55 protein-coding genes and 1 pseudogene are annotated in these 57,671 nt (G+C 42.4%); 39 read left to right on the forward strand and 17 right to left on the reverse strand.

The window, feature by feature from the left end:
- Positions 1-37 precede the first annotated feature (37 nt).
- Genes AB4Z50_RS21235 through AB4Z50_RS21250 form a run of 4 tightly spaced genes read right to left on the reverse strand, consistent with a single transcriptional unit; the run spans position 38 to position 2,128 of the window.
- Complete coding sequence (locus AB4Z50_RS21235) at positions 38-637, reverse strand: MFS transporter (protein ID WP_441881812.1); 600 nt, start codon at positions 635-637, stop codon at positions 38-40.
- Positions 634-819, reverse strand: a complete 186-nt coding sequence (locus AB4Z50_RS21240; protein WP_441881815.1) for a hypothetical protein — start codon at positions 817-819, stop codon at positions 634-636. The genes AB4Z50_RS21235 and AB4Z50_RS21240 overlap by 4 nt, the downstream gene beginning before the upstream one ends.
- A gap of 2 nt (positions 820-821) precedes the next feature.
- Positions 822-1,244, reverse strand: a complete 423-nt coding sequence (locus AB4Z50_RS21245; protein WP_441881818.1) for an MFS transporter — start codon at positions 1,242-1,244, stop codon at positions 822-824.
- Between the two features lie 32 nt (positions 1,245-1,276).
- Positions 1,277-2,128: an aldo/keto reductase gene (locus tag AB4Z50_RS21250; RefSeq protein ID WP_441881820.1), complete on the reverse strand. Its 852-nt coding sequence runs from the start codon at positions 2,126-2,128 to the stop codon at positions 1,277-1,279.
- Between the two features lie 232 nt (positions 2,129-2,360).
- Between AB4Z50_RS21250 and AB4Z50_RS21255 the strand changes: the two genes are divergently transcribed.
- The 15 genes and pseudogenes from AB4Z50_RS21255 to AB4Z50_RS21325 all read left to right on the forward strand — a co-directional run bounded on the left by AB4Z50_RS21255 (position 2,361) and on the right by AB4Z50_RS21325 (position 14,139).
- Positions 2,361-3,254 (forward strand): AraC family transcriptional regulator N-terminal domain-containing protein, encoded by an 894-nt coding sequence (locus AB4Z50_RS21255; protein WP_441881824.1) that lies wholly within the window; start codon positions 2,361-2,363, stop codon positions 3,252-3,254.
- Positions 3,255-3,494: 240 nt separating this feature from the next.
- Positions 3,495-4,100, forward strand: a complete 606-nt coding sequence (locus AB4Z50_RS21260) for a CatB-related O-acetyltransferase (RefSeq protein WP_441882191.1) — start codon at positions 3,495-3,497, stop codon at positions 4,098-4,100.
- Between the two features lie 177 nt (positions 4,101-4,277).
- On the forward strand, positions 4,278-5,408 hold the full coding sequence (locus AB4Z50_RS21265) for a hypothetical protein (protein ID WP_441881827.1): 1,131 nt from the start codon (positions 4,278-4,280) through the stop codon (positions 5,406-5,408).
- Between the two features lie 27 nt (positions 5,409-5,435).
- Positions 5,436-6,026: pseudogene (locus tag AB4Z50_RS21270) on the forward strand (DUF3885 domain-containing protein).
- A 21-nt stretch (positions 6,027-6,047) separates the two neighbouring features.
- On the forward strand, positions 6,048-6,524 hold the full coding sequence (locus tag AB4Z50_RS21275; RefSeq protein ID WP_441881829.1) for a WapI family immunity protein: 477 nt from the start codon (positions 6,048-6,050) through the stop codon (positions 6,522-6,524).
- Positions 6,525-6,620: 96 nt separating this feature from the next.
- Positions 6,621-7,196 (forward strand): LysE family translocator, encoded by a 576-nt coding sequence (locus AB4Z50_RS21280; RefSeq protein WP_441881832.1) that lies wholly within the window; start codon positions 6,621-6,623, stop codon positions 7,194-7,196.
- A gap of 24 nt (positions 7,197-7,220) precedes the next feature.
- On the forward strand, positions 7,221-7,997 hold the full coding sequence (locus tag AB4Z50_RS21285) for an AraC family transcriptional regulator (protein WP_441881835.1): 777 nt from the start codon (positions 7,221-7,223) through the stop codon (positions 7,995-7,997).
- A 105-nt stretch (positions 7,998-8,102) separates the two neighbouring features.
- Positions 8,103-8,573, forward strand: a complete 471-nt coding sequence (locus AB4Z50_RS21290) for a hypothetical protein (RefSeq protein ID WP_441881838.1) — start codon at positions 8,103-8,105, stop codon at positions 8,571-8,573.
- 198 nt (positions 8,574-8,771) lie between these two features.
- Positions 8,772-9,296: a hypothetical protein gene (locus AB4Z50_RS21295; RefSeq protein WP_441881841.1), complete on the forward strand. Its 525-nt coding sequence runs from the start codon at positions 8,772-8,774 to the stop codon at positions 9,294-9,296.
- 530 nt (positions 9,297-9,826) lie between these two features.
- Complete coding sequence (locus tag AB4Z50_RS21300; RefSeq protein WP_441881844.1) at positions 9,827-9,988, forward strand: hypothetical protein; 162 nt, start codon at positions 9,827-9,829, stop codon at positions 9,986-9,988.
- Positions 9,989-10,327: 339 nt separating this feature from the next.
- A complete protein-coding gene (locus AB4Z50_RS21305) occupies positions 10,328-10,681 on the forward strand; it encodes a hypothetical protein (protein ID WP_441881847.1) in 354 nt (117 codons plus the stop codon).
- A 684-nt stretch (positions 10,682-11,365) separates the two neighbouring features.
- Positions 11,366-11,959, forward strand: a complete 594-nt coding sequence (locus AB4Z50_RS21310; RefSeq protein WP_441882194.1) for a YdeI/OmpD-associated family protein — start codon at positions 11,366-11,368, stop codon at positions 11,957-11,959.
- 123 nt (positions 11,960-12,082) lie between these two features.
- Positions 12,083-12,421, forward strand: a complete 339-nt coding sequence (locus AB4Z50_RS21315; protein WP_441881850.1) for a hypothetical protein — start codon at positions 12,083-12,085, stop codon at positions 12,419-12,421.
- Positions 12,422-12,734: 313 nt separating this feature from the next.
- Positions 12,735-13,073, forward strand: coding sequence for an ArsR/SmtB family transcription factor (locus AB4Z50_RS21320; protein WP_339208387.1), 339 nt, complete (start codon positions 12,735-12,737; stop codon positions 13,071-13,073).
- A 64-nt stretch (positions 13,074-13,137) separates the two neighbouring features.
- Positions 13,138-14,139, forward strand: a complete 1,002-nt coding sequence (locus AB4Z50_RS21325) for an NADP-dependent oxidoreductase (RefSeq protein WP_441881854.1) — start codon at positions 13,138-13,140, stop codon at positions 14,137-14,139.
- Positions 14,140-14,243: 104 nt separating this feature from the next.
- On the opposite strand, the gene AB4Z50_RS21330 is transcribed toward AB4Z50_RS21325, so the two are convergent.
- The 6 genes from AB4Z50_RS21330 to AB4Z50_RS21355 form a co-directional block, all read right to left on the reverse strand.
- Complete coding sequence (locus AB4Z50_RS21330; protein ID WP_441881857.1) at positions 14,244-15,764, reverse strand: ABC transporter substrate-binding protein; 1,521 nt, start codon at positions 15,762-15,764, stop codon at positions 14,244-14,246.
- Between the two features lie 29 nt (positions 15,765-15,793).
- Positions 15,794-16,555, reverse strand: a complete 762-nt coding sequence (locus AB4Z50_RS21335; protein ID WP_076270578.1) for a response regulator transcription factor — start codon at positions 16,553-16,555, stop codon at positions 15,794-15,796.
- The gene (locus tag AB4Z50_RS21340) at positions 16,530-18,293 is read right to left on the reverse strand and encodes a sensor histidine kinase (RefSeq protein WP_441881861.1); all 1,764 of its coding nucleotides are present in this window, start codon (positions 18,291-18,293) and stop codon (positions 16,530-16,532) included. The genes AB4Z50_RS21335 and AB4Z50_RS21340 overlap by 26 nt, the downstream gene beginning before the upstream one ends.
- A 145-nt stretch (positions 18,294-18,438) precedes the next feature.
- Positions 18,439-19,932 (reverse strand): ABC transporter substrate-binding protein, encoded by a 1,494-nt coding sequence (locus AB4Z50_RS21345; protein ID WP_441881864.1) that lies wholly within the window; start codon positions 19,930-19,932, stop codon positions 18,439-18,441.
- Between the two features lie 87 nt (positions 19,933-20,019).
- Complete coding sequence (locus tag AB4Z50_RS21350; protein WP_076270576.1) at positions 20,020-20,949, reverse strand: carbohydrate ABC transporter permease; 930 nt, start codon at positions 20,947-20,949, stop codon at positions 20,020-20,022.
- A 12-nt stretch (positions 20,950-20,961) separates the two neighbouring features.
- On the reverse strand, positions 20,962-21,918 hold the full coding sequence (locus AB4Z50_RS21355) for an ABC transporter permease (RefSeq protein ID WP_076270575.1): 957 nt from the start codon (positions 21,916-21,918) through the stop codon (positions 20,962-20,964).
- 237 nt (positions 21,919-22,155) lie between these two features.
- On the opposite strand from AB4Z50_RS21355, the gene AB4Z50_RS21360 reads away from it, so the two are divergent.
- Entirely contained in the window at positions 22,156-23,355 is a 1,200-nt protein-coding gene (locus tag AB4Z50_RS21360) for a hypothetical protein (protein WP_441881868.1), read from the forward strand.
- A 31-nt stretch (positions 23,356-23,386) separates the two neighbouring features.
- Here AB4Z50_RS21360 and AB4Z50_RS21365 read toward each other — a convergent pair whose 3' ends face one another.
- Entirely contained in the window at positions 23,387-24,262 is an 876-nt protein-coding gene (locus AB4Z50_RS21365; RefSeq protein WP_441881871.1) for an AraC family transcriptional regulator, read from the reverse strand.
- Between the two features lie 143 nt (positions 24,263-24,405).
- Here AB4Z50_RS21365 and AB4Z50_RS21370 point away from each other — a divergent pair, with 143 nt between their 5' ends.
- The 4 genes from AB4Z50_RS21370 (at position 24,406) to AB4Z50_RS21385 (ending at position 31,456) form a co-directional block, all read left to right on the forward strand.
- Positions 24,406-27,000: a GH116 family glycosyl-hydrolase gene (locus tag AB4Z50_RS21370; RefSeq protein ID WP_441881874.1), complete on the forward strand. Its 2,595-nt coding sequence runs from the start codon at positions 24,406-24,408 to the stop codon at positions 26,998-27,000.
- A 421-nt stretch (positions 27,001-27,421) separates the two neighbouring features.
- The gene (locus tag AB4Z50_RS21375) at positions 27,422-29,551 is read left to right on the forward strand and encodes a GMC family oxidoreductase (RefSeq protein WP_441881877.1); all 2,130 of its coding nucleotides are present in this window, start codon (positions 27,422-27,424) and stop codon (positions 29,549-29,551) included.
- A 130-nt stretch (positions 29,552-29,681) separates the two neighbouring features.
- Positions 29,682-30,143: a GNAT family N-acetyltransferase gene (locus AB4Z50_RS21380; protein WP_441881880.1), complete on the forward strand. Its 462-nt coding sequence runs from the start codon at positions 29,682-29,684 to the stop codon at positions 30,141-30,143.
- 167 nt (positions 30,144-30,310) lie between these two features.
- Positions 30,311-31,456 carry a low temperature requirement protein A gene (locus tag AB4Z50_RS21385; RefSeq protein WP_441881883.1) on the forward strand — a complete coding sequence of 382 codons (1,146 nt, stop codon included), beginning with the start codon at positions 30,311-30,313 and terminating at the stop codon, positions 31,454-31,456.
- A 52-nt stretch (positions 31,457-31,508) separates the two neighbouring features.
- Here AB4Z50_RS21385 and AB4Z50_RS21390 read toward each other — a convergent pair whose 3' ends face one another.
- Both AB4Z50_RS21390 and pdxR read right to left on the reverse strand, forming a co-directional pair.
- Entirely contained in the window at positions 31,509-32,888 is a 1,380-nt protein-coding gene (locus tag AB4Z50_RS21390) for a VWA domain-containing protein (protein WP_441881886.1), read from the reverse strand.
- A gap of 208 nt (positions 32,889-33,096) precedes the next feature.
- Positions 33,097-34,602: a MocR-like pyridoxine biosynthesis transcription factor PdxR gene (pdxR, locus tag AB4Z50_RS21395; protein WP_441881889.1), complete on the reverse strand. Its 1,506-nt coding sequence runs from the start codon at positions 34,600-34,602 to the stop codon at positions 33,097-33,099.
- A 175-nt stretch (positions 34,603-34,777) separates the two neighbouring features.
- Between pdxR and AB4Z50_RS21400 the strand changes: the two genes are divergently transcribed.
- The 7 genes from AB4Z50_RS21400 to def all read left to right on the forward strand — a co-directional run bounded on the left by AB4Z50_RS21400 (position 34,778) and on the right by def (position 38,637).
- Positions 34,778-35,362, forward strand: a complete 585-nt coding sequence (locus AB4Z50_RS21400) for a GNAT family N-acetyltransferase (protein WP_441881892.1) — start codon at positions 34,778-34,780, stop codon at positions 35,360-35,362.
- 104 nt (positions 35,363-35,466) lie between these two features.
- Positions 35,467-35,811: a hypothetical protein gene (locus AB4Z50_RS21405; protein WP_441881895.1), complete on the forward strand. Its 345-nt coding sequence runs from the start codon at positions 35,467-35,469 to the stop codon at positions 35,809-35,811.
- A complete protein-coding gene (locus AB4Z50_RS21410; protein WP_441882197.1) occupies positions 35,798-36,283 on the forward strand; it encodes a nitroreductase family protein in 486 nt (161 codons plus the stop codon). Before AB4Z50_RS21405 ends, AB4Z50_RS21410 begins: the two co-directional genes overlap by 14 nt.
- Before the next feature lie 173 nt (positions 36,284-36,456).
- Positions 36,457-37,113, forward strand: coding sequence for a GNAT family N-acetyltransferase (locus AB4Z50_RS21415; RefSeq protein ID WP_441881898.1), 657 nt, complete (start codon positions 36,457-36,459; stop codon positions 37,111-37,113).
- Positions 37,114-37,253: 140 nt separating this feature from the next.
- Positions 37,254-37,655 carry a hypothetical protein gene (locus AB4Z50_RS21420; RefSeq protein WP_441881901.1) on the forward strand — a complete coding sequence of 134 codons (402 nt, stop codon included), beginning with the start codon at positions 37,254-37,256 and terminating at the stop codon, positions 37,653-37,655.
- A gap of 217 nt (positions 37,656-37,872) precedes the next feature.
- Positions 37,873-38,115 carry a helix-turn-helix domain-containing protein gene (locus AB4Z50_RS21425; protein ID WP_076270562.1) on the forward strand — a complete coding sequence of 81 codons (243 nt, stop codon included), beginning with the start codon at positions 37,873-37,875 and terminating at the stop codon, positions 38,113-38,115.
- A 3-nt stretch (positions 38,116-38,118) separates the two neighbouring features.
- Positions 38,119-38,637 carry a peptide deformylase gene (gene def / locus AB4Z50_RS21430; RefSeq protein WP_441881904.1) on the forward strand — a complete coding sequence of 173 codons (519 nt, stop codon included), beginning with the start codon at positions 38,119-38,121 and terminating at the stop codon, positions 38,635-38,637.
- A gap of 127 nt (positions 38,638-38,764) precedes the next feature.
- Here the strand turns inward: def and AB4Z50_RS21435 are convergent, their stop codons facing one another.
- Positions 38,765-39,244, reverse strand: coding sequence for a GAF domain-containing protein (locus AB4Z50_RS21435; protein ID WP_339208422.1), 480 nt, complete (start codon positions 39,242-39,244; stop codon positions 38,765-38,767).
- Between the two features lie 177 nt (positions 39,245-39,421).
- On the opposite strand from AB4Z50_RS21435, the gene AB4Z50_RS21440 reads away from it, so the two are divergent.
- On the forward strand, positions 39,422-39,574 hold the full coding sequence (locus tag AB4Z50_RS21440) for a hypothetical protein (protein ID WP_339208423.1): 153 nt from the start codon (positions 39,422-39,424) through the stop codon (positions 39,572-39,574).
- Positions 39,575-39,682: 108 nt separating this feature from the next.
- Here the strand turns inward: AB4Z50_RS21440 and AB4Z50_RS21445 are convergent, their stop codons facing one another.
- Positions 39,683-40,252, reverse strand: a complete 570-nt coding sequence (locus AB4Z50_RS21445; protein ID WP_441881909.1) for an SGNH/GDSL hydrolase family protein — start codon at positions 40,250-40,252, stop codon at positions 39,683-39,685.
- A gap of 341 nt (positions 40,253-40,593) precedes the next feature.
- Here AB4Z50_RS21445 and AB4Z50_RS21450 point away from each other — a divergent pair, with 341 nt between their 5' ends.
- The 6 genes from AB4Z50_RS21450 to AB4Z50_RS21475 all read left to right on the forward strand — a co-directional run bounded on the left by AB4Z50_RS21450 (position 40,594) and on the right by AB4Z50_RS21475 (position 49,733).
- Entirely contained in the window at positions 40,594-42,321 is a 1,728-nt protein-coding gene (locus AB4Z50_RS21450) for a sensor histidine kinase (RefSeq protein ID WP_441881912.1), read from the forward strand.
- Positions 42,314-43,936, forward strand: coding sequence for a response regulator transcription factor (locus tag AB4Z50_RS21455; RefSeq protein WP_441881915.1), 1,623 nt, complete (start codon positions 42,314-42,316; stop codon positions 43,934-43,936). The genes AB4Z50_RS21450 and AB4Z50_RS21455 overlap by 8 nt, the downstream gene beginning before the upstream one ends.
- Positions 43,937-44,082: 146 nt before the next feature.
- Positions 44,083-45,807, forward strand: coding sequence for an extracellular solute-binding protein (locus tag AB4Z50_RS21460; protein ID WP_441881918.1), 1,725 nt, complete (start codon positions 44,083-44,085; stop codon positions 45,805-45,807).
- 67 nt (positions 45,808-45,874) lie between these two features.
- Entirely contained in the window at positions 45,875-46,801 is a 927-nt protein-coding gene (locus AB4Z50_RS21465) for an ABC transporter permease (RefSeq protein ID WP_441881921.1), read from the forward strand.
- A gap of 17 nt (positions 46,802-46,818) precedes the next feature.
- Entirely contained in the window at positions 46,819-47,715 is an 897-nt protein-coding gene (locus tag AB4Z50_RS21470) for a carbohydrate ABC transporter permease (RefSeq protein WP_441881924.1), read from the forward strand.
- Between the two features lie 44 nt (positions 47,716-47,759).
- Complete coding sequence (locus AB4Z50_RS21475; RefSeq protein WP_441882200.1) at positions 47,760-49,733, forward strand: glycosyl hydrolase family 28 protein; 1,974 nt, start codon at positions 47,760-47,762, stop codon at positions 49,731-49,733.
- Positions 49,734-49,795: 62 nt separating this feature from the next.
- Here AB4Z50_RS21475 and AB4Z50_RS21480 read toward each other — a convergent pair whose 3' ends face one another.
- Positions 49,796-50,686, reverse strand: a complete 891-nt coding sequence (locus AB4Z50_RS21480; protein WP_441881927.1) for an AraC family transcriptional regulator — start codon at positions 50,684-50,686, stop codon at positions 49,796-49,798.
- A gap of 222 nt (positions 50,687-50,908) precedes the next feature.
- On the opposite strand from AB4Z50_RS21480, the gene AB4Z50_RS21485 reads away from it, so the two are divergent.
- From AB4Z50_RS21485 to AB4Z50_RS21505, 5 genes are all read left to right on the forward strand, one after another.
- Complete coding sequence (locus AB4Z50_RS21485) at positions 50,909-52,516, forward strand: ADP-ribosylglycohydrolase family protein (RefSeq protein WP_441881930.1); 1,608 nt, start codon at positions 50,909-50,911, stop codon at positions 52,514-52,516.
- 43 nt (positions 52,517-52,559) lie between these two features.
- Positions 52,560-53,375: an alpha/beta hydrolase gene (locus tag AB4Z50_RS21490; RefSeq protein WP_441881933.1), complete on the forward strand. Its 816-nt coding sequence runs from the start codon at positions 52,560-52,562 to the stop codon at positions 53,373-53,375.
- Positions 53,376-53,608: 233 nt separating this feature from the next.
- On the forward strand, positions 53,609-54,328 hold the full coding sequence (locus AB4Z50_RS21495) for an SDR family NAD(P)-dependent oxidoreductase (protein ID WP_441881936.1): 720 nt from the start codon (positions 53,609-53,611) through the stop codon (positions 54,326-54,328).
- A gap of 48 nt (positions 54,329-54,376) precedes the next feature.
- A complete protein-coding gene (gene coaW, locus AB4Z50_RS21500) occupies positions 54,377-55,186 on the forward strand; it encodes a type II pantothenate kinase (protein WP_441881939.1) in 810 nt (269 codons plus the stop codon).
- Between the two features lie 127 nt (positions 55,187-55,313).
- Positions 55,314-56,753 carry a serine hydrolase domain-containing protein gene (locus AB4Z50_RS21505; RefSeq protein ID WP_441881941.1) on the forward strand — a complete coding sequence of 480 codons (1,440 nt, stop codon included), beginning with the start codon at positions 55,314-55,316 and terminating at the stop codon, positions 56,751-56,753.
- Between the two features lie 85 nt (positions 56,754-56,838).
- Here the strand turns inward: AB4Z50_RS21505 and AB4Z50_RS21510 are convergent, their stop codons facing one another.
- Positions 56,839-57,621, reverse strand: coding sequence for a phytanoyl-CoA dioxygenase family protein (locus AB4Z50_RS21510; protein WP_441881944.1), 783 nt, complete (start codon positions 57,619-57,621; stop codon positions 56,839-56,841).
- Positions 57,622-57,671: the final 50 nt, after the last annotated feature.

Genomic DNA, 57,671 nt, shown 5'->3' on the forward strand with positions numbered 1-57,671 from the left:
TAAGGACCGACCGTCAAAACAGTACAAGCTATAGGTCTCAAATGGATAATCGAATTTCTTCTCCTACTTCTGATTTTGTTCGCCATAACAAGACTAATGATAAAATCACAATCACCAGACAAATCCAATACACCGATCGAAATCCTGTAAACTGGGCAATGATACCACTGCCGAGCGTTCCTGCCAGCCTACCAATAGTGGAGGCGTTGGTATATAGCGTTGTAGCTACTCCCGGTGAATCAGGCATCATATTCGTGAAATAGCTAAGTCCATTGCCCATCACGATTGCCACAAACGTTGCCTGCATAAGCTGCGCTATAATCAGTTGAATCGGATCGTTCGAAACACCTAAGGTGACGAAATAGAAAATAGCAATAATGCTGCCAAACATTAAAAGAGTATGATTTGATATCTTTCTACCATACGCACCTAAGATCAGCATAATGGGAATTTCAAGGCCGGCACAAATACCGACCACTAATCCAACATCCGTATGCGTGCCTTGAAGCTCGTTCACAATAAAGAGCGGCGTATTGATTAAATTCATCGCGTTAACCGTGAACAGAAAAATAAAAGCGATAAACGGCAGCCTGATCTGCCTGTTAATGAGCAAAGAGGTACCTACTGTGTTGCTCAACCCATTTTTTTTGGATTTGCTTTCCGGCTTGAAAGAAACAGGAATATAAGAGATGCTGTCGTAAGATAGATGGCGGATGTCACCAGAAAGAGACCGCTATACCCAATCGCCGCCAAAAGGAGAGTCCCTGCCAATGGTCCGATTAGAAAGCCTAGAGAGATCAGAGAACGTAATGCAGACATCGCTAACGTTTTGTCGTCGGATTGCTTTCATTGGCAGATTCCTGTGCATAAGCATAAATTTGCGGTATGGAGGCAGCACCAAATCCACTCAATATGCTGACCACAATCAGCAGAATAAAGAAGTTATCGAATGTCAAATACGCAGCATACACCAAAGCAGACGAAAGCATTGCTGCAATCAATATCCATTTTCGGTCTAGACCGCTATCGGAACTTTTGGCAATGAGCGTGTTCACCAAGATACCGCTTAACGAACTTACTGCCATGAACACGCCGAATGCCCCGGTAGTCATCCCTGAATCTTCTGTGAAATACAGAGCTAGATAAGGAGTTGTAATCGATATTCCGATTCCGATCATCAGCATGCAGATGACGAATAAACGGTATCCTTTAATTTCGAACAATTTCTTTAATCGTGCGAGCAATCTCTGATCCTCCTTCTTCCCACTCAATATAGCTAGATATCGAGTTTCCGGGTGCCGATCCATTTCACCATTTCAGGATCCCGATGTGAAAAGAACTGGCTCTGTTTCGTATCTAATGAAGCAATTGACTCCATATCTTTAGGGTCTAATTCGAAATCAAAGATATTGAAGTTTTCGATAATTCTTTCTTTACGAGCCGACTTTGGAATGACAACGACTTCTCTTTGTGTTAGCCAACGCAAAACAACCTGGGCAACGGATTTATTATGCTTTTCGGCTATAGCTACCAATAATTCATTTTGAAACAAGTTATTTTTCCCTTCAGCAAATGGCGCCCAAGACTCGATCTGAACATTGTTCTCTTTCATGAAGGCTGCATTTTCGATTTGCTGGTTGAAAGGGTGTGTTTCCACTTGGTTTACGGCAGGAACAACTTCATTATGAATAATCAAATCTATTAGCCGATCCTCATGAAAGTTACTTACGCCAATTGCACGGACCTTTCCTTCACGATAGAGCTCCTCCATAGCGCGCCAAGAGCCATGAACATCGCCAAAGGGCTGATGAATTAAATACAAATCCAGATAATCAAGCTGCAATCTTGTTAGTGATCGTTCAAATGCCCTCTTTGTGCGCTCATAACCTGTATCCTGTACCCAAAGCTTTGTAGTGATAAATAACTCTTCTCTTACTATGCTACTCCGTTTTATTGCTCTGCCCACCGCTTCCTCATTTAAATAAGAGGCAGCCGTATCAATCAGGCGATAACCTGCTTTAATAGCTTCATGAACGCTTTCTTCACATTCATTTGCATCTGGGATCTGAAAAACACCAAAACCGAGAGTAGGCATTTCAATACCATTGTTTAGAATTACTTTTTGCACAGAAAGACCTCCATTATTTTAGTGTGTAAGTGCAGGGAGCTAAAAAATAGCAAATTCCTTATCAATTGATTCATTGTATATTTACCGATTACAACCTTATTATGCACTGGATTAAAAAGAGACAGTTATCCCATTCGTATCAAATGTTTGCCTAATCCTCTCACAACCGCTTATGTAACAAATGCATATGGTCTATAATTGAACTATAAAAATAACGTCGTTGGAGGGGCCAATGTCTGAAATAGTCATGAAGCAGCAGAATGAACTCGCCGAAATCATTAAGCGTTATTCTGGAAAAGACGGTGTACACCCTACCGCTATTCCATCCTTATTTTTCATCCATATCTCAAATGTTAATGTACCCAGGCATGGAGTTTACAAACCTTCCTTATGTATAGTTGTCCAAGGTGCGAAGGAAGTATGGCTGGCGGAGGAGCGCTATAGATACAGTCCTGCTGAGTATCTTGTTGCAACTGTTCACTTGCCGGTCACAGCACAAGTTACTGAAGCGTCTTCCGACGCGCCTTATCTGGGTTTTAAACTTGAATTTACACCAAGCCAAATCTTAGAGGTTCTACATGAGTCTGAAAATCAAGTGAAATCGAAAATAGATCCGAATCGGGCAATGTTTGTCAGCCAGATGAAATCGACTTTGTTGGATGCGGTCCTCAGGTTAGCTCGCATGTTAGATAATCCCAAAGATATTCCGGTTCTTGCTCCATTAATTACGAAGGAGATTCTGTATAGGGTGCTGGAAGGTGAGAATGGAAGTATTTTAAAACAAATTGTAATGGAGGGCAGCTCAATCCACCAAATTAGAGAGGTTATTGAGCAGATCATGAATCATTATGATCGCAGTTTCCGGATCGAAGAGCTTGCCGAAATAGCGAATATGAGTGTCTCCTCGTTTCATAGGCATTTTAAAGAAGTAACGGCTATGAGCCCAATTCAGTTCCAAAAACAGCTGAGACTGCAGGAAGCTCGTCGCCTGCTTTTAAACGAGTCAACAGATGCCACTGATGTCGCATTTCGAGTAGGCTATGAAAGCCCCTCACAATTCAGCCGAGAGTATTCGCGAATGTTTGGCTTTCCTCCAAGACAGGATATAAAGCGACAGAAAGCATAAAAGGCTAGAAATAAATTCGAAACCAGATAGGTAGGGACATACTTAGAAAGTAGACGTGAGCCTAACTTTTTTCTTTTTTGGGATTTTATTGATTAGTAACCGCTGCAGTTATTAAACTAACTGAAGGATCAAATGAAAAATAAAATGTTAATAAAAAAGAGAATATTGTTGGTGAAGTTAAAAAATATATTTTAGGAGTGTCGCTAATTGATAGGTCCAGATATAAAAAGTGTTTTCCCAATGAAGGATATCAGAAGCTTATGTTTTCTTAAAAATATAGTGGTTAATCCAAATATTGAAGTTGGAGATTACACCTATTATGACGATAATAATGATCCGTTAGGCTTTGAGAAAAACGTTCTTTATCATTTTGATTTTATCGGTGATAAGCTGAAAATCGGAAAATTTTGCGCTATAGCATCCAACGCCAAATTTATTATGAATGGTGGGAATCATAATACAAACTCGTTTACAACCTTTCCTTTTGGGGCATTTGGAGGAGAGTGGGAAGCCGGCCTAAAGAATCTAAGTGGTGGTTTCAAAGGGGATACAGTTATAGGGAACGATGTTTGGATAGGCTATAATGCTACAATTATGCCGGGGATTCATATTGGTGATGGTGCGATAATCGCAACAAACGCAGTTGTAACTAAAGATGTTCCGTCTTATTCCATTGTTGGAGGTAACCCAGCAAAATTAATCCGTTATAGATTTGACGAGGAGACTATTGATATTCTTAATACTTTGAAGTGGTGGAACTGGGATGTTGAAAAAATAACTGAATATATTCCAATTTTGACAAGCAATAATACGGATGAATTAAAAGAACTACTGAAGTCATTATAAAAACGTTATTACGCTAACAAGGTATGATAGTGGGACAAATAAGGAGCAGTTTGCTATGGCGACTGCTTCCTTTTTCATTAAGTAAGCTGGAAGTTAACGCAATGGTCAGGAAGGAATCGTGGACCGTTTCACGTATTTTAAATGTATATATTTTGAAGAAACAGAGGTCTGTTCATAATGATAACCGCAAAAACGGAAAAAGATATTAAAATTGACCCTGATTACTTACAGTCACTATTACGGCGTGTTGTAGCTTCTCAAAATTTACAGTTATTATCGTGGAATTGCAGTCCTCTTGGAAAAAACAAGGAAGAAAGTTCGGTTTTCAGGGTATCTTGTATAGCTCTGGACAACGATAGAAAGCAAAATTATACAATGATACTCAAGTTATTAAAACCTGATCCTTTGCGTAATCAAGTCAATCACTACTACTACTGGAAACGCGAAGCTCTGGTTTATAGTTCAGGGATTCTGAATCAATTGCCACTTGGTATAAGGGCTCCCTTATGCTATACAGTAGAAAAGCATCCGGATGAAAATGTCTCGATCTGGCTCGAGGATATAGTTATTGAAAATGTCCAAAGCGAATGGTCATTCAAGCACATGTGTAAAATATCCTACTTACTTGGAAAATACAATGGCGCATACCTAACAGGGACACCTTTCCCAACTGAATCTTTTTTATGCCACAATTGGATGCGTTCTTGGGTGGAGGTGTGTGCTGCTTATGCTAAACCCATTGAGGAGCAAAATGTTATTTGGGATTCTTACTTGATTGATTTTAATGGTAAGAGCTCTATGTGGGAGCTTTATCGTATCAATAGAGACCGAGTAAACAGCTTGCTGGAGACATTAGAATTACTGCCTCGTGTATTTGCCCATCAAGACGTACACTGGGATAACATTTTTATAGAGCAATTGAATGGAAATGATTCATTAATAGCGATTGATTGGCAGTTTGCAAGTATTTCAGGTGTAGGGGAAGAGCTTGGTCGAATGTTTGGATATGCGTTATTAAAAAAGAAAGTTCCAGTTAACAAGGTAGCAGAGTATAAGGAAGAATTATTTCTAAACTATATGCAAGGACTCAAGGATGAGGGATGGGACGGGGATTTCAAGCTTGCCCGTTTCGGTTTTACTGCGAGCGCATCGCTTAGGTTTATCATGGTTATTGATAAGATGCTTAGTAACTTAGAAGTAGACGATAAAACAAAGCAAAAAGAAAAATCAAGTCATCTGTTGTTAGTCACTCAGGCACTGCTTGATTTGGCAGAAGAGTCTTGGAACCTAAGAAGTCAAATACTATAGTTCTTTTCGTGGAAAGGGGGAGAATGAGTGACAGCATTACTTGATCGTTATCTCAATGACAAGTTTCTAGGACTAAAATTGGAATCCCCTCTATTTTATAACGCGGATGTAGGTATTCGATTTGAAATTGGTGACCCGGATCCTTTGGTTTCTGATGAAAAATACAGAGAACAAGTTCTCTATCGTACTACTCAACTATTTAAAAAAACGCACAGTGAAAGTGATGAAATATTTATTGTTTTATTTCTTAGCTTTAGAAGGAAGAGTAAGCCTTACAAGATAAAATTTTTTAAAAAAGGCGTTAAAAGCAAGGAAACTTAAAAAAAACTTATTTGTAACAGCTTTACGGTATCTGATGAAGAGGATGATGAATGGATATCGTTCCGTTATGTGCTGAGTTGCAAAACATCAGATATTAAACCTGCAATGTTTCTCTTCGTGTATCATAGAATATTTTTCGTGAATACAACTCGTAATACGATTTTTTATTTATATGACGACAGAGGTTTAGATATCGTTTCTAACACAAAGGCACCTCTCCAGGAACTTTACATAAATTATAATCATTGGATATTAGATTACGATAGAGAGAGTATCGACTCCATCTTCAAGTCGTAAGTCATGTTAGGAGGATAATAGATGTTCAAACCTATAACAGATTATGACTTTAGGATATATTCAGACGACAAAAAATCATACATTAATTTTACACTTGAAGAGTATATACATAACCGCCTCCCTAGTCTATCCTGTACCATTGATGTGATTGATAACAAATTTTCAGGTTGTAATGCAGAAGTATGGTTTTCAATAGACGAGCTGATGCAATTTATTAATCAAGTTGAGAGTGGGAGAGTTTCAAAAAAATGCAGTTTACAATCAATGTCTCCGAATGAATTTACAATGTCATTTGAGCGAATCAATCACAAAGGAGACTTTTTGGTTACATATTCATTATCAACTTCAAGATACGATTCCAGTGGGCATATAAATTCGACTCTAGCGGGAGAGTTTCATTTTAACCAAGAATTTATCGATTTAACTATTCAGAACCTAAAACGGTTTTCTTCAGTGACGAAGCTTCAAACGGATACCGATTTCAGATTTGCCACATAGAACCATAGCGAAATAAACGTTAGTTCTGCAATAATATACTATAGGAATTTCATTTTAAGATGTAGGCTATGAGAAGAGCTTGAAAGGAGTATTCTCATGGATTTTACATCTTTTTTGATTTACTGTACGATTGCTACGTTTACACCTGGACCTACCAATATCGTCATATTATCCACTGTGCATAATTTCGGTGTAAAAAAGGCAATGAAATATTCGTTTGGAGCAACAATTGGATTTGCCTCATTACTTGTAATTTCTGCTTTGCTGAACACGATTCTCATAACGATTATACCGAAAATAATCATTGTGATGCAGATCATTGGAAATGGTTATATGTTTTATCTTGTTTATCAAATTTACAAAATGGATGCATCAAATGGAGCATTAAACCAAACGGCTACTTTCGTGTCAGGATTTCTTATGCAGTTTTTAAATCCAAAGGTAGTATTATTTACATTAACTGTGATTCCAACCTTCATTATGCCTAGCTATAACACAAGTTCTGCAGTCACTTTAAGTATTCTAGTTATCACGTTAATTGGCTTTTTGGCATTTATGACATGGGTTCTCTTTGGTTCGATTTTCAAAGCGTTTTTACAAAAGTATAATAAAACATTTAATGTATTGATGGCGTTATCTCTCGCTTACGCTGCAATCATGATCTGGATGTAGGCAAGTGATGAAGAGGTGAATGGAATGAACAAATTTATTTATCGAAAATCAGCGGGTATTACGGTGCTGTCAGCGAATATGACTGATTTTACGTATAAAAAGCACGCCCACCAAGAGTATGCCATGGGTGTAACTTTACGTGGAATCCAAAAATATAATTTGGATGGCACTTTACAATTATCCCACCAGAATGGTGTTATGTTTTTTAATCCGGAACAGGCTCATGATGGAATGGCGCAGGATAAGACAGGTCTGGATTATGTTATGATCTATATTGATCCGCAATTGTTTTTGGAGGTTATTGAGAAAAAGGATAACGTACGTTTTCCTAAACCTGTTGTGTATGATGATCGACTAAAACAAGGGATATTAAACCTTTCCTACGCAATATTGAGCGGAAAAGACGAGGCAATTTGCAGTGAATTATTCGTATCCCTCACCGATAGCCTCGTCCAAACGAAGTTTTCAACGGACAACAAGAAGGATACCGCACTAATTCACAAGGCAAAGGATATGCTTCATGCCAATCTGGAACAGGTATTGAAACTTGATGAGATTTGTAATGAACTTCATTTATCAAAGTTTAAGTTTATTCGCTTCTTCAAGGAGAATACTGGAATTTCACCGTATCAATACTTTCTTAACTGCAAAATTGAACTTGCTAAACAGTTGATCGAAAAAAATAGAGATATTTACTCTGCAGTGGCTGCATGCGGTTTTGTGGATTTAACCCATTTAAATAAACATTTTAAAAGTGTATATGGCACAACAGCTTTCGAATATATGTCATATTTAAATTAGAGGGGCGGCTCTTAAAACCGACCGATGTATGTCGTCTTTATTTGCGGATTCCTTAAAGTAAAGGACACGTTTATTAGGTTTGATGTCAAAATGAGGTGTTTTATTTTGTTGCTTCGCGATGGAATTTCTGGATTTAATAACACTGATATCGTTAGATCATTGGTAGACATTAGCCAGTTTAAAAATCTATGCTATGCTTTAGCAAATCATGTTGGTGGAAAGCTAGTCACTGTTTCCGATCTGAAGGAAACTAATTTTTACTGTGCGGATTTACAATTTAACGGAGAAGAAATTCATATTTTATTAAATAATAATTACCCTTTAATAGCTATCGCTTCAAGAGTTGAATATATGAATGTTATATTTATAGAGAATCAAACTCTAATCAATGGAATTCAAGCTTATAGTAAAGAATATCGCTTTTTACACTTAAGAGAACTTAGTGAAGAAGTGCTGCTAGATGTGCATAAGAATAAGCTGAAAAATGAGAACACACTAAATGAACTTGAACTAAAACAAGTTTTTTATTGGATGCCTAAGACAGTCGGTGAGATAATCTTTAACTATTGGGACTAAAACTGTCATTCTCAATCAATTATAACTTAATAAACAGTAAACGAGGCTTCCGGTATTAATCGGTAGCCTCGTTGTGTTTATGAGAAGCTTAGTTGAGATGAATAAGTTAATATTGGATGATATACCATAAAATAAAACATTTTTGAATATCTAACGTCTATACAGTTATGGTTGTGAAAATTAAAGAGAGGGGTTCTTATGAAATTATCTGCAATAAAATTATTTGTAAGTTTGAATATTATGCTATTCCTGATTATGGGTTGTAATAGTAGTAATGAGGAGAGCGATGTTAATGAATTCTCCATCTATTTGGTTAAAGAACTATCTACAACTGATGCGATGAGTAAAGAGCTTAATGATCTATCTTTAGAAACTATACCTGTGCTTACAGCTAATGAAATTAGAACATATAATTGGATCGAACATGAATTCATAATGAAGGAAAGCATTAGTCTAGTGGAAAAGTTAGAAGGAAAAGTACCTGCAAGCGGTAAACCTTTTGTTGTAGTTGTGGGTAACGATAGAATATATTTAGGTAGTTTTTGGTCCAATTTATCATCTCTATATAGTCACGATATTGATATTCCAAAAATCTCTTCTAATTGGCTTAAAGGAAGCGATAAGGAAATATACCAAATTCGCTATGGGAAAATTCCGGATACTAGAGATAATACTAAAATATTTGAGGCATTAAAAGGAATGGACAAAATTATTAATTTTTAACAACTGAGAATAAAGGTGTGATTCATGAATCTTAACTTGAATAGATTCAATCAAACCATGATAAGCTCAAAGCAACAGAGAGAGCACTTTCAAATAGTAAAAAACAATATGAAAAATTTCTCTATTCACGAGTGGAGGTGTGTAATTGAAAACACTATATCTAATACTAGGTGGAATCATTAATTCATTTTTAGCGCAGATGTTTCCATACATTATAAAAATCAGTGCATCATGTATATATGTAATAGGTTATTTTATGGGATTTCATGACGGTTCTGATATGAGAGGAGAAGAAGATGTAATAATCGTCCTCCTACCCATAACTCTTTTATTATTAACTTTATTTCTAGCTATTTTAATATTTAGCAATCGAACAATTTTCAGAAAAATAAAGATAAGAAAATCACGGTTCGTTTTGTTTAGTTTTGTATCTTTTGTACTTTTTTTTAGTTTAAGCATGATGATTTTTGACCCTCCTAATCTTACATAACGACTTGAGATAAAATTGATAATTATGGAGGTTTAAAAGTATGGATGAAATAGTAGGAGAATGGTCTGCAGATGCTTTATTTGCTCCGGGACCTAGTGATGAGATCATTTATTTTCTAGAACACGGAGATGGGTGGATAGAATACCTAAATGGGTCACTTTCCGCAATCGAAACATTTAGATGGTGGCGTAATGAGAATTGAGAATTAATATTAAGGGAGAAACCATTCATTCAAACTCTGAACCTCTGAGAAAGTCAAACAAAGTACATTCAAATTTATTAATATATATTCAACAAGGAATTACCACATTAGATAAACCCATAACTATCCTTACAGTAGAAAACGATATCCTATATGAAACAAATAAATATGGTCTAGTGAATAAAACAATAGAAAAGGATTATTTGGCTAAAAGACTGCTACTTTTAAATAAAAGATAGTTTAACTGTGAACGACAGTTTAAGTTAATGGGTAAAATAGTAAAAAACAATGAGCAATTTGTTGTGATATTGCTTACTTGTTGAGTTGTCGGGGGAAAATATGAACGCTGTTGAATTGGAGAAGTTCGCTAAGCAATACAATTCTTTTGAAAAAGCACATGAGGGATTCTGGGTATATGTAAACTCTTGGTTTAGTGATGAGCCGAAAGAATTTGTTGAGGCATTTAACAGTAATGATATCTCAACTTCGACAAAGCTTTCAAATGAGAGAATAGCCCTAGTTATTAATTATCGATGGGACGATCCAATATATTTTGTTCAAACCACATTGAATGTTGAGATAAATGAGAGAGAAATTGCTCAGTATCATTTATTACAAACTCTTGATGGCGAAGATATGGATGATGGACTCAGTTTTTCTAACGTATGTTTCGTACCAAGAAATATAGATTGAATACATTCTTCAAGTTATACGAGTAGGGAAGGTTGAACGCTATAACTTCTAGATCTAATTGTTCTGCTTGATCGGTATGACCATAGGGAATACGTACGGTGGCTAAGCAGATCGTGGAGCGATATACAGCTTATCTGGTGCTAATCGCAGTGTTCGCCGAAAAAATCAACTAAGATGAATATCGCCAGTATGCTCAATCGATGTTACGCATAAAAGAGGAATGAATGGAGAGGCTTTCGGAATATTCCGGAGGCCTTTTATTCTGTTTGTGTAAAGTGCCAAAATGTAAAAATAGACTGATTTCATAAAACAATGAGAACGATAGTCCAACAAGCACAAGAATGAGGAGAACAGCAAGAAATATTAGCGATCATTAGTGAGCCAATTGGCATGGTAATATCTTGTGAGGGTATATCTATAAATTTGGTTGTATACAATGAATTTGATAAGAAAAAAAAGTGATTATAATAGAGTCTGTATGCAAACTGTACAATCCTTAAAAATGCAGTACAATGGAACCTATGTGCAACTGATGAAAAAGTGATTACACGGTATTAGTCGGTGTCCATCAGCTTGGAGCGGGCACAAAAAGGGACAAGCTTAGAAAGCAATCCAGTGGATTTATTAATGATCTGTTTATTATTAAAAACATAATAGTAATTTGATGAAGAGGGGTATTCCATGATGACAAATAGTGGACTGAATCTTAAGGTTGATGGATTTATAGGTAAATCTAAAAAGTGGAAAGAAGAATATAAAAAGTTGAGAAATATCGTTCTTGACTGTGAGCTGACCGAAGAATATAAGTGGATGCATCCTTGTTACACATTTCAGAATAAAAACATAGTTTTAATCCACGGGTTTAAAGAATATTGCGCGCTTCTGTTTCACAAAGGTGTCTTGTTAAAAGATCCTAATGGCATCCTAATCCAACAAACAGAAAATGTACAGGCGGCGCGCCAAATTCGGTTCACCAGCGTTCAAGAAATAGTTGAAATGGAAGCTATCTTGAAATCCTATATTAATGAAGCCATTGAAGTTGAAAAAGCCGGTTTGGAAGTGGTTTTTAAAAAGAATACAGAATACACAATTCCTGATGAATTTCAAAACAAATTAGATGAAATGCCTGCCTTGAAAACTGCATTTGAAGCATTGACGCCGGGACGGCAAAGAGCGTACATTTTTTATTTTTCTGAACCCAAACAATCCAAAACTCGCGAGTCAAGGGTTGAAAAATATAAGCAGCAAATTCTGGATGGAAAAGGTTTAAACGATTAGGATATATATTTGTTTTCCTGTTCAAAAGAAATAGAAGAACCCAGTCGCTAAATACCAGTTATCTAATGGGACTTATAATGAAGTCTATTGGCTTTTTAAACTAAACGGTAAAAGAGTGGTTTTATGTTCATTGTTACTGTAGAGATGACTCAGGAGCGAAAAGATCAGCTGCTTAACTGGTTTGACTCACATCAGAAGGCTACATTGGAAAATGATAAGGGAATCCTGGCAGGGCTGCAATGGATGGTTGATAAGTTGGATTTAACTGATCATCTCTACTCAGAGATGGTTGTAACAACTCCTATTATTATTAACCAAACTATTATTGATGAATGCAAGAAGAAGTTTGAAGAAAATTGGATTCATGCGTTATGGAACAGCGGGTTTGCTTTGGCAGTTTTCGCGGTTATGGATCTAGTTAACATTCAAATTGTGGAATTTCCAACTGCAAAAAGAAACTAAGAAAGCATTCTTATATAAAGCGTGGGCTTCGTGGTTAGAAGGTAAATTAAATTACTCAGCACAGGGTCTTTTATTTGCCTATTTAGCGGTATTAGTTATCGTACTCCTTACCTTTAGTACTAAGCGATTTGATGAAGATTTTGAGTTCATGTTTACCCTTAACTATTTATTATGGGGTGGAGTTTGATTTTGCGGATAAGAACGGATACAAGCGCTGCTCCGCCAGTATAGGTATTGTAAAAAAATTTGATCTTATCAAAAAGTTGGTTATAATAGGTTTATATAATTAAACGAATGAACGGAAGTGAAGTGTATGAGCCAAAATACTGAACATATTGTACAGCAATTTAAAGATTCCATTCCCTTGCTGGATGTCCTTACAGATGAAAAACGTCAAGCCATAATTTTGCTGCTTGCACAGCATAAAGCTGGACTTAATGTTAATACTATAGCGGATCAAATTGACTTGTCCCGGCCTGCCGTCTCCCATCATTTGAAGGTATTAAGACAGTCTGGCTATGTTAGTTACGAGAAAAAGAGCGTAGAAAATTACTATGTCCTGACTCTCCGCAAACCATTAGAGCAACTTAAATCTTTAATTGAGGCTATTGAAGCTCAGTGTAGCGGATCTTTGCAATCTTCAATGGAATAAAATGAATTTTTTCGCTTTATACGTTTATATGTTTAAACGAATGATCTTAATGGGAGTGATAATAATGAAGGCTATAACGATAGAGAGATATGGGAAAAATGTGCCCTTAATAATGATGGAACGACCAATGCCTACAATGGGAGAACATGATGTACTAGTAGAGATTTATGCGGCAAGCTTAAATCCTATCGATTTCAAAATAAAAGAAGGAAAAGTAAAATTACTGCTAAAGTATGACTTTCCTTTAGTTCTCGGAAATGATTTTTCTGGGGTAGTAACCAAGGTTGGTGAACGCGTGAGCGCATTTAAACCCGGTGATGAGGTTTATGGAAGACCACGCAAAGACAGGATCGGAACGTTGGCTGAATATATTGCCATTCATGAAGATGATATTTCTCTAAAACCACGAAACCTAAATTTTGAAGAAGCGGCATCGATCCCACTGGTCGGACTTACGACATATCAGGCCTTTTACGATATTTTGAACCTTCAAAAAGGACAAAAGATTTTGATTCATGCAGGATCTGGAGGGGTAGGCACCTTCGCTATCCAACTGGCCAAATGGATGGGTGCCTATGTCGCCACAACAGCAAGTGATAAAGGCTATGATTTGGTCAACTCACTGGGCGCCGATCAAATCATTAATTATAAAACAGAGAATTTTGAAGAAATGCTTAAGGGATATGACGCGGTGTACGATACCTTAGGGGGAACAGCTTTAGAAAAATCATTCCAGGTACTGAAACCAAACGGAAAAATAGTATCAGTCTCCGGCCTGCCCAATTCCAGATTCGGCAAGGAAGCAAAATTAGGCTGGTTGAAGACGGCCGTTCTATCCATTGTGAGCCGTAAAATTACAGCCCTAGAGAAGAAAAGCGGTACGAGATATCATTTCCTCTTTATGAAGCCAAGCGGAGCGCAATTAAAGATCATTAAGAAGTTTATAGAAGAGGGTCACATTATTCCGGTTATTGATAAAGTGTTTGATTTTAAAGATACAGGGCAAGCCTTTCAATACCTTGAAAGCGGAAGGGCTAAAGGAAAGGTAGTCGTTAAAATAAAGTAAGTTTTACCAAGTGAAATAGTAGAATGACAAAAGGCAGCCGATATAGGCTGCCTTTTCCGCTTATATACATATTCAATAATAGGCTGTGGGAGGCATTATAGCATTTACCTCTTTGCGCTTCGCTTCTCATCCAACTGCTTCTGTATTTCTTTCCGCACCTCTTCGATACCTGCTTGTTTTAGCTCCTCGTTAAATTTGGGGAGGATTGTGTCAACATCGACTGTACCGGTCATAAGGCTTGGATAGTATTTTTTCCAAATCATCTCGATGTTATCGGTTTGGGCGGTCAGCTTAGATAGATCAGGCGTGAAGCCAAGAATGGTGGACTTGATTGCTTCAGCGTTGTATTTGCGGAATTGATCCCACTTATCGAGCGGTTCCGGGTTATCGCCGCCTATAGTTTTCAAGATAAACCAGTTACCCTGTGTATATTGTACTCCTGCATAGCTCGCTGGTGCATCCGGGATCGGGTTGCCTTGGCTGTCTTTGCCGGGAATGGGGATCGCTTGCCCATGTTCACCTAGCGTGTAATGCAATCCTTCAATTCCATAGTTAAATAGGTTTCGTATTTCAGGGTCTGTATTAAGCAGGTTCAGAAACTTAATAGACTCAACAGGATGCTTGGTGTTGGCATTAATAGCCATGATTCCGCCACGGACGGATTCCGTAGTGACGACACTATGGGTTACAGGATTCGATACAACCTTGTAGCCGCGATCCTTACTCCAATTCGTATCCGAGAGTGGGCCGCCGCCTGAGGATTTCCAGAATACCTGATCCCCACGCTTAAGTCCGCCAGGCTCCCGCAGTGCAGCATCCTTGTTAATGAAGCCTTCTTTATAATACCGTCGCATTGTGTCTAATATCTGCCGGGCTTCCTTTGTTTCAAAAATATTCACGACCTTAGAGTTAGGGTCCAGTGATTTCACCATTAACGGAACTTTATGATTCAAAATATACTCGTAGCCATAGAGAGCGAAGAAATTTTGTGAATCCCGATCTAATTCCATTGGTATATAGGATGGTTCATTCTGCTGAATCATCCGGAGCAATGGTTCTAGCGATTCCAGCGTATTATACTTGGTGATATCGATATTGTACTTTTTTACGATCGAAGCAGGGTACATCCAATGATCACGTACAGCCAGCTCTTTATTGGTCGGTACACCATAAATGCCTCCATCATTCATTCGAACCCCTTGCCAGAAGGTGGGATCAATCGTGTCGTACAAATCCTTACCTAGACTCAAAAGATAGTCATCAAGTTTTAGCCATGCGCCGCGCATAGCGGTAGTTGCATAGTTGGGGGCAAAAGCAATGTCGAACGGGCTACCTGCGGATATGAGCGTGTTCAGCCGATCCTCATACTCCTGCCAACCAACCTTAATATAGGTGATGGTCACGCCAATTTTACGAGCCATAATTTCATTGATTTTATCATTTACGAGCTTCAGATCTTTGTCAGGCTCTCCAATTGTATAATAGATCAGATTTACCGTGTCCCCATGATATTTATCATTGTTGTTTTTGCTAGCTTGCAGGGAGCAACCGGTTGTATACGCTGTGAGCAGCAGTATAATACTGAATGTTATGAAGATATATCTGTATCTAGAGCGCTTTTGCATCGATATCCGCCTTTCTGCCGAGTTCGTTGTTAACCTTTTCCCCGCAGATCAGAGGGAGATTTTCCGAAAAAGCTTTGAAAATGTGTATAGAAATAATTGAGATTGTTGTAGCCGACGGAAAGGGCGATAGAAGAAATTTTCTCATCTGTCGATTGAATTCGTTCTTGTGCGAGCAGCATACGGTAAGCCATTAGATATTCTGAAAATTTCATTTCGGATTCTTTAAGAAATAATTGTCCGAGATAGGTACTGTTCATCTGGAAACGTTCTGCCACTGATTTTAAAGTAATATTCTGAGCATACTCCGTCTTGATCATGAGCAAAATGCGGTTAACCAGCTTGGATAAGCTGTCATAACTTACACCGAGTACCGGGTCCTTGTTCAGGCTCTCGCAGCTAGCATTACCTATCGTACCATGGAGATCCTCAACAATAATTTTCTCAATCACTTGCTGCAGCTTTGTACGATCTAATGGCTTGAGCAGATAGTCTTTCACACCACAGCGAATGGCTTCTTGGGCATACTTGAATTCACTATAGCCGCTCATAATCACATATTTGGTAGGGATTTGGAGCTCATTAAGTCTATGAATCGTTTCATAACCAAGATCCTTGCCAACACAGACATCAAAAATAGCGACATCAGGCAGCAGGTCTACAACCTTGGACATGGCGGCTTCCGTAGATTCGCACGTATCTATTCGACTGAAACCGTATTGTTTCCAGTCGAGGATTCGCTTCATCCCCTCCAAAATCTGTGGTTCATCATCCATTATCAGCAGTTTGTACATGTTCAATCACCTCTTTTGGAATCCGTACAGAAATCTTAACTCCAGCTTCCTCATTATTTCCAATCTCTATAAAAAAGCTTTTCCCGTAAAAGAAGTGCAGCCTCGTGTAGACGTTGCGCAAACCGATACTCTCGGAAGAAGTATCATCCTGGTTGGATATTGTGCTTCGCACTGCATTTAAACGCTCCGCCCCAATACCACGCCCATTATCCACAAATTCCAATACATAATAATCTTCAGCTTCCCAGCCGTTAACGATATACAAATTAAACTCGTTGCTTGCGCTAAAGCCATGGATGAAAAAGTTTTCAGCCAAAGGCTGCATCCAGAACTTTACGGTAGGGATCGAGAGGAGCGCAGGATCTACATTGACCTGATAAAAAAAACGTTCTGGATATTTAAACTCCATAATTTCTAAGTACTTTTGCAACAATTCCAGCTCACTTGCAATCGAAATAATATTTTCCTTTTTGACGATTTCGCGATAGAGCGCCCCTAAGGTAGCAATGGCATCAGCGGTATCTCTGTCCTGATTAACTAAAGCAGTGGAGCGGATGACCTCTAACGTATTATAAAGGAAATGTGGGTTGATTTGATTCTGAAGCGCTTTCATCTCGGTTTCTTGCTGCTTTAGTTTAAGTAAATATTCATTGCGGATATGCTTATCTAACTGCTGAATCATATCATCTAGTTCCCTTGCAATCATGCCGTATTCATTTCGACGATAACGGGCAGGGCGATTAGGTGTGAAATTAGCAGATTTCACGCGACCAATCGATTGAATAATGCGGTGCAGGAAGCGGAAATCATCCCGCATATTATACACAATGAGCAGTAGTACACTTATCATGGTCGTTATTACGATCAGAAAGATGGTAAGCAGCATCCTGGCATGCTGCTTAATCAGCATGGATAAATCAACGATGCTAACGAACTTGAAATTGAACTTGGTGGATGGAAATGTAATATAAAATATATGCTTGAACAAGCCCTGGGAAATAACGCCATGACTGCGTCCATTCGCCGCTGCGAGACGCGATAATTCCTCTAATTTCTGATCCTGGCCGCTGCCGATAAGGTAGACCTCACCAGATGTACTGACTGCAGCAGCTTTTCCTAATCGATAATTTTGTATAGATTTAAAGACTTGATCGCTGCTGACCAAGAAGCGCAGCTCCCCTAATTCCTTAGAGCCCAGTGATGTATCCGATAGTTTCTTGCGATATACGAAGCCTTTTAGAATCGTATCGTGAAAAGCTTCGTCTGTATTTGGAAGACCGAATATGAAGCTTGCAATTCCGTTTTCGTTAAAGCGTACAACATTGCTATACTGATTGGTATGAAGACTAACCTGCGTAATTTCACCCTGCGCCCAGCTGTACAGGTAGGTTTTAATATCCTCTGGAAAGGATACCAACGGCTGTGAGAATTGGCTGTTTTGCAGACTATTGGTCAAATAGCCTTCAACACTGCTGTTCAAAAAGCTGCGAGCATCTTCCATTAGACTATGATTGGAGTATATACGCTGCATGTAAGCCTCAATTCGGTCAGCATCGTACTGCAGCTCATTCTCTACACCTGCGAACGCATTTGCAGCCTCTAAACGAGCATCACCAACCCACTGATTCAGCAGCATGACACAGGTCAGAATGCCAAGGGCGAGTCCGATAGTCACGACAAAGACGACATAGGCAATAAACTTGTAACGATAAATTTTGATTTGTAAAAAAGAGCTCATATGGCACCTCAATTGCAGCAGCTCGTCTTAAAGCAAGTGGTTTCCATACCACTTTATCATGATTAAGCGAAGCTTCATAGATAGCAAGAAATAAGCATCCCATACAGAGTGTCTCAATAGGGGATGCTTATTTAACTTACTTAACTTACTTGAAGTAGTTATTAATTTGCTCTTGAGCCGCTTTCATAATCGTATCCATACCAGCAGACTTTAATTCAGCAGTAATTTTCGGAATCATTTTCTCCGGATCGGATGCGCCTGTAATGAGTTCATATTTGTATTTATCCCATACGGATTGGCAATTTGCCACTTCAGTCTGAAGATTGCTGATGTCCAGTGCGAAACCTAGCACAGTGGAGGATGTCGCTGCGTCATTCAGCTTTTTAACTTGATCCCATTGATCCTCAGGAGCACCTTTGGTAACTGCTAGATTAAAGAATGTACCTTGGGAGTATGCAGCCAGCGGCCAAGTATCAGAAGTACGCTCGATAACCTTTTCGCCATCCACATTTTTGTAATCTACGTCTAGCTCGCCGAATGCAAGCATATTGCGTAGTTTTGGATCAGTATTGACTAATTCGAGGTACTTCAATGCTTCTTTCTTATATTTCGAATTCGCAGAAATCGCATTCAGGGAGCCTTGGATCGTGCTTGTTGTATAAATAGGGCCAAAGTGTTGAACCATATCATATTTTTCAACAGCATCATTGATTTGCCAGCTTACTTCTGCACCTGGAAATGCCTGAGCAGCAAAGAATGGTCTGCCTTTATCATTCTCTGTTTTAGTCGGAGCATCTGGGTTGATGATGCCATCTTGGTACCATTTATGCAGGAGCTTCAGATCGGCCATAACATCAGGCTGCTCAAGAACAGAAACAACCGTGCGTGATGCATCGTCAGCTTTTACGCCAACTGGAGTGAAGCCTAGCGTTAAATCATCATAATTGTTAAAGAAACCATTCAAGCCTTCACCTTGCGTCATCGGCAATGGGTAGAAGCTCTTGCCTTCGCCGGACTTGATGTTGTGAAGCGGTTGATCAAGATCCTGCAGGGTTTTGATGTTGTTGATATCAATATTGTACTTTTGCACGTATTTATCATCGTACACCCAATATTGCGTTAGTGCCGAATCTTTATAAGTAGGAACGGAATAATATTTGCCGCCAATTTTTGTGCCATCCCAAACCTTTTCAGGAATCAATTTGTATAAGTCAGGCGCATCACTTTGAACTAAATCAGTGATATCGGCAAAAGCTCCCATAGCCACTTGCTTGCTGTATTTACCGCTGTTTGTGAACATAATGTCGAAGGGTTCGCCAGTATTTACAATTGTGTTGATTTTGGTATCCCATTCACCCCAGCTGGCTACTTTGATGTCAATTTTCACACCAATCTTCTCCGCTGTATATTCATTCATAGCATCAATCGCTTTGCCGAAGTTATTAGGCACTTGGCCGCCGATCGTCCACCAGATGAGCGTCGGAATATCCTTGCTTGGTGTTTCGCTGTCCTTTGGTGCGTCTGTCGTTGACGGAGCATTTGTTGCAGCTGGAGAGTTTGAGCCGGAGCAGGCTGCTAAGCCACTCACCAGTAGTGTGAGAATACAAAGCGTAGAGATGAACTTCCAAGATTTCTTCATTTCATTTCCCCCTTATTGAAGTTGTGTCACCGTAAGCGTTGTACAGTGATCTATCATAAACCAAGCAGGCTTGGTTTATTTCGTTGATTATCCTTTGACTGCGCCAATCGTTAACCCGGAAATGAAATATTTCTGGAAGAACGGATAGGCGAAGGCTACAGGCAGAACAATGATAATCGCTACAGCCATGCGGGCAGATTCCTTCGGCATCGTTGCGACGAGCACGGCATAGCTTACGCCCATACTTGCAGCATTTTTGGCAAGCGCATCGACATTGCTCATCAAGCTGTTAAGCAGTGCCTGCAAAGAATATAGGTTCTGGTTGTTGATGTATAACATCGATTGAAACCAGTCATTCCAATAAGAGAAGCAGAGAAATAGTCCAATGGTTGCAATGACCGGCAAGGAAATCGGCAGAATGATGGAGAAAAAGATTCGCAGCTGGCTCGCACCATCAATTTCAGCAGATTCAATCAGCCCGTCGGGAATCGTGCTTTTAAAGAAGGTTTTACAAATGATAACGTTAAATGAAGAGACGGCAAGCGGCAGAATAAGTGCCCAGACGCTATCTTTTAGTCCTAATAGATTAGTATTAATGAAGTAGCTGGAAACCAGACCGCCATTGAATATCATAGGAATGAAAACGACCCAAGTTAGAAAGCCCTTCAGTTTGTAGTTTGGACGAGAAAGGACATAACCCATGGAGGTGGTAAGAAATATACCGAGCACAGTACCAACCACCGTAACAAGAGCGGATACGCCGAGCGCCCGCAAAATCATCGTACCTTGCTTGATCACATAAGCGTATGCTTCGCCTGATAATGCAACCGGCAATATATGATATCCTGTCTCACGTATGGAGTCCTCACTGGAAAGTGAAATGGATAGCACTACAATTACGGGTATGACGCAGATCAGCGCCAATACGATAAAGATCAGGTTGAAAAATAGGTTTACAACGTTGCTTGTACGGTTGAATTTCTCAAGGCCTGTTTCGTAAGTCCTTCTCGTTGACATGGTCTTACCTCCTTACATCATCGCGCTATCAGGATCGATTTTACGAACAATCCAATTAGCGATTAGAATAGTTGCACAACCCAGAACGGACTGTACGAATGCGGCAGCAGCTGCCATTCCTAAGGTAGCGGATTTCAGTTGTTTATACACCATGACATCGATGGTGGTAGACACGTTAAACAATGAATTGGAATCTCGCGTGACCTGAAAGAACAAGCCGAAATCGGTGTAGAATATACGTCCAACTGACAGAATGAACAGCATGACGATAACGAGTTTGAGCATAGGCAATGTAATAAAGCGAGTTTGCTGCCAAATGGAAGCGCCATCAATTACAGCTGCTTCATAGTACGTGCTGTCAAGGCTTGTGATGGTTGCCAGATAAATGACCATGCCATAACCTAAGCCTTTCCATACATTTAAGAGAATTAGAATGTACGGCCAGTAAGCCGGCTCCATGTACCAGTTAACAGGATCGCCGCCCATGTTGACGAGCAATTGATTAAGAATCCCTTTATCAAAGCTTAGGAACGCCCAGCCTACAGCAGATACGACAACCCAAGATAAGAAATAAGGGAGGAACATCATCGTCTGATAGACTTTACTTGCTTTGCGGCTGTGGAGCAGCCCGATCATAATAGCGAAGAGAACGGGCAACACAATACCTAGAACGATAAAAATAATGTTGTATCCAATGGTGTTTCGAATAATGATCCAAGCGTCATTTGACTTGAATAAGAACTCAAAGTTTTTGAAGCCTACCCAAGGACTATTAAATACATTGCTCAAAAACCCGCCGCTAATTTTGAAGTTTTTGAAGGCAATAATGATCCCGAACATAGGTAAGAAACAAAACAGGATGTACCATATCGTTGTAGGCAATGCCAAAAGGGTGAGTTCCGTATCCTGCTTGTGCCAACGAATTCGTAAGCGCTTTCTTTTATCTTGAAGTTCAACTGTCGATTTCATGCCTTTTACTCCTTTCGGTGTCTTCTCGGATGTGTTGCACTTGTTAAGCTCATTGTATAATAGGAGGATTTGATGCTTCTAGATAACAAACTTGATACTATAGTCAACAAACGTTAGATTCGATCATTCTGTTTTACAGAACTTTAAGAATGGACTCAAGGTTTAATTCCAATATGTGTTAAAATAAATGGATAATTACGTGAATGGGCTTGAAAAGTTAAGTTAGGAGTGTGGATAATGGGTACATTTCTTTCAAATATCCAGGTTTTCACCGGTGTGCAGGATAGCGCAAAGCTGCTCGAAGAACTGGTGCTTGCCGTAAGAAATAGGCTGGTAGGGGACGAATATGAGGAAACAGACAACGCTGAATCGGCTGATCGCTCCCTTATTTTGCAGATTTCCTCTGATCGGTGGATTTCCGTCTACGACCAAAGACTTGACGAACAGGACATGGATGCGATGGACACGCTTGGCACTTCCATCTCGGCATCTGCTGGAGTGCCTGCTATTGGTTCCCTCGTACACGATAGCGACTTGCTCTTCATGCGTCTGTACCGGAATGGTAGGATGGCCGATACGATAATCAATGACTTGAATCTATTCAATGAGATGTTCGAGGGGAGTCGTCCCCGAAAACGGAATGGGCTGCCTTCAAAATGGGCTGAGGTTTGTTCACCTGGTGTGAACCCTGCCGAACTAAAGGCTATTTGGGAGAAAGAAAGGGTCTTTGCTGAAGACGCGCTGGTGCTGGCGGCGGAGCTGCTGGATATTCCAACTGAAGCGGCAATGCGGGGTTATGAGACGGATTCAGATTTTAACCAACATACGAAGGTACTTCATTTGCGCAGCAAGATCCGCTTCACGGATCATATTGAAGAAATCAATGGACCCAAACTGGCATTCTCAAGCTGGAACTCCTTCGCAGCAGGGGATGTTGGCATTTCGTCAAAGGTTTTATACGGCCTAATTAATCAAGGGCAAGCCTTTACTGGACTTGATGTGCTGCTTTGGGGGACGGCTCTTGAAGAGAGGTTAATTGAACCAGGACAGGGGATTCTGATTTGCACGTCGAACCAATCTCATACCCGGAATGAATGGAACAGTGAACCGCAGCCGTATGAGTTCGAAGTAAAACAGTCGGGAATGGATCAACTATCGCAAATTAAGGGATACCGCTATGAATATCCAGAAATATCCTTTCCTGATGGGTATGTACAGATGATGAATCCAGAGACAGCTGCCAAGCTAGGCCTCATGCGTAAGTGGATGGACAGTTTTAATCAAAATGGCTATTCGTTTCAGCTTTCGTTTACAGGAAAAAGGGTGGGCAAATCCGATCTATTCATTGCATTTTTTCCGAGAGAGATTGGGGAAGGCCAGCTGGTTAAAAGCTTGCCAGTATTTATTGGTGTAAAACCGGATAAAGGTTCAAGTTAAAGAAAAAGATTGGTACGGGCGGCAAATGTAGTTAATGACGTCGTTCCTGATCATAGTTCCTTTTGAAATAACCGGGATTGACCCCAGCTATGGACTTGAAAGTTTTGGATAAGTGATGAACATCAGTGAAACCGCAATATTCACTCGTCTGCTGCAGGGACATGCCTTCCTTCAACAGCTCCTGAGCATGCTGGATACGCAAGTTGAGTAAGTATTGATAAGGTGTCATATTGAATTGTTTCTTAAATAGTACTGTGAATCGAGAGGGAGAAAGGTCTGCTCTTTTGGCCATATCGCTAACATTGATAGGTTCTGAGATGCGAAACGCTAAATAGGACGTAATCCAGTTCAAGAAAGGACGACGAGATGACGAGGCAGCTTGTGGCTTCATATAACTTTTGAAAATCACGGTCAGAAATTCATAAGCCAGCTGATTGGCTTCCATGATGCCTAGATAGGTTTGTGACTGCCAGCATTCGATGATCTTGAAGACGAGGTCACGCAGCTTAACGGAGTGCGGAGTTTCAAGTTTAAATGGAATGAGTAAGGAATCGCATTCATGCAATCTAGGTTGTGAATAGGTGGAGTAGGGGGACATGTCCAATTGTCCTGGTCGCGTGATAAAGCTCTTATCCTTCTCTGAATTATAAAAGAAATCCAGATGCACGTAAGGATTGATCGTATCGGTAATGCCTTTGATTGTATGTACGTCCCCGGGCTGAAGCAAACAGAGATCTCCTGCATTCAGGAGATGAACGTTACCGTTGACCTCGATTTCGAACGAACCCTCCTGCACGTAAAAAATGATATAATCCAGCAAATCGCGCTCGCCTAAGAAAAAGGGTGGACGGATCGCATAATCTGATTCGCGAACATAAGGAGCGATAGTGTAGTCCTCTAATCTCATCGTAATTTGCCTCTTTCATTATAAAATAATCGTTTTATACATAAAAAATAGATCTTATATATACAGGTATATAGCTTATATTCCATTAAGATGAAGGTGGATTGTTGTTCAAGTATACCATGATCTTAAGGGAGGGTATAAGCGTGAAAAAGGCGTATAAGGGTACTGAAATGAGAGAAATAAGTTTTCCGCTTGGAGGAATCGGCAGCGGAAGCATCGGTCTTGCGGGCAATGGGCGGTTGGTGGACTGGGAAATATTCAACCGTCCAAACAAGAAGAGTTTCAACGGTTTTAGCCACTTCGCAATAAAGGCGGAGCGGGAGGGGAAAATGCTTGATGCGCGGGTGTTGAACGGCGATTTGCAAGCGCCTTATGTCGGCGAACATCTTCGCGGAGCACCGCTTCATAGCGGATATGGATTCGGACCTGAAAGCCAGACGATGGCGGGTATGCCGCATTTTCGGGAAGTGGAATTCAGTGGCGAATTCCCGTTGGCAGGCATGTCATTCGCGGAAATCGATTTCCCCGGGCGCGTCGAATTAGTGGCCTTTAACCCGTTCATACCACTCCAAGAGGATGACTCAAGTCTTCCCGCGGCTTTTTTTGAGTGGGAAATTAAAAATACAAATCATGAAACGATTGCGTACACGTTATGCCTCTCGGCTGGCAACCCCATTCCGACGGAAAAGGTAAATCACCGCTACAGCATGATGGAAGGCACCGAAGGCGAATGCATACACATGATTAAGCTAAGCTCTGACCAGCATGACGATGCGCACGCTCAGTTCGGCGATATCACTCTGTCAACTGATGCATCAGATGTCAGCTACCAAGAATTCTGGTATCGCGGCGGCTGGTGCGACAATCTCGAGATGTTCTGGCATGACCTCACGCAGCAAGGACGTTTGCAAAATCGGCAGTATCCCGTGACTGAGCCGCCTTTGGTTCGCAAAGACACGGCATCACTTGCCGCTCATATTGAGCTGAAACCCGGAGAAAAGAGAAAGATTCGGTTCACGATCAGTTGGAACTTTCCAAACGTGGAAAACTATTGGAATCCCAATCCGCTAGGCTCTAACAGCTGGAAAAATTATTATGCGACGCTGTTTGAGGATTCCAGCGCATGCGCGAAGTATGCGTTTGACCATTGGGATCGTCTTTACAGCGAGACCGTTAAGTTCAAAGATGCGTTGTTCTCATCGACGGTGCCAGATGTCGTCATTGATGCAGTGTCCGCAAATTTATCCGTGGTCAAATCGGCAACAACACTACGTCTAACCGACGGTTCCTTCTATGGATTCGAAGGCAACATCGAAGATACTGGCTGTTGCGAAGGTTCCTGTACGCATGTATGGAATTATGCTTATGCTCTGCCATTCCTGTTCCCACGCCTAGAGCGCAGCATGCGGGATTTAGATTTTAAATACAATAAACGCGAAGACGGGAGAATGTCATTCCGGTTAATGCTCCCGCTCGGACGCGAGCGGATGGATTCCCGTGCTTGCGCGGATGGCCAATTCGGCGGCGTTATTAAAGTATATCGAGATTGGAAAATATCGGGCAATACAGAGTGGCTTACGTCCGTCTGGCCAGAAATCAAGCAAAGCATTATGTACGCTTGGGCCGATACAAACGAGGACAAATGGGATCCAGATAAAACGGGCGTATTGTCGGGCAGGCAGCATCACACTCTTGACATGGAGCTATACGGCCCGAATTCTTGGCTGAGCGGATTTTACTTAGCGGCCCTTAAAGCGGGAGCGGAGATGGCGGCATTCTTGGGTGAGAGTGAAACTGCTGACGAATTTGACAGCCTGTTTCGATCGGGAAAGCGATGGATCGATGAGCATCTGTTCAATGGCGAGTACTACGTGCAACAAGTCGATTTATCGGATAAATCGCTGCTCGATACATTCGACACGGATACCGTCAGCACGTATTGGAACAATGAACGAGGGGAAATCAAATACCAGATTGGGGAAGGCTGCGTCATTGATCAAGTCATTGCACAGTGGCACGCTAATTTATGCGGTTTGGGCGAAATTTTCGATAAGGAACAGATGCGTACAGCTTTGAAGTCGTTGTATCGGTATAATTTCAAATCCAGCATGAGGCGGGAAGCGAATACTTGGCGCTTGTACTCTCTTAACGACGAGGGCGGACTCGTGATCTGCACTTGGCCAGAGGGCCGAAATAAGCCGGCGATTCCACTCACTTATAACTCAGAGACGATGACCGGCTTCGAATACCAAGCGGCTGCGCACATGATTCAAGAGGGTTTCATCGATGAGGGGGTTTCCATTGTTCATGCAATCCGGGAGCGTTACGACGGCGAAAAACGCAATCCGTGGAACGAGATCGAATGCGGCAGCAACTACGCGAGATCTATGGCAAGTTACTCCTTGCTGCAAGCCTTCAGCGGCTTCGAATATGACATGGTCGAAGGCATGATTGGATTCAAACCTGTTCAGTCGGATTTGGATAAGTTTTGTACGTTATGGTCGCTTGATATGGGCTGGGGCGTCTACGAGCAAAGCAAGACACAGACGCAGTTACAATTACTGGGCGGCAAGCTGGTCTTGAAATCGATTGGATTACCCGAAAATAGAATCGAAACGATTAAACAAATCGAATTAGGCGATGCTAGTTTGGCTTATATCATCGTAGAAGATAGGATTCATTTTGAACCGCCGATTATCATTGATGAGGGAAATATGCTTGTAATTAAGCATGCTTAGGGGCAAGAGGTTAGTTTTATCCAGTCTGACAGAACGTATCCTACCTCATTAAGTTAACTATTTCGGCCAAAGCGTCATTTGTACGTATGCTTGATATGCGTTTTAACATCCAGAAAAGCTCTAGTTTATGGGCATTTGCGAACTTAAGCCTATAACCACTGTTTTCCAAAACGGTGGTTTTTTGTTTTATATTAAATTTAATCATTAGGAATAGTCGTTTACTATTTTTGAATGAACAAAGAATGAAAAACACTTGAACAACTCAGTGAAAAGTATAATATGGAAATGAAGCTATATTTAATAAGAACTTGGGGACTGCGTGAAGCAAGCTGTTAAGGTATCGTTGTGCAAATAAAGGAGGAGCGTGCATGAGGATGAGTCAAGACGCTGCTGTTAAAAGCCAATGGGTGGTGGAGGTTCGATGAGGATTGACGATCAAGAGTATATTTCGAGCGAGCTTCTATTAATTTTGGAAGCGGTTGCAGATCAATTGATTCCAGGAGATGCATGGCCGTCGGCGACCGATGGAGGAGTTATAGCATACCTGAAACGTATTGCTGCCCAGGATACCGCTGTCTGGACGGATCTGATAGAACCAGGACTTCGTGCATTGGAAGCAGAGGCATTAGCTCTCCATGACCAACCTTTTTCGGAACTATCGCCTCATGAGAAGGATCGATTGTTGCGCGACGTTGAGCATGATTCTTTTGGCGGCTGGCCTGTTTCATCCAAACGTTTCTTTGACACTTTATTGTGTCTGGTCGTTGAAGGATATTATGGAAGCCCGGAGCTTGGCGGGAATAGTGAAGGCAGATCATGGGGAATGATCGGGTTTCGTCCGGGGCCTGTCCCCGAAAGCATTGACACGGCCCCAGAAATAGATTTACCGCAAAAAAAATTCGATCAGCTTCGGGACCAATATGATGTGGTCATCATAGGTGCTGGCGCAGGCGGCTCGGTTGCGGCGGCTGTATTAGCTGAATCAGGGCTTCAAGTTCTCGTTATTGAGCGTGGAAGCTGGCTTCGATACAGTCAGGTAGGCAGTGATCATTTGCGCAACCATCGCTTTAGCAAATATGGTCATAACACAGGACCAGGAATGGAAGGCAGCCCTCGTACGATTCTATTGGCGGGCGGAGATGAGCGAATTACGTCGCCTATTGATGGGGACTATCACAATAATGCAATGACGCTGGGTGGAGGGACACGGGTTTACGGGGCGCAAGCATGGCGATTTCATCCAGATGACTTCCGCATGGCGAGTCGCTATGGAATACCAGATGGGAGCTCGCTGAGCGATTGGCCGATTAGCTATGAAGAACTTGAACCGTATTACATGCGAGCCGAGTGGGAAGTTGGCGTCTCTGGTGATGGGAATGCCCATTCTGGACGCGGGAAGCGACGACAGGATTATCCAATGCCAGCGCTGTCACGTACGCTGGAGGCAGAACGTCTAGCTAGAGCAGCAGAAAAGTTGGGATGGGAAGCAGGTCCGGTGCCGCTGCTCATCAACTCCGTTGATAGGGACGGTCGGCCAGCTTGCGGCCGGTGCGGACAGTGTGTTGGATTTGCCTGCCCGACCAATAGCAAGAATGGCGGGCATAATACGATGTTAGTGAGGGCTCTCGCAACCGGTAACTGCGACCTGATCTGTGATACTACGGTGGAGCGCATTGAAACCGAGGGTGGAAAACATGCTACTGGGGTTCGTCTCGTGCAGCAATTGGAGGGCTCAATCCAGCGACGGATAATACGTGCGGGGCATGTTGTAGTTGCCGCCGGAGCTATCGAAAGCGCACGCCTCCTACTCAACTCGGCAACGGAATTAGAACCGGATGGAATCGGCAATCGGAGCGGACAAGTAGGAAGAAACCTTCAAGGCCATGTCTACTCTGGTGCTTACGGCCTCTTTGATGAACCGATTCAAGACGGTCTTGGTCCGGGAGTGAGCATTGCTACTTTCCGCTTTGACCATAGTAACGAGGGCATTATCGGGGGAGGGTTGCTTGCCAACGAGTTCACTCGGTTGCCGCTTATTCACTGGTATCGAGCGCTTGCCCCGAATGCGGCGCGATGGGGGAGCGCAGGCAAGGAAACCATGCGGCAGAGCTTCTTGCGCACCAGCCAAATTCAGGGGCCGATCCAAGAGATCCCGAGCGCGGAATCCCGAGTGCGGCTATCGAATGCGGTAAAGGATCGCTTTGGCATACCTGTTTCTCAGCTCTCGGGTAGCGTCCATCCTGAGTCGCTGCGAGCATCAGCCATGCTGGGAGAGCAAGCAGAGAAGTGGCTCTGGGCTGCTGGGGCAAGTGAAGTTTGGCAAACTCGGGCAGGTGGCGGGCTTAGCGCCGGACAGCATCAGGCAGGTACACTTCGCATGGGCAATGACCCTTCTACTTCCGTCACTGATCCCTCAGGTCGTGTACATGGATACGACAATCTCTGGGTGAGCGACGGATCTGTTCACGTAACAAATGGCGGTGTTAACCCGGTGTTGACGATCATGGCTTTAGCTTTCCGTACTGCAGAGAACCTCGTGAAACAAGGGTAGCGAAAAATTAGAGAAGCATAGTAAAAAAACGAATCATAAAAGACTCGCTAAACCCTCGGATGGTCATCTTGCTATCAGAGAAGCGTAGTGGAAGAACTGCATCTGTGAAGTTCAAAAAAGGGAGGTAATCATGTCCATTATACGCCTTGCTACCCTGGAAGATATCGATGAACTTGTTCGAATGCGCTGGGAGTTCTCGGAAGAGGAGAACTGCGATATTACACTAAACTACGAGGAGTTCCATCAGACTTGTTATGAATTCTTAGTTAAAGCAATGAAAAGCGGAGACTGGTATATTTGGGTAGCAGAAGATTCAGGAAGCATAGTGTCACATATGTATCTTCAACTCATTCATAAGGTACCGAGACCCGGTAAATCCCCGGACCCTTATTATGGATACGTGACCAACGTATATACGCGACCAGCATTTAGAAATCAAGGAATTGGCAGCGACATTCAATTGGCCATGGAGCATTGGTCAAAAGAAAATAAAGTCGAGTTCCTTTTGGTTTGGCCGAGCAGCAATAGTGTGCAGTTTTACTCCAAAAATGGTTTCTTTCGCTGCGAAGAAGCGATGGAAAAGCATTTTTAATTTTATAATAAGAGCAGGAGCTGCGATAGCCTGCTCTTCTTTTTTTGCTCGATCAGAAAATAATCAGATTTCTCTATTCGTATTCGTCCACATCCGCTAAGATAGGTTAGTACTTAAAAAGATTGATAGCGGGGGTTCAGCACCCCAATCGAAAAGGAGCACTAACCATGATTAAGCAAGTATTAGGATTACAACAGAAAGAAGGATCTGCTGAAAAGAAGGTTACCTGGCTGGAGCTGTTTTATGATCTGCTTTTTGTAGCGGCAGTTTCAAAAGCAGCTCATGTGCTGCTGCATGTCGAGAATGGCACCATTCCAGTAGAATACTTAGGGAAATTCGTTTTAATCTTTGTTCCGATTTGGTGGGCTTGGGTGGGGCAGTCGCTTTTTGTAAATCGCTTCGGACAAGATGTCTTGTCTCACAGAATATTTCTGATTTTACAATTATTTTTTGTATTAATAATGACGGCTAGCTTATCGGTTGATTTTGATCAATATTATGTTTCATTTTTAATAGGCTATATTGGTTTAAGAGCTATGACGGCCATTCAATATTTAGCGGTACATAAGACAGAAGAAGCACATAAAAAAATCACTGCTCAGTATTTAGGGAGTCGCTTTTGGATTGGTTTGGTCATATCTGCATCATCATTATTTTTTKACTCGTGGATACGTTATGCCGTTTTGTATGCTGGAATAGCTGTAGACATATTGCTGCCTTTAATCGGTCGAAAATATTTAGTGAAAAGCCCGGTAAATACTCATCATTTATTAGAACGCTTCTCACTGTTTACCCTTATTCTGCTTGGCGAATCCGTAATCAGCATACTAGCTGTATTGCAGTCCAGCAACTGGACGTGGCAATCTATCTTATTTGCGTTAATTACTTTTGTGTTAATCATCGCTATGTGGTGGCAATATTTTGATAACGTCGAGAAGAAAGTAAACAAATCAATAGAGACTGCAGGACAAACGATTATTTATGGACATTTATTCATTTATTTATCGATGTGTATGATCGCAGCTTCGATTCAGTTGTTATTTTTGAAACAATTAGATTATTTATTTATGTTAGGTTATATGTTTGGATCTGTATTGCTCTACTTTTTTTCAACCTCATTAGTTTTCCATAAGTATAGACATGAACATCAAAGATTGGGCATATCACATTTAATGCTTTTCTTAGGGTTGCTAGTCGCTTTTTTTACAGTGGATTTGTTTCTTGTACTTCCCAATTACATAATCATTGGAGAAGTGATGGTGTTTTTTGTTGTATATGCAAAATTAACAACGCAAAACGTGAAAAAGCCATGAGCACGGATCATTGCTGAACGGTGCTCATGACTATCGACTTGTCTGCTGCTTGCTATGGGCTGATGATACCTTTGGCCCGAGCATCTTTCAGCCACTGCGGGTATTCATTGAATAGTCGATCATACAGATCCTCGTCACTAACTTGGTCCAAATCATCCAGCGCAAAAAAATCGGCGTTATCGAGTACTCGTCCCCTCAAATCATCGAGCTTACGCAGCACGCCGAAGTCGGCATTACCGAGGCCGACAAATTGCCAAAATATATTTTGACCGGAGCTATCAATAAGCAGCTTCGAAATTTTCTTCGTTTCATAGATGCCGCCATCACTGAAGAAGACTATATAGGTTGGCATTTTTGAAGGCTCTTCTTGTGTATACTTCTTGATTATATCGGCCATAACGAGAGGTTCATTATTACCAGCGCCGAGTCCACCAAATAGGCGAGGGGCCGGATATGTATTTTTAACGTAATTTTCGTATTCATTTTCGTTTACGCTCTTCATTCGTTGACTCTTCGAGGCAAAGAACCAGACATCCATCATGCCATCGTCATCCATGCTTGCAGCAACTGCAAGTACCCGCTCAAAGGCTCGCTGCACGACGCCTTTTTCGTAGAGAGCATACATGGATCCAGAGGCGTCGAATATAACAGCTACGCGTGCTTTTTGCTGATCGATATTTTTTTTGCGAAGCGATATAGCCACCTTTTGCTTCAACAAATCAATTTTGTTCAAATTAATTTTAGATGGCGCAGCACTTGCCGAGGAACTCGCTGCGCCTGAGCGTGCAGCTTTGATTTCGGATACAGCTTTTGAGCGTGCAGCTTTGATTTCGGATACAGCTTTTGAGCGTGCTTGATCGGCTTGAATCGTCGGAACTGCAGGGGATGGGGGACTGCTTGTATCTTCTTCCTCAGCAACGTTTACGCCATGAGCTTCTGCGAGCGGTTTCAAACCACCGTGGAAACCTTTGCCAACCGCACGAAGCTTAAAGCCGCTTGAATGCAGGTACAGCTCGGCGAGCACTAGTGAGGTTTCAGCATTTCCTTCTGTTATTTCATATACAACTTTATTCACCGAGGTTTCGGCAGTGATTTGGCATCCCTTTACATCTGCGAACGTTCCTGGTCCATCAAGGGTGATCGCAAATACGCATTTTTGAACCTTCGATGACTGGAGGGCTGTAAGATTAATGATAAATTCACTATTCCATTTGTCTTGTGGAGTGAATTGCACGATGCGCCCGGGATCCGCAGGCTGGTTATAAAATACGAAATAATCATCGGATGAAACTTTACCGTCAGAGCCTACCATAAAGCAGCTGACATCGAGCTCTGCTGGCGAATTCTTGCAGGAAATGGAAACCTTCACTGTGGCCGCCTCGCCAAGTGGAGCATTAGCGCCTGTTATTAATTTAATCGTAGAAGTACTCATACGTTCACTCTCCTTGTCTCGTACTGAGAATGTGAGGGATAACCTGCATATTATGGAAACCTTACGCTGTAATGGTTGAATTATATCATAGGTTTGAATAGAGAACTATTTTAATAGATAGGTGTAATTTAATAGATTATCCATGCTTAACAATCAATCTGATTAGCTTGGTTTGGTGTCCGGTGAGAATGGGTTTGGTTGTTGGAATTTAAAATGTTGATTCTATGTGCTTCCAAGCTTTGCTCATTCTTTCTATCCCGACTGTCAAATCATCGTCAGTGAGGTGGGAAAAGCCGAGGCTTATGCCAATCCGATTACGGTTCGTTCGATCTTTCACCCACTCGACGCCTGCTTCCCTGCAAGCCTTCTCAAAAGCATCATAATCCTCTTGTGCTCCTGTCCACCAACCGAATATATGCAAACCTGCATCTCCCTCAACCCAGCGAATCGGAATGGTCAATCGTTTCAACGCGTCGCGCAAAAGAGTGAATTTGTGGCTGTATATTCGCTTCATTCGTCTCAAATGCCGTTCATACAGCCCGCTATTCATGAACGAGGCGAGTGCCCGCTGCTCAAGAATTGCGCTTGGATGCGGCTCATATAACGCCTTTGCTCTAGCAAAGGGCACGACTAAAACTCTCGGCAGAACAACAAAACCAAGCCTTATATCCGTCATCATCGTTTTGGAAAATGTTCCTGTGTATATGACGAGATCAGCTGAAGTTTCCAAACTTTTGAGCGTCTCAATCGGTTTGCCTCGGTGGCGGAATTCACTGTCATATTCATCCTCGACGATAAATGCACTCTGATCAGCGGCCCATTGGAGCAGCTGCTGCCTTCGCTCCATGTTCAACACAGCCCCCGTTGGGTATTGGCGATTCGGTGTAACAAAAAGCAGCTTGGCATTCCACGGTTGCGGAACTAGTCCTTGATCGTCAACTTCACCTTCAATCAACATTGCTCCTGAAGCAAGCACAGCTTTCCGAATCCCATAATAACCGGGGCTTTCGGCTACGACGGCATCCCCAGAGCCTGCTAAAAGCTGTGTCAACAAGGCAATTGCTTGCATCGATCCGTTTACGATCGCAATTTGCTCCGAATTAGCAACAATACCCCGATAGCGCTGAAGATGCTTAGCGATGGCTTCGCGCAAAGTTTCCACACCAAGCGGCTTGTGTGCATCGATATTAGCTTTTTCTGTCATTTTCCTTGTTTCATCATACAGGCACCGATTCCAGTCTTCCTTCGAAAACGAGCTCATGTCGGTTATTCCCAGTTGAAAGGATATTTTCTCGGAACATTTTGAATGCTCTGAACCATCATTTACTAATGTCTGATGGCTATCCGTCCCATCAATGTGGGTATCTGTTTCCCTGACATGAACTGCCATGCCTGCAATCCGCTCCCCCCATTCAGACAATTGTATTTCTCTCTTGGCAAAAGGGAGCAAAGAAAGGTTCGTAGTCTGATAACTAACGTATGTTCCGCTGCCGGTCATGGGAGCCACATAGCCTTCAGCTGCGAGTGCTTCAAGTACATTCGAAACTGTACCGCGTGAAAATCCATACATCCTCGCTAGTTCCCGGCTAGAAGGAAGCTTATCCCCATGGACAAGCTTGCCTTCCATCAAAGCATCCCGCAGCGCATGGTACAACATCTCATATTTGGTGGTGTAACGTTCCTTATACGGCTCTAAAGCTAAATAAATAGTCATGTTTGCTTACCTGCCGTTTCTAAAGTGGTCTAATGAAATGGATCGAAAATGGATCTATTACTAATCCGATATGCATCATATAATGACAACAATCTCACATTTCAAGTAAACAAGCAATACGGAATCCACACCATAACAGAGATACTATTCTTATATAAAATCGGAGGTCACGGTAATGAATACAGAAAAAAACACATTGCAAGGAACGCGCGCAAAGCTGACCTTGTTGGAGGAGCATCATGCTGACATGCTGCTGGAAGCGGCAAAGGACACACCGATTTGGGGTGTGTCTTTGAAAGGGATTTCTTCGTTAGCTGATGCCGAGCAGTATATTGGGCAAGCCAAAAAAGAAGAGGCAGCGGGAACCTGCATTCCTTTTGTTATATGGGATCAGGTACAGAATAAAATTGTTGGGAGTACCCGATTTTTCGATATTTCAGCAGAGCATCGCGGTTTGGAAATCGGCTACACCTGGATGAACCCCAGCGTTTGGCGGACAAGGGTGAATACCGAATGCAAATATTTGCTGCTGCGCGAAGCATTCGACAATCACAACATGATCAGAGTACAGCTTAAAGCGGATCTTCGTAATACGAGGTCACAGGCAGCTATTGAGCGCATCGGTGGCATTCGAGAAGGGGTGCTGCGCAACCATCGCGTGTTAAGTGACGGCTATATTCGCGATACAGTAATGTACAGCATTACGAATCAGGAATGGCCGTCGGTTAAGGCAAGGCTGGAGTCTTATCTCTCTAAATAAAAATGGTAAACAAGTAATTTCTTGACAGCTCACTTCGAGTCGGTATACATTTGTATACATAAACCGTTTGTATACAAATGTATACAACTTGAGGAGGAGTAACGATGCGCGAGGGAAGACACGGACACATAGGGCATCACGAACACAGAGGACACAGAGATCGGGGACATGAACACGACGGTAGAAGACATGAGCGTACTTCAAGCGCTCAAACCTTTCGCCGAGGCAGAGCGATTGCATTCCTGGAGAGACTTCAAACGAAGCGCTCAACTTTACTGCATCAACTGAATCAGCCAGAATACGACGCCATCAAACTAGTTATAAGCGGTGAATTAAAAGCTACGGATGCGATTATTCAGGAGTTTATCCAGTCGTTTGAGCTTCGCGAAGCAGCTCCTGAAAGCGACAATAACAGGATTGGAGAAGATGAGAAAAATGACAGTAACTGAAGCAATCAGAGCCCGTAGAAGTATCAAATCATTCAGTTCTCAGCCCATTTCCGAAAGTGATTTGATTTCTTGGCTAGAGACTGCCAGCTATGCGCCAAACCATCGCTTTAACGAGCCTTGGGAGCTCCTGTTTATTGGACCAGAAACAAGAACTAAATTAAATCATAAAACGGACTTTGGCAAAGCGCCTGTCGTTATTGGAGTATTGTCTAAACCAGGTTCGACTTCATTTGAACGCGACGAGAATGTTATGGCTGTCTCATGTTTTGTACAGAACTTCTTATTAGCCGCTCATGAAGCTGGTGTTGGTATGTATTGGGCTTCTCTGGGGGCTTTGGCTCATAACCGCACCATTTTAGATGTGCCGGAAGATTACGATGTTATTGGTGTATTTGGAATTGGTTATCCAGCAGAAGTTCCAAATACTAAGCCAAGAACATCAATTGCTTCCAAGATTACGTATCTCTCTTAAAAATAAACCTCTCTACAGTATTGCTTGTCTGTGGGGAGTTTTTTTGTCATTAGTGAATGATCTAAAGCAAGAAATATTCACTTTGACTAACCAATTCGTAACGTTATATTTAAAGCAATTCCACAAATTGAATTTCAAACAACAAATAATTAATATATAAAGGTTGTGATTCCATGCTAACACCAGTCACCCTTCGAGGGAATCTAGTCCATCTCGAACCAATGACAATGGACCACGTCGATGATCTCTGCTCCGCAGCCTCGGAAGATCGGTCACTTTATACGTATACGAATGTGCCAAATGGGCGGGTGGATACCGAACGATACATAGAGTGTGCATTAATGTCCTACGAGAAAGGCCGTGCAGTGCCATTTGTGGTCCGTCATATTGAAACAGGGCGTATTGTAGGAACTACAAGATTTCTGGATTTAGAAGTTTTCTCATGGCCGCCTCCATGGCCTCCAGGCGTTGCGAGTGGACCATCGCCTTCGGATGAGAAACCGCCAACCGTGGCCGAAATCGGCAGCACTTGGTATGCAGCATCAGTTATTCGTTCAGGAGTTAATACACAATCTAAGCTTCTTCTGCTTACCCATGCGTTTGAAACGTGGAAGGCGACTAGAATTTCGCTCAAAACAGATGCTCGCAATTTACGTTCTCGTTCAGCGATATTACGGCTTGGTGCTGCTTTTGAAGGTATTCGAAGGGCACATGTCCCTGCAAGTGATGGGGGTATTAGAGATACAGCTTATTATTCGATACTTGCCGAGGAATGGCCAGGGGTGCGAGCCAATCTTCAAGAACGGCTTCAAAGAGGATTAAATCGTTGATATTTTAGCAAATGTCGCATGTGAAAATAAACTGAACAAATAATATGCTGAAAAACGAGTTCCCAAACGATCAATTCAGCATATCTGAACTTGAAAAACAGTACATTCAGATGAAGGCAAGCAAGATAGGAGGGAAACGAATGTGGAAACCGTATCAAGAAATACTGAATCATGAGGCGGATTTTAGGGTTAAATATAGGTTCTATTCTCATGAAGAAGGGGGCAGGAAGAAGCCTGTATTTCAAGGTTTACGCACTGATTTCTTTTATGATCTTAAGGATAGCAAGGAAGGTGTTTTTTCTGCTATATTTCCAGAGTTTGAAGACGAACATGGAAATATTATATTAAATGATGCTAGACCTGTACCAATAGAAGGTACTGCCAAAATGTGGATTATTTTCTCTCAAATGAGAAGAGAAGTTCATGTGAATAATATTAAAATCGGATTGATAGGTTATTTCATGGATGGTCCGAAGAAAGTAGCGATTGCGGAAATTATTGAGATTTTAGGGCTGCATTCTAATGCGGAATTCATAAAATAACAAATGATCTTCAATTGAAAAGTGATTTTTTAAAATATAACCTCTCTAGCGTGAAGGTACACGGTGTAGAGGTTTTTTGTGTTTTTTGTAGTCAAGAGTGTTGAACAAAAAGAGTGAGCTAATTTGTTGAGAAAATTTGACTTTAATGATACTCTAAATTTAGGCAGTGCCTAATTATTTTAGTTGCTGCCTAATGTGGTGTCGAGGGGTGTTTAACTTGCTTGAATGGATGCTCAGAAAAATGATGGCTGATCGAGGAATATGGACGGGTGCAGCACTGGCTCGCCTGCTAGAGGATAAGGCTAACTATAACCTTTCTGCTCCTTCAATCAGTGCTCTAATATCAGGGAAACCGAAGCAAATGAAGGCTGAAACGTTAGATGCACTTTGTACTGCTTTAGAATGTAAACCTAATGATCTATGGGTACATACCCCAACTTTGCAAGTAAAGGAGGCTTAGTTTGTGACTATAAAAGCAATTCTGCCTTTTGGTGATCCTGTTCTTCGAAAGAAAGCTAAGCCAATTGAAAGTATTACTCCGAAAATTTTAAAGCTTTTGGATGATTTGGCTGAAACACTCTACGATTCGAATGATGGGGCTGGTCTAGCTGCTCCTCAAATAGGCATTCTAAGAAGAGTGATTGTTATGGATTGTGGCGATGGGCTAATTGAACTGATTAACCCGGAGATCGTCTATCAAAGCGGTGAACAAGTTGGCTCTGAAGGGTGTTTATCTCTTCCTGGATATTATGGCATAGTTAAAAGGTCACAACATGTGAAAGTGAAAACGTTAACTAGATCAGGTGAAGAGCTCGTTATTGAAGCAGAGGGTTTTCTGGCGAGATGCATACAACATGAGGTGGACCACTTAAATGGTACGCTTTATATAGATCTTATCCAAGAGAATTCTTTTTTTGTAGAGGGGACGAATGAACGGGCAGATCTTATCGAGGCATGCAAGTTATCCTATACGAATTTGTAATAGAGGATTGTTAAAATTCAAAGTTATTTCAACCTAAAACGAGCCACTAGAAGCGATTCTAGGGCTCGTTATTTTTTTGGATATGACCTTCAAGTTGCGGGTTATCGTTAAGACAGGCTATTTGGTATTACAAGTGCTGAATCAGTTGCTTAACGAGCTTCTCCAAGTAAAGCTGGTCAACCTCGTCAAAACGATTAAGCTCAGGGCTATCTATGTCGAGAACGCCGAACAACTCGTCGTTTATAATAATTGGAATAACGATTTCGGATTGGGATGCGGCATCACATGCGATATGTCCCGGAAACTCATGCACATTTCCAACTCTGACAGTCACTCTTTGGCTGGCAGCTTTCCCGCAAACGCCCCGATGTAGAGGAATGCGGACGCAAGCGGGTAATCCTTGAAAAGGTCCTAGGACTAGTTCTTCGCCCCGATACACGTAAAATCCAACCCAATTAATACGATCTAAAAATTGATTAAGCAATGCCGATGCATTGGAAAGGTTGGCAATTACATCAGATTCACCCTCCAGCAAAGCTTGAAGCTGCCGGATGGCCAAATCGTATTTTTGCTCCTTTGATCCTTCGTATTGTTCTGGATGAAACATCGTTCGACTCCTTTATTGTAAATGGGATTAGTTTATCATTTTTTGTTGTACATCACATTTTAGCATACTCCCTAATAAGATTTAAACATTTCGAAATAACAGGCAAATGAAGCAGTGGAAATCAAATGGATTAATTTTCAATGGGAGAACGCATACTAACAAAAAGGAGTGATTTTTATGGAAAATAATAAAGACAATCCAAAAAAAGACTACAAGCCAGACATTACGAATTACGATTATGTTTGGGGCAGTGACCAAGATGAATATGTGAAAAACGACCAACCAGCTGACGAAGCAACAAAGCAAGAAATTGAACTTTCGGAAAAATGATTTAATGGCACGTATATTTAAATCAGGAAGAAAAAAAGTCCCTATCTTTAGGGACTTTTTTTGCTATTCACACCGATGGTCATCGGTCATAAAAATCATTCAAATTGATCAACGATTAAAGATGATTTCGCCAATTTTTCGGTATCCTATGGAGTTGGGGTGAATCAAATCCTTAGACCAAAAGGTATTGTCTTCAGCCATTGGATGATTCCAGAAATCGATAGGCATTAATTTGTACTCGCTGCTAAGTGAACGAACGACTTCATTTGCTTGTAGCAGCTGTTCTTTTATTACTCGTTTTTTTTCATCAGGCAAAGGCAATCTAGCTGTAAAGTCGGGAAGATTTCCGATTATAACAGCAGCACCTGACTTGCTTAACCCATCTATCATGAGCTCCATTTCCGACTTATACTCATTGAAGTTCCAGCGGCCTTTTAAAATATCATTTGCGCCTGCGATTAGGCTGACTAAATCAGGCTCTAGTGCTAGAGCCTCTTCCAGCTGCTTTAAGCGAATCTCTTTGGTTATCAATCCACGTTTAGCCAAATTGGTGTATTTTAATGCGGGCTCATGCAGCTCGGCGAAGTGATGGACCCAGCTCTTTAATGGGGTCTCCTCAACTTCATCACCAATACCTTCCGTAAAGCTATCACCCATAGCTACAAAGTGTTTCCACATATCGGGCACCTCTTTCTATTTTATGTATACCTATAGTATAAGACATCGATGTAATGGAGTCGAAGACTAGATGAATCAAGCTATTGATTTATCTAGTCTTTTTTCTGTCCAAATGTTAAAAACGTCAATGTTGAAAGCACATGAAATCGCTTAACATTAAACTAGTGTTTGTATTGCATTTGAGCACAATCTTCTAAATAATGAAAAAGTGTATACGGTGAAGCTGCATCATCTGCAAGTGGAAACAAAAAACGAGTCTAAGCTGCTGCTTCATGGCAATCTTAGCAAAAATGGAGGCGGTACTTATCCGTACAGGGTTTAGCAGAATAAAGAGCTCACTGTTGCTTCGCTTCGCGTTATTGCTGGCATTGTTGCTGATTCCGATTATCTTGATTGGGAACAACTTTTATTCTGGAGGCAGGGAGCTGCTGCGAAGGGAAATATCCAACTCGATGGAGTCGAGGGTTGATGCGAATATACGTGCGATGGAGAAGGAAGTCGAACGGATTCAACTGCTGCAGTTTGAATTAATTAACGACGAATCGCTGAACAAGCTGGCGGTTATTCCAGACTACATGAATCAATATGACAAAAGCCAAGCTATATTAATGGTACAGGACAGGCTGTTTGCACTAAAAAACAGCAGCGTATATATATCGGATGTGTCCGTACATATTCCCTCCCTTAACCGTACGATTTCCGCTATGCAGGGAACGGGCGCGATGATGCATGAGCAATTTAATGCTACTAGTGAGCTGGCTAGAAAAAGTCCGGGAAAAGCGATCTATTACCTCAATCATATTCCGTATATTGTACTTGTTCACGAGGTGCGTGGTTTGTACGAAGCGGAAAATGCGATGTATTCCATTATTGTGGAGCTCTCACCGAATGAGCTAAGCAAATCACTTTCCTCTTTAGAGAGCAGCGAGAATAGCGGCTCCGTTCTAAGCGATCCGAACGGAGATTTTATTATTCGCACTCATCATTATGAGAATCCCTACTTGGATCAGTACATCGATCAATATAAATCGGGTGCACCTAATGAATACGAGAATATTAGGAGTGTCGGCGAGGGAGATGATAGAGTGCTCGTATCCTCTCGGTTCTCTGAGCTTCTCGGGTTCTCACTCATTCATTTTGTTCCTGAGAAACATTTGTTCAATAATTTACATCGTTACCAGCAGCTGTTCTGGGTGTTAATTGCCGTATTCCTCTTCTTTATTATTGTTTTGTGTCTTTCCTTGTACCGTATGATCCATCGGCCGTTGCTTGCGCTTCTGCGCGCATTTAGGAAGATGGAGAAAGGCGAATTGGACGTAACGATTACCGAGAACAGCCGCAGCGAGTTCGGATATTTGCTCCAGGGCTTTAATAAAATGTCCCGTTATATGAGGGATTTGATTGAACAAGTATATACGCACAAAATATTAGTTCAACGAGCTGAGCTGAAGCATCTACAATCACAAATTAACCCGCATTTTCTATATAACAGCTATTTCACGCTGTATAACATGATTGCGGTAGAAGATCATGACAGTGCTAAGCAGTTCGCTTCACAGATGGGCARCTATTTACAGTACATTACCCGCAATTCCTCAGATGAAGTACCGCTTTTCGAGGAGGCCAAGCATGCCACAATTTATGCTGAAATTCAGGGTAGGCGCTTTCGTCTGCGGATGAAGGCCAAGTGCGGCGAAGTTCCAACCGCTTATCGGGAGGTTAAGGTACCGCGCCTTATTCTTCAGCCCTTAATCGAAAACGCTTTCGAGCATGTATTTGATCATATAGAGGAAGGCGGACTTCTGTCTATCACTTTCGAAGAAGCAGAGGATTGTTTGTTCATTCGTGTGGAAGACAATGGCCTATTATTGGATCAGGAACGGCTGGAGACGCTAGAGAAGCTGCTGAGAACGGATGAAAGTACGATTGAAACGACCGGCCTTCTAAACATACACCGAAGATTGCGGATGAAATACGGGGAGCGAGGCGGACTTGTTGTGGAGCGCAGCCGCCTTGGAGGATTGGAAGTTCGTTTGACCATATGGAAGGAGGACAAGGAGTATGCTTAGATTGTTAATTGTTGATGACGAGCCCGATATTGCAGACGGCCTCTATACGCTGCTGCAGGAACGTTTTCCGATCGAGTTCGAATTATATAAGGCTTATTCTGGAAAGAGCGCTCTCGAATGGTTAAGGAGGGGAAGATTTGACATCGTAATGACCGATATTCGGATGCCTGTTCTAAGCGGTCTGGAGCTTCACAAGCATATTCGCAGGTTATGGCCTAGATGCAAAGTTGTTTTTTTGACAGGGCATAGCGAATTTGATTATGTATACGAGGCTATCCATTATGACAATACCAGCTATCTTCTTAAGACGGAGGGCCATGAGAAAATTTTGGATACGATTGGCAAGCTGGCAGAGGATATCGCTGGAGAACAGCAGATTGAAGGTCTTATGGGCAAAGCGATGCAGCAGATGGAGCAAACGCTGCCGCTACTTCAAAACGAGCTGTTAAGCGAACTGCTCTATGATGAATCATTTGATAGGCGCAGCAGATCCAATCAATTCGAGGAGCTCGGTATTCCGCTCGATCCGAAGCGTCCAGTTCTCCTTATGATGGCTAAACTGATCGGATTGGATTCTGGATCGCGGCAGTCTGGAAAAGCGCGGCTGCACGCAGGGATGAAGGTAATCGAGGAGCAGTATGGTTATTCCCACCTGCATATGAAGTATATATTTGTGGACAAGGAAACAATGGTCTGGTTCATACAACCGGCAGCCAGTCATCTAAGCGAACCGATTGAACTTGAACAATCTGCTTTGTGGAGCGACACTCGACTAGCGGTTAGGGAATATGCGGAGAATGCAGAGGCTGCCTTTCAGCTCTCTTTCCATATTTCACTATTTTTTCTGCTGGACAGGTCTCCTTGCGAGTGGGATGACATTGCCGACCGATGGGCGATGCTGGAGCATGAGTATCATCGTCAATCCGGTGATCGAAACGGTGTTGTTCAAGTTGAATTCGACGAGTCCGAGCTTTACCTTGCGAAGATGCTGCGCAAAACGGATTTGTTTGGCGAATATTTAGCAAACGGCCAAGCCGAAGCATTCGATTCGGCCTGGGCTCGCTTCAAAGCTGAGCCTATGCGAATGGAATCGGTTTACTCTGCGCTATCGCTTGTTTTCCTGCGCCATATTCATCGTTTTAATTTGCAGGAGCGCCTATCGGTACGCATTGATTTGTCGGTATTAATGCAGCCGGCAGCTGATCAAGTGAATCTGGCATCATATATGGATTATTATTATCGACTTGCAATGACGATTTTTGAGATGCAGCAGCAGGACCAGGCTGAACGCCGCGACCGAACCATTGATCTTGTGAAGAGCTATATTCACGATCACCTAGGAGAGGATCTCTCTTTGGTGCGTTTATCTGAGATTGTACAATGGAATCCGTCTTATTTATCCAGAGCTTTCAAAAAGGTGACAGGTACGAACGTGCTCACTTATATCCATGAGGCTAAGCTGAAAGAAGCGATGCGGATGCTGCTTCAACCAGATCTGAAAATTCATGAAATAAGTGCCGCGCTTGGCTTTATTTCACCGCCCCATTTTACACGATTCTTCAAGAAAGCAAGTGGTTATACCCCACAGGATTACCGATCGCTGGAAGAACGATGATGGATGGGCTTGCTCGGCAAATTTTTGCACAAAGGTAAAAAATAGATAAGCAGAAGTAAAGAAATGGCCTGTTACGTAAGTCGATGTAGCGGGCTTATACTTTATTCATGCAAGTGATAGCGTTTACAACAAAAGGGGGATTGAACATGCAACACAAAAGCTTGAAGCGATATTTAATTCTCGCTACAGCAGTCATGCTTCTCTTAACATCAGCATGCAGCACTACGAATAACGGTGCGAGTGGAAACAAGGGCAAGCAAGAAAACACTGCAAACACAGGCGACAGCAAGGGCGCAGCGAATTCGACAGACAAACCAGCCGATGGTGTTCCGCTGGGCAAATATGAGCCTGCAATTGAGGTGACAACCGTAAGATCGCTGCCGCCGTCGATCAAGTTCGAGAAGGGCGACAGCATAGACAACAATATTTGGTATCGCTCTTATGAAGAGGAGCTGGGTATTAAGCTGATCAATAAGTGGAGCGTTCCACAGACACAGTGGCAGCAAAAAATGAATGTGACCATCGCATCTGGCGATATTCCTGATATTTTGACGGTGTCAGCTAATGAGCTGAAGCGCCTTGTCGATGCCGATATGGTCGAGGACATGACGGAAGTATTTGAGAAATACGCTTCGGAGAAAACGAAGCAAGTCATAAGTAATGATGGAGGCAACGGAATGAAGGCCTCCACCTTCGAAGGCAAATTGCTTGCGCTGCCTGGTGTTACCTTCACAGGTACCGGTGCGCAGATGTTATGGATTAGACAAGATTGGCTGAAGAAGCTTAATTTGCCTGAGCCCAAATCGATGGAGGACGTATATCGCATTGCCGAGGCGTTTGCGAGTCAAGATCCTGATGGCAACAACCAGAAGGACACGCTAGGGCTGGGTGGAATCAATAAGGATCTGAATTCCTTAATGGGCTTCTTCGAGAGCTTCCATGCCTATCCAGGCCGCTGGGTCAAAGATGATTCTGGACAGCTCGTCTACGGAGATATACAACCAGGACTCAAGCCGGCGCTGCAGAAGCTGCAGGATCTGTTCAAAGCAGGTCTGATCGATCCAGAGTTTGCGGTCAAGGATCAGGCTAAAGCATACGAATTAATTGCCGGTAACAAAACGGGCATGTTCTACTCAGGCGAGGGTGCCGTGTGGTGGCCTTTGACGGATCATTATAAGAAGGAAAAGTCGGATTGGAAGCCGTATCCGCTCATTTCCTTTGACGACCAGCCAGCAAGTACCTCAGGCGGCATTCCGGTTGGGAATTATTATGTCGTTCGCAAAGGGTTCGAGCATCCGGAAGCGCTCGTGAAGCTGCTTAATTTTGCAGTAGAGAAGCAATACGGTCCGGAAGGACGTCTGGATGCTTATTGGTACGGGGGAGAAAACAAGGAAATTAATGTTGCGGCATTTGCAGCTGTTATCATAAGTGATCCACTGGAGCTGATAAATATTCACCGCGGTGTTCAGGAATCGGTTGATGCAGGGAAGTATGTAGATAATCCGATTGCCGATGTAAAGCATCATTATGACCTCTACCAGTTGTGGTTATCGGGAAAATTTATAGACAGCAACGAGGAAGGGCAGGCCTGGTCTTCCTATAAATGGGCTGGACCAGGAGGCGGTATGAATGTAGTCAGCGACTACGTGAAGGATAACAAGTATCTGGTTGATGAATATTCGGGACCAAGCACGCCAACGATGACAGCCAAGAAAAGCACACTGGATAAGATGAAGCTGGAAGTGTTCACGAAAATTATTATGGGGCAATCGGATGTAAGCGAGTTCGATAAGTTTGTAGCGGATTGGAAGAAATTTGGCGGAGATGCAATTACGGCTGAAGTAAACGAATGGTATAAGGCTAAACAATAACCTGAGAAGGGAGAGGAAGCAGCTCGAATGGCTTGCTTCCTTTCTTACTCTATCAGCTTAGAAAGGAATGATCATGTTGCAAGCGGCGACCGTCAAAAGAAGACGATCTTGGAAGAAGCATCTACCTCTGCATCTTATGCTGGTGCCCGGAATTCTATTGTTAATCATGTTTCATTATATCCCTATGGCAGGAATCGTCATTGCCTTCCAGAATTTCATTCCTGCTAAAGGCTTCTTCGATTCCAAATGGGTGGGTTGGAACAATTTCGAGTTTATGCTCCAAATGCCTGGGATTGGCCAAGTATTATGGAACACCATTTTTATTGCTTTTCTGAAAATCATCTTCGGTCAAATTGCCCCTATTGTGACGGCATTGCTGCTTAATGAAGTGCGGAAATCATCGATCAAGAGATCGGTGCAGACTCTTATTTATTTGCCGCATTTCCTATCGTGGGTCATTCTTGGCGGCATTCTGATCGATATTCTCTCACCATCACAGGGACTACTGAATGAAGTGATTAGCTGGTTTGGAATGGAACCGCTATTTTTTCTTGGCAATGATAAGCTGTTTCCTTATGTGCTCGTTGTCACGGATGTGTGGAAGGAATTCGGGTTTGGCACGATTGTTTATCTCGCTGCGCTTACAAGCATTAATCCTACATTATACGAAGCCGCCATTATGGATGGGGCAGGCAGATGGAAACAAACGATTCATGTGACATTGCCAGGCATGCTTCCCATCATCGTGCTGCTCGCGACACTCGGGCTTGGGGGCGTGCTGAATGCTGGCTTCGACCAAGTATTCAATTTGTATAACCCGCTTGTTTATCGTACGGGAGATATTCTGGACACTTTTGTGTATCGACTAGGTCTTATAGATGCTCAATATGCGGTTGCAACAGCCGTTGGCTTGTTCAAATCGGTGGTCTCTTTGATTTTTGTAGGAGCATCGTACTGGCTGGCTTATCGTATAGCTGGATACCGTATTTTTTAAGGAAAGGAGAGACCGTTATGGACATCAATGATTCACTGGGACGGAAAGTTTTTCTTATCTGCAATAATGTTTTTCTTATTACGTTAGCTGTTGTTTGTTTGCTTCCTCTCATTAATATATTGGCTCTGTCGTTTAGCTCAAGCTCGGCGGCGACAGCTGGGGCGGTCAAGCTATGGCCAGTTGATTTTACGCTGAGCTCCTACAGGTACGCACTGTCCAAACCGGAGTTTTTACAGTCGCTTTTTGTTTCTATTGTGCGGGTTGTTCTCGGAACGATCATTAGTTTGTTGGTGGTTGTTATATCCGCTTATCCGTTGTCGAAGGAGCGGACGGACTTTCCGATGCGAACCTTCTATGTGTGGTTTTTCTTTGTAACCATTTTATTTAGCGGGGGATTAATCCCAACCTACATGGTCATTCGAAATTACCATATGCTTGATACGATCTGGGCACTTGTACTTCCAGGCGCTGTGGCGGTGTTCAACATCGTGCTGCTGCTGAATTTCTTTCGCGGAACACCAAAAGAAATTCAGGAAGCTGCACTTGTTGATGGATGTACAGAGTGGCAGCTGCTCTGGAAAATGATGGTTCCCATCTCGATTCCTGCACTGGCGACAATTTTGTTGTTTACATGCGTAGGCCAGTGGAATGCCTGGTTTGATGGACTGATCTATATGAACTCGCCTACGAATTATCCATTGCAGACGTATCTGCAGACACTAGTTGTAAGCACGGAGTTATTTACCGCAGGCGGAAACCTGACAGCGGAAGATATGAAGGCGCTTGCTGAGGTATCAGACCGTACGACCAAAGCCTCGCAAATTTTTCTTGCAGCACTGCCTGTGCTTGTTCTCTATCCTTTTTTGCAAAAGTATTTCATGAAAGGCATCGTACTTGGCAGCGTGAAAGGATAGATTCAAGAATTATTATGACTTCATATCGGGAGGAATGGTTTGTGATGAAGATGAAGCTGTTGCTTGTGCTCTTTTTGATAGCAACTTTTTTGAATGTTGGGGAGGCGCATGCTGTGAATCAGGAAAATAAGCAGAGCACTTCAAAAATCGTTACTTGGGATACGCCAGCTTGGCAGCAAAAAAACAATAGTTTTTCGGTTTGGATAAGAGAGAGCGGCCAGAAAACGTGGAAGGAGCTTTATGTTTATAACGTAAAGAACGGTGAGCAGAAGGAGCAAGATGTACCTACGGATGCAGCTATGGTTAACGTAGACTTTACAGGTACAGTTGAGTTTAAGGTAACTTATAACACGGATAAAATAAAAGATTATGAAATACGCCCTTCGGCTTATGGAATAAATGCTAAAAAAACAGAAGGAAATACATTAATCTTTTCGCTCACGCAAAATAATAAAGCTCCATTAAAGCCCACCATTATGGTGAATGGCAGCTGGAGTGAGGGCAATTTGCACATCCTTTCAAACACGCCTGAGAATGATGCGCCTTCACAGAATGCCACAAACGTTTATGTCATAAATCCTGGCGACCCGATCCCGCTATATTTGCCGACCGGAAAAGATACGTATTATTTTAAGCCGGGCAAGCATGAGCTGCCAAAAGGGATGTGGGTTGAGCTTGACCTTGAGGAAACCGTTCAACTGGAAAAGTTTGATTTGGTGCAGCAGCTAACCGACTCCCAGTGGTTTGCAAAAGGACCTCAACGTTTTATTATTGAGGCCAAGGAGAAAGTCGACGACCCGTATGTACAAATATACGATGGGTATGAGAACAATAGGGAAGGAACAGTCACCGATGTATTGCGTAACGTGAAGGCGAGATTTGTAAAGCTTGTCCTACTAGGTAATACCGGATCAAGTCATTATGTAATGACATCATTGGCAAGCGAATTTAAGCTTTATAAAAAGGGAGACGATTCTACAAATATTGCAAAGGGCAAAGCGGTAAATGGGGCATTCCCCAGTTACTCCAATATGACTGATGGCAATGATTCTACTCATTATATGTCGTCTACCGGTTATGGCAATTGGCATGCAGGAGAAGCGTTTTATATCAGTCAGAGCGATACGACTGTTTATTTGGCACCAGGCTCGCTTGTCAAAGGGTCAATTTCTGCAGATGATCTGAGCAACATTACAATTAAAGGCCGAGGTATCATGTACGGTGGTGATCTTTTGCGGCCTAGAAATTACGCTGAGGGACGAAGCGGGGCGATATGGATTACGAGAAGCACTAATTCAAAGGTAGAAGGCATTACACTGATCGATTATCCGATGTGGTCAGTCGTTATGAACTTTACGGATCAAACGTCGATCAAGAACATAAATTTTTTCGGTTCGATGGTTAATGCTGATGGCATTCACCTCTCAGGCAGCAAAAATGCGCAGGTTTCAGGCGTATTCATAAGAACGACGGACGATAATTTTGTCATTTATCATTATGGTGAGAGTTCAAATATAACGGTGAAGGATTCTATATTCTGGGCAGATAATGCTCGTCCTATTTTGCTAGGCTTGGGAGATACGCCAAATGCGACGATCGATAAGGTTAACTTTGAGAATATCTATATTTTGAATCAACGAGGCGTATGGGATCTGAATAAATATAATGGTGCGATTCAAATTTGGGCAACAGGAGGAAACAAGATAAGCAATATTGCCTTTAAAAATATTCATATCGATGAGTTCGAAGCTCCGGGGGACTCTATGCTTTTTCAAATCAAGACAGATGAGATGGCTGCTGGAATTGCGCCTGGTTCTGTGAGCAACGTCTCCTTTAACAACATTATCTACCGCGGCAAGCTTCCACGAAAATCTCTTATTAGCGGCGTTGACGACAGCCATAATGTGAGCGGGATCGTATTTAACCGTTTTAAAATAAACAATACGTTATTGTCTTCTACTAACATGAAACAGTTTATCGAATTTAAGGGGAAGTATTCGGATATAAAATTTAAATAGTATCAAAAAAACGGAAAATAAGCTGCTGACCTGCCTGTTATGGGCAGGTTTTTTTGTGTTTGCTAGGAAGGATGCATGCGTTCACGGAAAGCGGTAGGGCTGATTTTCTCATATTGTTTAAATAGTTTACTGAAATAAARGGTGTCCGAGATTCCGACATCTTGAGAGATTTCTTGTACCGATCGATTTGTACTTTTTAATAAAAACTTGGCTTTTTGAATTTTTAACATGTTCGTATATTTGATGATGTTTGTACCTGAATATTTCTTAAAGATTTGACACAAATATTCATACGTACGATCCATGCTGCGTTCTATTTCTTCTTTTGACAGGTTGTCGGTGTATGCTTCATCTAATAGACGAACCAATTTCCGATAAATAACAAATGATTCGGGAATGTAACGCTGATTTTTGGATTCGACTAAAATGGACAAAGCAATGGATTCCAAAATTTGCGCAAATTGCAGCGTTGAGCGAAAACGAAAGTATACTTCTGGTTTTGAGAAGGTCTCCAGCAGCTTTTCGAATTGGGAAAGAAGTTCATAAGGACGAGGGAATTGAAAATGCCTAGGCAGGATCAATTCATCGACATGCTCATATTCAAAGGTGCGTAAATCCTGGTGCTCCAGCAGCGAATAATCGATGCCAGATGCCAAGTCTCCGACTTCCTTCAGAGAAGGCGTGCAGGAAAATTGGACCCAGAAGAAATTGGCTTTGGGGTTCGTTTTTTTCCAGCTGTAATGCCGCTCCCACGGTTTTAAAATGAAGATATCTCCGGAGTTCAGCTCCAGCTGTTCGGATTCCACTTGCAGATAAATGGGTCCTTCGGCAACGACCATCAGTTCAAAAAAAGGATTGGAATGCTCCATCATATAGAGGTTATCATTGCCCTGTTGTATGCCAGCCCATCTCACATCAAGGCTCGCGAGCCTCGACATCGTAAAAAAAGACATGAAATCCCTCCCGTACCTATTAAATATGATCAATTAATTATAGGAGATTATGGTACCTCTGACAACACTGCGAACATACGAATATGAACCGATAGAATCGATGAAATGGAACGGTTTTTTTTAACATTATTTATTTTTAAACCTTAACAATGTCGATGTTTCTCGTACTGTTTCGTTGATAAACTCATGGATGTAACCACTATGAGAATAAGAGGTGCAACGATGAAAATTTCATTAGACCAGTATAAGAACAAAGTGCGCGGATGTTGGATCGGGAAAAACGTCGGAGGGACGCTCGGAGCGCCATTTGAATGCAAACGCGGGGTGCTCGATGTCACTTATTACACCCATGATCTGACGCAAGGAGTTCTTCCTAACGATGATTTGGATTTGCAATTGGTGTGGTTAAATGCAGCAGAGAAACACGGGAAAATGATTAATTCACGAATATTGGGCGAATATTGGCTGTCTTATATCGTTCCTAACTGGGCCGAATACGGTGCAGGGAAAAACAATATGCGGATGGGAATCGTGCCGCCGTTATCCGGTTATGTAAACAATAAATTCCGTGACAGCAATGGGGCTTTTATTCGCTCGGAGATATGGGCATGTCTCGCACCCGGCCATCCGGATATCGCTGTGAAATATGCTTTTGAAGATGCGGTTGTCGATCACAGTCACGAGGGTGTCTATGCGGAAGTGTTCTTCGCAGCCATCCAAAGCGCCGCTTTCGTAGAGAGCGATACGTATAAGTTAATCGACATCGGACTTTCATACCTTCCAGATGATTGCGGATCTGCAAAAGCGGTTCGGACAGTTATAGAATGTTATCGTTCGGGTATGAGCTGGCAGGAAGCTCGAATTCGTGTGCTGACTGAGCTTCCTGGCAGCTTCGGTATTATCGGGATGACTCCGGAACTGTTGACGGATGAAGTTCCTGTCGGGGAAATGGGCTGGGATGCGCCAAGCAACGTTGGAATTACTATCATCGGCTGGCTTTACGGAGAAGGCGACTTTGGCAAAAGCATTTGTATCGCGAATAATTGCGGTGAAGATACCGATTGTACAGCGGCAACACTTGGCGCCATTATGGGGATTATTGGCGAGCCTGAGCGTGTGCCGTCGGAATGGCTGGAGCCTATTGGGGACGAGATCAAAACCTTATGCATCAATCTGGGAGATCAAGGCTTAAAGATCCCGAAGACGGTGACGGAACTTACGGATCGCATCTTAAAGCTGACACCGATTTTTCTTGGAAGCGAGTATTGTGACTATGTAAATGCGGAACGCGGATATACAATCGAGACTAAAGAGGATAAGGATTTATATAATCATCCGAAAAGAGTAAACTGCTGGGTTTATCGTGAAACCTCCGATTTGTTCAAGCAAAGCCCATTTATGGTCCATTACGACTTTCAAATCTTTTCGGTCTATTTGGATTATCGGAATGAACCCTTTGTATCGGAGGCTCAGCCAAAAAGGTTCCGCCTTGTCTTGGACAACCAGATGTTTATACAGCAGTGGTTAAACGTCAAATGGCATTTGCCGGAGGGTTGGACCGTGTCTCCAGGACCGAATATTAGCGTACCGCTTGAGCAGTATCACTGCAATGTTGGCTATAATGAGCTTTTCTTCGAGTTGACGCCTAATGCATTAAAGGAGCCGCGGTATGATCTGATCGTCGAGATCACATCGGCTGGTCGGCCTACGAAGGGTCTAATTCCCATCGTTTTATTGAATGTGCCCCAAGCTGCCGAAGAAGAAAATGTATCTCTTGTGGAGGATCGTTCAAAGGCTCCAGCAGCCCATATGATTCGATCAATTATTTAAACTAGCTGCTAAAACATAACCATAACAGCTTGGAGGGTATACATTGACAACTCCGATTGTAATTTGGCCAAAAGGTGCACCGCATCTGATTACCGAAGAACCGCAGGGAGAGCCAACATTAACTCCTTATTTGGTTGATAGTGATGTTCCTAGAGCAGCTGTCATTGTATGCCCGGGTGGTGCCTATGGCATGCTCGCTGATAATGAAGGCGAGCCTATCGCTCGATGGTTAAATAGTCTCGGCATTTCTGCTTGCGTGCTGAAGTATCGGTTCGCGCCCTATAAATATCCTGTTCCGATGCTTGACGCTCAGCGTGCCATCCGTTATGTACGTCATCATGCAAAAGACTGGAATATTGATGCGGAACGAGTAGGTGTGATAGGTTTTTCCGCAGGCGGTCATCTTGTGTCCACAGTTGGAACACATTACGACAGAGGGCGAATGGGGGATCTTGATCCAATTGAGAGGGAAAGCAGTCGTCCTGACTTGCTTATCTTATGTTATCCCGTTATCAGTTTTGGAGAGTTCCGTCATCATCATTCCATGGTCAATTTGCTTGGGGAATTTTCTTCTGAGGAGCAAAGACGTGACTTATCCAATGAGCTGCAAGTAACGGCGGATACACCACCTGTTTTTCTGTGGCATACGGCAGACGATGAGGCCGTTTCGGTGGAGAACAGCCTTCTCTTCGCACAAGCATTAAATAGGCATCATGTTCCTTGTGAACTGCATATGTTCGAGAGTGGTCCGCACGGTATGGGATTAGCCGAGAACGATGCAAGTGTCGGAACGTGGACATTGCTGTGCAGGGAATGGTTGAAAAAACGAGGCTGGAGAGTAGCGGGAAAAGCTCCATAAATATAGTTTACAACGTTAAAAACAAGCAACAGCTCCTATCGAATGATGATAAGGAGCTGTTGCTTGTTTTTAGTTGATTTCTAATAGATGGTGGCCGAGCTGGAAAAGGATCATGGTATTGTAGTACGCACCGCCTACTCTTAAAGACTTGATTTTCTCATTAATTAAACATTATTATATATAAAGTATACGAATATAATAGTGATAATGAAATAAAACCATGGGAGGATCATATGAAAAACTTTATTATTTTTGGAGCGAGTAAAGGACTCGGTGAAGCATTCGTTAAAGGATTGCCGGAAGCGGGAGATAACGTATGGATAGTTTCCAGAAGCTGTCCGAATGGTTTGGGACTTAACGACGGTGTTCATCGCTATTGGATTGAAGCTGATCTAGCGTTGAATGAAGCAAGCGATAGAATTGCGAGTAGATTACATGATGTCGTCATAGACGTATTCATATATAATGTTGGGATATGGGAAAGCAAAGGATTTATGGATGACTACGATTTTGAGAAAGATGATCCTAACGAAATCGTTAATATTATAAATGTAAATGTAACATCCGCAATTACTTGCATCCAGAAGCTGCTGCCGAATTTGAAAAAATCAAACAACGCAAAAATTTTCTTCATCGGATCTACATCAGGTCTCGAAAATAATGACAGTACACAAATTTCATTTGTTGCCTCGAAATTCGGATTGCGTGGAATAAGCAATTCTTTGCGGGAGCATGTGAAGAAGTACGGAATAGGTGTAACCTGTATAAACCCAGGCGAAATTGCAACTCAGATCCCATACGAAGATGGAATAGAGAAGGTTTTATCGGATTATAATGGGACACAGATCCCCCTTCAGGATATTGTATCCTTGGTAAAATGTGTGATGAATCTCTCAAGGGCTTCCTGTGTGAAAGAAATAAATATTCCAGCCATGCTCAGCTCAAGTGTATGATTGTACGGACAAAGCATGTTAATGGGAGAAAAGAGATGACAAATCAAGATGAATATTGGAATTGATGCTGGCGGGACACTTATCAAAGTCGCATATATGAAAAATGATCTGCTCGAATTTGAAAAGTTTCCTATTGCTGATTTGGAGCATGTGGCATCTTGGATAAACGGATTAGATAACATTAAGATCTGTACGACTGGCGGTAAAGCCACTTTTTTGAGATCGTTATTAAGTCAAAAAGCTGAACAAATCGTTGAATTTGAAGCAACATCGAGTGGTGTGCGACATCTTCTTGCAACAAGTGGAATAACGGAGGAGTCATACATATTAACGAATGTTGGCACCGGAACTTCAATTCACCATATAGACAAAACCGAGCAGCAGCGCGTCGGCGGTACCGGGGTCGGTGGCGGCACCATGATGGGGCTATCACAGCTGCTTACAGGATTAAATGACTATGACAGCATTGTACCTTTAGCTGCTAAAGGTATACGAGATCGTATAGATTTGAAGGTAAGTCAAATTTATAAGGGGACAGTGCCCCCTATACCAGGAGATTTAACAGCCAGCAACTTCGGGAATGTTGACCCCATGGTATCGAAAGCAGATTTGGAAAAAGAAGAACTACTAGCTTCTGTCATTGGAATGGTAGGGGAAACGGTGGCGACCGTTAGTGTTCTTGCGGCTGGACAATGCGGCGTATCCTCTGTCGTATTCATCGGTTCGTCGTTTATTCGAAATGAATTTCTTAAAGATGTGGTACAAAGCTATACGAGGCTTAGAGGGGCAAATCCTATATTTCTCGAAAATGGGGAGTATTCAGGTGCCATCGGCGCTTTGCTGCATGTGAGTAAATAAACTCAGCTAGTAAGTATGTTATTTATGGAAACATGGTTCAACGAGACATCTATGATAGCGCTAACAAAAGTGCTTGCCAGTCCTCTGAAGTTGCAGTAAGTTAGTAGTATAAAGGAGGAATGAAATGATGGAACGGACTACACTTCATTTACCCAGAAGTCAGCCGGAAGCACAAGGAATACCCTCCGCTGCTGTAATTGCCTTTTTAAATACTGTAAAAGAAAAAAAACTGGAACTGCATAGTCTTATGCTGCTTAGACATGGACAGGTAGTAGCAGAGGGATGGTGGAAGCCTTATGCATCAGATATTCCTCATATGCTGTTCTCGCTTAGCAAGAGCTTTACCTCAACTGCCATGGGTCTCGCTGCTGCTGAAGGGAAATTGTCGTTAAACGATGCGGTTGTATCGTTTTTTCCGGAAGATGTTCCAGCCGAGATAAATTCTAATTTAGCTGCGATGGAAATCCGTCATTTGCTGATGATGGGAACAGGCCATGATCAGGACACAACAAGTAAGCTTCAGCAGTGTGAAGATGGAAATTGGGTCAAGGCGTTTCTGGATGCTCCTGTTGAGCATGCACCTGGTACACATTTTGTCTATAACAGTGGGGCTACATATATGCTGGCAGCCATACTGCAGAAGGTGACTGGTCAAACGCTCCTTGAATATTTGCAGCCGCGGTTGTTTGAACCGCTTGGCATTGAAGGTGCGACATGGGAATCTTGTCCTCGGGGAATCCATGTTGGTGGGTGGGGGCTAAACATTACCACGGAGGATATTGCTAAGTTTGGCCAGCTATATTTGCAGAAAGGCTTGTGGAATGAACAGCGTCTGCTACCGGAAGATTGGGTTGCTGAAGCAACGTCAGCACAAATATCCAATGGAGACGGTGGAGTGAGTGACTGGGCGCAAGGTTATGGCTACCAGTTCTGGCGATGTCAACACGGAGTGTACCGCGGTGACGGTGCATTCGGTCAATTTTGTATCGTCATGCCGGAGCAAAATGCGGTGCTGGCAATGACAAGCGGTACAAATGATTTGCAAGGTATTCTGGATGTGGTCTGGGATCACTTGCTCCCAGCAATGGAATCTTCGTCACTTCCTGCAAATCAGGATGCATATTCGAAGCTTGCGGATGAATTGCAGCAGCTAGCGCTACCGCTGCCGCAGCTGCCGCCGGATTCACCATTGGAAGCCATCATTGACAGCATTGAATATACGCTCGAACAAAACGAACCGCTTTGGAAAAGCATTTCTATATCCTTCGAGGCTAATAAAGCCGTCGTCCTTCTGAGCAAGGAGGATATTGAATATACGATTAAGCTTGGTCGAGGTGCCTGGGTAGAGGGAACGACGCCTCTGTTTCAGGGAGAATATCAACGCTTCGTTGGCAGCTTTGCCTGGGAGCAGGAAAACACGCTTCAGTTGACCTTGAGGTTAATTGAAACGCCTTTCTCTATTCATGTCCACATTCTATTTGATGGGGACAACATTGTATTAAGTCAAAACTCAAATGTATTAGCTGAAAAGTCAGAAATTCGGGGACGGAAAACGGAAGTGAAATAGTTAAAAGCCGCATTAAATGCGGCTTTTTTTTTTGAGATAACTGTGATTAAGTAACATTATTGAATAGTAGTTTGAAATTTATCTTTTATGCTAGCTTCGGGAACAATCCCCCTTGTATGCGGTCTCCAGCTGCTAGACCCAATCCTTCCGTACAGCTGTGCGGCTTTCCGCTAAATATTGTGCCATCCGGCATGAAAATAATAGCAAGCGCGCGCCGCGGTTTATCGGTATGATTGGCATTCGCATAATGGAACGTCAACCCGTCATGAAAGGTACAGCTTCCGGCTTTCATACGCACGACTACCGCAGTGTTTCTATCCACGTCTTGAGCTCCTGCATCGGCAAATATATCATTTGGAGCAACTAAGTCGATGCTTTTTAAATTTTTTATTTTTTGCGATTTTGGAACAAACATCATACAGCCGTTGTTCTCATCCACATCATCTAGCGCGATCCAAATAGAGAATGCTCCGCTTTCCTGCATCGGCCAATATGGCCAATCTTGATGCCAAGGCGTTGGCTTGGAATCATTCGGCATCTTCAAAAGAGCATGATCATGAAATAAACGGATTCCTTCAAATCCAGTAAGCTGCTTGCCCATATCTGCAAAACGATTGCCTAACACGAACCGGGCCATCCCACCATGATCTCTCCATGTGTTTACACGCTGATTCAGCACTTTGAAGTAAGAGCCGCCAGCTTGGTCCGTCTGAATGGAGCGCCCTGTAGTATCACTCATTGCTTCTTCCAAATACGTCCTCAGTTCTTGCAGCTCGTCCTCGGAAAGCACATTATCCACTTGAACAAAACCGTTTTCCCGATAAAAAATGATTTGCTTTTCAGTCAAAACCCTCTTATCATTCAACATAACCATTCTCCCTTTTATATAAAGTTCTTAGGTTTACTTTACGATAGGGA

The organism is Paenibacillus sp. 2TAB26, assembly GCF_052115145.1.
Classification (GTDB): domain Bacteria; phylum Bacillota; class Bacilli; order Paenibacillales; family Paenibacillaceae; genus Pristimantibacillus.

Bases quoted from the DNA above. Each gene is read 5' to 3' on its own strand.
- AB4Z50_RS21310 (WP_441882194.1), top strand. From the start codon at position 11,366: ATGACAAATAGTGGACTGAATCTTAAGGTTGATGGATTTATAGGTAAA.
- AB4Z50_RS21435 (WP_339208422.1), bottom strand. From the start codon at position 39,244: ATGTTTCATCCAGAACAATACGAAGGATCAAAGGAGCAAAAATACGAT.
- AB4Z50_RS21305 (WP_441881847.1), top strand. From the start codon at position 10,328: ATGAACGCTGTTGAATTGGAGAAGTTCGCTAAGCAATACAATTCTTTT.
- AB4Z50_RS21415 (WP_441881898.1), top strand. From the start codon at position 36,457: ATGCTAACACCAGTCACCCTTCGAGGGAATCTAGTCCATCTCGAACCA.
- AB4Z50_RS21380 (WP_441881880.1), top strand. From the start codon at position 29,682: ATGTCCATTATACGCCTTGCTACCCTGGAAGATATCGATGAACTTGTT.
- AB4Z50_RS21445 (WP_441881909.1), bottom strand. From the start codon at position 40,252: ATGTGGAAACACTTTGTAGCTATGGGTGATAGCTTTACGGAAGGTATT.
- AB4Z50_RS21465 (WP_441881921.1), top strand. From the start codon at position 45,875: ATGATCATGTTGCAAGCGGCGACCGTCAAAAGAAGACGATCTTGGAAG.
- AB4Z50_RS21440 (WP_339208423.1), top strand. From the start codon at position 39,422: ATGGAAAATAATAAAGACAATCCAAAAAAAGACTACAAGCCAGACATT.
- AB4Z50_RS21240 (WP_441881815.1), bottom strand. From the start codon at position 819: ATGTCTGCATTACGTTCTCTGATCTCTCTAGGCTTTCTAATCGGACCA.
- AB4Z50_RS21330 (WP_441881857.1), bottom strand. From the start codon at position 15,764: ATGCAAAAGCGCTCTAGATACAGATATATCTTCATAACATTCAGTATT.
- AB4Z50_RS21320 (WP_339208387.1), top strand. From the start codon at position 12,735: ATGAGCCAAAATACTGAACATATTGTACAGCAATTTAAAGATTCCATT.
- AB4Z50_RS21275 (WP_441881829.1), top strand. From the start codon at position 6,048: ATGTTCAAACCTATAACAGATTATGACTTTAGGATATATTCAGACGAC.
- AB4Z50_RS21510 (WP_441881944.1), bottom strand. From the start codon at position 57,621: ATGTTGAATGATAAGAGGGTTTTGACTGAAAAGCAAATCATTTTTTAT.
- AB4Z50_RS21260 (WP_441882191.1), top strand. From the start codon at position 3,495: ATGAAGGATATCAGAAGCTTATGTTTTCTTAAAAATATAGTGGTTAAT.
- AB4Z50_RS21485 (WP_441881930.1), top strand. From the start codon at position 50,909: ATGAAAATTTCATTAGACCAGTATAAGAACAAAGTGCGCGGATGTTGG.
- AB4Z50_RS21505 (WP_441881941.1), top strand. From the start codon at position 55,314: ATGGAACGGACTACACTTCATTTACCCAGAAGTCAGCCGGAAGCACAA.
- AB4Z50_RS21455 (WP_441881915.1), top strand. From the start codon at position 42,314: ATGCTTAGATTGTTAATTGTTGATGACGAGCCCGATATTGCAGACGGC.
- AB4Z50_RS21335 (WP_076270578.1), bottom strand. From the start codon at position 16,555: ATGTACAAACTGCTGATAATGGATGATGAACCACAGATTTTGGAGGGG.
- pdxR (WP_441881889.1), bottom strand. From the start codon at position 34,602: ATGACTATTTATTTAGCTTTAGAGCCGTATAAGGAACGTTACACCACC.
- AB4Z50_RS21400 (WP_441881892.1), top strand. From the start codon at position 34,778: ATGAATACAGAAAAAAACACATTGCAAGGAACGCGCGCAAAGCTGACC.
- AB4Z50_RS21405 (WP_441881895.1), top strand. From the start codon at position 35,467: ATGCGCGAGGGAAGACACGGACACATAGGGCATCACGAACACAGAGGA.
- AB4Z50_RS21265 (WP_441881827.1), top strand. From the start codon at position 4,278: ATGATAACCGCAAAAACGGAAAAAGATATTAAAATTGACCCTGATTAC.
- AB4Z50_RS21345 (WP_441881864.1), bottom strand. From the start codon at position 19,932: ATGAAGAAATCTTGGAAGTTCATCTCTACGCTTTGTATTCTCACACTA.
- AB4Z50_RS21360 (WP_441881868.1), top strand. From the start codon at position 22,156: ATGGGTACATTTCTTTCAAATATCCAGGTTTTCACCGGTGTGCAGGAT.
- AB4Z50_RS21285 (WP_441881835.1), top strand. From the start codon at position 7,221: ATGAACAAATTTATTTATCGAAAATCAGCGGGTATTACGGTGCTGTCA.
- AB4Z50_RS21410 (WP_441882197.1), top strand. From the start codon at position 35,798: ATGACAGTAACTGAAGCAATCAGAGCCCGTAGAAGTATCAAATCATTC.
- AB4Z50_RS21340 (WP_441881861.1), bottom strand. From the start codon at position 18,293: ATGAGCTCTTTTTTACAAATCAAAATTTATCGTTACAAGTTTATTGCC.
- AB4Z50_RS21365 (WP_441881871.1), bottom strand. From the start codon at position 24,262: ATGAGATTAGAGGACTACACTATCGCTCCTTATGTTCGCGAATCAGAT.
- AB4Z50_RS21495 (WP_441881936.1), top strand. From the start codon at position 53,609: ATGAAAAACTTTATTATTTTTGGAGCGAGTAAAGGACTCGGTGAAGCA.
- AB4Z50_RS21390 (WP_441881886.1), bottom strand. From the start codon at position 32,888: ATGAGTACTTCTACGATTAAATTAATAACAGGCGCTAATGCTCCACTT.
- AB4Z50_RS21475 (WP_441882200.1), top strand. From the start codon at position 47,760: ATGAAGATGAAGCTGTTGCTTGTGCTCTTTTTGATAGCAACTTTTTTG.
- AB4Z50_RS21420 (WP_441881901.1), top strand. From the start codon at position 37,254: ATGTGGAAACCGTATCAAGAAATACTGAATCATGAGGCGGATTTTAGG.
- AB4Z50_RS21325 (WP_441881854.1), top strand. From the start codon at position 13,138: ATGAAGGCTATAACGATAGAGAGATATGGGAAAAATGTGCCCTTAATA.
- AB4Z50_RS21460 (WP_441881918.1), top strand. From the start codon at position 44,083: ATGCAACACAAAAGCTTGAAGCGATATTTAATTCTCGCTACAGCAGTC.
- AB4Z50_RS21315 (WP_441881850.1), top strand. From the start codon at position 12,083: ATGTTCATTGTTACTGTAGAGATGACTCAGGAGCGAAAAGATCAGCTG.
- AB4Z50_RS21255 (WP_441881824.1), top strand. From the start codon at position 2,361: ATGTCTGAAATAGTCATGAAGCAGCAGAATGAACTCGCCGAAATCATT.
- AB4Z50_RS21295 (WP_441881841.1), top strand. From the start codon at position 8,772: ATGAAATTATCTGCAATAAAATTATTTGTAAGTTTGAATATTATGCTA.
- AB4Z50_RS21300 (WP_441881844.1), top strand. From the start codon at position 9,827: ATGGATGAAATAGTAGGAGAATGGTCTGCAGATGCTTTATTTGCTCCG.
- AB4Z50_RS21470 (WP_441881924.1), top strand. From the start codon at position 46,819: ATGGACATCAATGATTCACTGGGACGGAAAGTTTTTCTTATCTGCAAT.
- AB4Z50_RS21350 (WP_076270576.1), bottom strand. From the start codon at position 20,949: ATGTCAACGAGAAGGACTTACGAAACAGGCCTTGAGAAATTCAACCGT.
- AB4Z50_RS21375 (WP_441881877.1), top strand. From the start codon at position 27,422: ATGAGGATTGACGATCAAGAGTATATTTCGAGCGAGCTTCTATTAATT.
- coaW (WP_441881939.1), top strand. From the start codon at position 54,377: ATGAATATTGGAATTGATGCTGGCGGGACACTTATCAAAGTCGCATAT.
- AB4Z50_RS21355 (WP_076270575.1), bottom strand. From the start codon at position 21,918: ATGAAATCGACAGTTGAACTTCAAGATAAAAGAAAGCGCTTACGAATT.
- AB4Z50_RS21280 (WP_441881832.1), top strand. From the start codon at position 6,621: ATGGATTTTACATCTTTTTTGATTTACTGTACGATTGCTACGTTTACA.